This window comes from Kineococcus deserti (assembly GCF_050871945.1).
Lineage (GTDB): Bacteria > Actinomycetota > Actinomycetes > Actinomycetales > Kineococcaceae > Kineococcus.
Genome location: NZ_JBJLSI010000038.1, coordinates 1 through 45,266, shown reverse-complemented (window position 1 = coordinate 45,266; position 45,266 = coordinate 1). Strand labels below are relative to the sequence as shown.

The 45,266-nt window shown below is 74.0% G+C and carries 43 protein-coding genes, 1 tRNA gene and 2 pseudogenes; 24 read left to right on the top strand and 22 right to left on the bottom strand.

Annotated features, from left to right (window positions below; translation table 11 throughout):
* Positions 1-138: 138 nt before the first annotated feature.
* Positions 139-1,140, bottom strand: a complete 1,002-nt coding sequence (locus tag ACRYR2_RS21735; RefSeq protein ID WP_432564979.1) for a Gfo/Idh/MocA family protein — start codon at positions 1,138-1,140, stop codon at positions 139-141.
* Between the two features lie 83 nt (positions 1,141-1,223).
* Here ACRYR2_RS21735 and ACRYR2_RS21730 point away from each other — a divergent pair, with 83 nt between their 5' ends.
* The 4 genes from ACRYR2_RS21730 to ACRYR2_RS21715 all read left to right on the top strand — a co-directional run bounded on the left by ACRYR2_RS21730 (position 1,224) and on the right by ACRYR2_RS21715 (position 4,548).
* Complete coding sequence (locus ACRYR2_RS21730) at positions 1,224-2,216, top strand: LacI family DNA-binding transcriptional regulator (protein WP_432564978.1); 993 nt, start codon at positions 1,224-1,226, stop codon at positions 2,214-2,216.
* Between the two features lie 4 nt (positions 2,217-2,220).
* Entirely contained in the window at positions 2,221-2,607 is a 387-nt protein-coding gene (locus tag ACRYR2_RS21725) for a YchJ family protein (RefSeq protein WP_432564977.1), read from the top strand.
* 69 nt (positions 2,608-2,676) lie between these two features.
* Positions 2,677-3,795, top strand: coding sequence for a baeRF2 domain-containing protein (locus ACRYR2_RS21720; RefSeq protein WP_432564976.1), 1,119 nt, complete (start codon positions 2,677-2,679; stop codon positions 3,793-3,795).
* A gap of 51 nt (positions 3,796-3,846) precedes the next feature.
* Complete coding sequence (locus tag ACRYR2_RS21715) at positions 3,847-4,548, top strand: metal-dependent hydrolase (protein WP_432564975.1); 702 nt, start codon at positions 3,847-3,849, stop codon at positions 4,546-4,548.
* Here ACRYR2_RS21715 and ACRYR2_RS21710 read toward each other — a convergent pair.
* From ACRYR2_RS21710 to ACRYR2_RS21680, 7 genes are all read right to left on the bottom strand, one after another.
* Positions 4,541-4,783 carry a hypothetical protein gene (locus ACRYR2_RS21710; protein ID WP_432564974.1) on the bottom strand — a complete coding sequence of 81 codons (243 nt, stop codon included), beginning with the start codon at positions 4,781-4,783 and terminating at the stop codon, positions 4,541-4,543. The genes ACRYR2_RS21715 and ACRYR2_RS21710 overlap by 8 nt on opposite strands.
* A 131-nt stretch (positions 4,784-4,914) precedes the next feature.
* Complete coding sequence (mnhG, locus tag ACRYR2_RS21705; RefSeq protein WP_432564973.1) at positions 4,915-5,277, bottom strand: monovalent cation/H(+) antiporter subunit G; 363 nt, start codon at positions 5,275-5,277, stop codon at positions 4,915-4,917.
* Positions 5,277-5,558: a monovalent cation/H+ antiporter complex subunit F gene (locus tag ACRYR2_RS21700; protein WP_432564972.1), complete on the bottom strand. Its 282-nt coding sequence runs from the start codon at positions 5,556-5,558 to the stop codon at positions 5,277-5,279. Before ACRYR2_RS21700 ends, mnhG begins: the two co-directional genes overlap by 1 nt.
* Positions 5,555-6,205: a Na+/H+ antiporter subunit E gene (locus tag ACRYR2_RS21695; protein ID WP_432564971.1), complete on the bottom strand. Its 651-nt coding sequence runs from the start codon at positions 6,203-6,205 to the stop codon at positions 5,555-5,557. Before ACRYR2_RS21695 ends, ACRYR2_RS21700 begins: the two co-directional genes overlap by 4 nt.
* Positions 6,202-7,764 carry a Na+/H+ antiporter subunit D gene (locus tag ACRYR2_RS21690; RefSeq protein ID WP_432564970.1) on the bottom strand — a complete coding sequence of 521 codons (1,563 nt, stop codon included), beginning with the start codon at positions 7,762-7,764 and terminating at the stop codon, positions 6,202-6,204. The genes ACRYR2_RS21695 and ACRYR2_RS21690 overlap by 4 nt, the downstream gene beginning before the upstream one ends.
* Positions 7,764-8,210, bottom strand: coding sequence for a Na(+)/H(+) antiporter subunit C (locus ACRYR2_RS21685; protein WP_432564969.1), 447 nt, complete (start codon positions 8,208-8,210; stop codon positions 7,764-7,766). The genes ACRYR2_RS21690 and ACRYR2_RS21685 overlap by 1 nt, the downstream gene beginning before the upstream one ends.
* Positions 8,207-11,023 (bottom strand): Na+/H+ antiporter subunit A, encoded by a 2,817-nt coding sequence (locus tag ACRYR2_RS21680; protein ID WP_432564968.1) that lies wholly within the window; start codon positions 11,021-11,023, stop codon positions 8,207-8,209. Before ACRYR2_RS21680 ends, ACRYR2_RS21685 begins: the two co-directional genes overlap by 4 nt.
* A 94-nt stretch (positions 11,024-11,117) precedes the next feature.
* Here ACRYR2_RS21680 and ACRYR2_RS21675 point away from each other — a divergent pair, with 94 nt between their 5' ends.
* Together ACRYR2_RS21675 and ACRYR2_RS21670 are read left to right on the top strand one after the other, a co-directional pair.
* The gene (locus ACRYR2_RS21675) at positions 11,118-11,525 is read left to right on the top strand and encodes a helix-turn-helix domain-containing protein (RefSeq protein WP_432564967.1); all 408 of its coding nucleotides are present in this window, start codon (positions 11,118-11,120) and stop codon (positions 11,523-11,525) included.
* A 242-nt stretch (positions 11,526-11,767) separates the two neighbouring features.
* On the top strand, positions 11,768-13,054 hold the full coding sequence (locus tag ACRYR2_RS21670; RefSeq protein ID WP_432564966.1) for a glycosyltransferase: 1,287 nt from the start codon (positions 11,768-11,770) through the stop codon (positions 13,052-13,054).
* A 96-nt stretch (positions 13,055-13,150) separates the two neighbouring features.
* Here the strand turns inward: ACRYR2_RS21670 and ACRYR2_RS21665 are convergent.
* A pseudogene (locus ACRYR2_RS21665) lies at positions 13,151-13,568 on the bottom strand (VOC family protein).
* Positions 13,569-13,712: 144 nt separating this feature from the next.
* On the opposite strand from ACRYR2_RS21665, the gene ACRYR2_RS21660 reads away from it, so the two are divergent.
* A complete protein-coding gene (locus ACRYR2_RS21660; RefSeq protein WP_432564965.1) occupies positions 13,713-14,732 on the top strand; it encodes an excalibur calcium-binding domain-containing protein in 1,020 nt (339 codons plus the stop codon).
* A gap of 75 nt (positions 14,733-14,807) precedes the next feature.
* On the opposite strand, the gene ACRYR2_RS21655 is transcribed toward ACRYR2_RS21660, so the two are convergent.
* Both ACRYR2_RS21655 and arsB read right to left on the bottom strand, forming a co-directional pair.
* On the bottom strand, positions 14,808-16,337 hold the full coding sequence (locus ACRYR2_RS21655; RefSeq protein ID WP_432564964.1) for an FAD-dependent oxidoreductase: 1,530 nt from the start codon (positions 16,335-16,337) through the stop codon (positions 14,808-14,810).
* A 52-nt stretch (positions 16,338-16,389) separates the two neighbouring features.
* Positions 16,390-17,388, bottom strand: a pseudogene (gene arsB, locus ACRYR2_RS21650) (ACR3 family arsenite efflux transporter).
* Positions 17,389-17,621: 233 nt separating this feature from the next.
* Here arsB and ACRYR2_RS21645 point away from each other — a divergent pair.
* Together ACRYR2_RS21645 and ACRYR2_RS21640 are read left to right on the top strand one after the other, a co-directional pair.
* Complete coding sequence (locus tag ACRYR2_RS21645; protein WP_432564963.1) at positions 17,622-18,047, top strand: ArsR/SmtB family transcription factor; 426 nt, start codon at positions 17,622-17,624, stop codon at positions 18,045-18,047.
* Positions 18,048-18,129: 82 nt separating this feature from the next.
* Positions 18,130-18,546 (top strand): arsenate-mycothiol transferase ArsC, encoded by a 417-nt coding sequence (locus ACRYR2_RS21640; protein WP_432564962.1) that lies wholly within the window; start codon positions 18,130-18,132, stop codon positions 18,544-18,546.
* A gap of 7 nt (positions 18,547-18,553) precedes the next feature.
* Here the strand turns inward: ACRYR2_RS21640 and ACRYR2_RS21635 are convergent, their stop codons facing one another.
* Both ACRYR2_RS21635 and ACRYR2_RS21630 read right to left on the bottom strand, forming a co-directional pair.
* Positions 18,554-19,072: a GNAT family N-acetyltransferase gene (locus ACRYR2_RS21635; RefSeq protein WP_432564961.1), complete on the bottom strand. Its 519-nt coding sequence runs from the start codon at positions 19,070-19,072 to the stop codon at positions 18,554-18,556.
* A gap of 9 nt (positions 19,073-19,081) precedes the next feature.
* Complete coding sequence (locus tag ACRYR2_RS21630) at positions 19,082-20,494, bottom strand: MFS transporter (RefSeq protein WP_432564960.1); 1,413 nt, start codon at positions 20,492-20,494, stop codon at positions 19,082-19,084.
* A 126-nt stretch (positions 20,495-20,620) separates the two neighbouring features.
* On the opposite strand from ACRYR2_RS21630, the gene ACRYR2_RS21625 reads away from it, so the two are divergent.
* The 3 genes from ACRYR2_RS21625 to ACRYR2_RS21615 all read left to right on the top strand — a co-directional run bounded on the left by ACRYR2_RS21625 (position 20,621) and on the right by ACRYR2_RS21615 (position 22,044).
* Positions 20,621-21,337, top strand: a complete 717-nt coding sequence (locus ACRYR2_RS21625; protein WP_432564959.1) for an SOS response-associated peptidase — start codon at positions 20,621-20,623, stop codon at positions 21,335-21,337.
* A gap of 97 nt (positions 21,338-21,434) precedes the next feature.
* Entirely contained in the window at positions 21,435-21,665 is a 231-nt protein-coding gene (locus tag ACRYR2_RS21620) for a FitA-like ribbon-helix-helix domain-containing protein (protein WP_432564958.1), read from the top strand.
* The gene (locus ACRYR2_RS21615) at positions 21,652-22,044 is read left to right on the top strand and encodes a type II toxin-antitoxin system VapC family toxin (protein WP_432564957.1); all 393 of its coding nucleotides are present in this window, start codon (positions 21,652-21,654) and stop codon (positions 22,042-22,044) included. Before ACRYR2_RS21620 ends, ACRYR2_RS21615 begins: the two co-directional genes overlap by 14 nt.
* Before the next feature lie 89 nt (positions 22,045-22,133).
* Here the strand turns inward: ACRYR2_RS21615 and ACRYR2_RS21610 are convergent, their stop codons facing one another.
* Positions 22,134-23,054, bottom strand: coding sequence for a threonine/serine dehydratase (locus ACRYR2_RS21610; protein ID WP_432564956.1), 921 nt, complete (start codon positions 23,052-23,054; stop codon positions 22,134-22,136).
* A 66-nt stretch (positions 23,055-23,120) separates the two neighbouring features.
* Here ACRYR2_RS21610 and ACRYR2_RS21605 point away from each other — a divergent pair, with 66 nt between their 5' ends.
* From ACRYR2_RS21605 to ACRYR2_RS21570, 8 genes are all read left to right on the top strand, one after another.
* On the top strand, positions 23,121-24,683 hold the full coding sequence (locus ACRYR2_RS21605; protein WP_432564955.1) for an AtzH-like domain-containing protein: 1,563 nt from the start codon (positions 23,121-23,123) through the stop codon (positions 24,681-24,683).
* 197 nt (positions 24,684-24,880) lie between these two features.
* Positions 24,881-26,464, top strand: coding sequence for an APC family permease (locus ACRYR2_RS21600; RefSeq protein WP_432564954.1), 1,584 nt, complete (start codon positions 24,881-24,883; stop codon positions 26,462-26,464).
* Positions 26,461-27,291: an urea amidolyase associated protein UAAP1 gene (locus ACRYR2_RS21595; RefSeq protein WP_432564953.1), complete on the top strand. Its 831-nt coding sequence runs from the start codon at positions 26,461-26,463 to the stop codon at positions 27,289-27,291. Before ACRYR2_RS21600 ends, ACRYR2_RS21595 begins: the two co-directional genes overlap by 4 nt.
* Positions 27,288-27,959 (top strand): urea amidolyase associated protein UAAP2, encoded by a 672-nt coding sequence (locus ACRYR2_RS21590; protein WP_432564952.1) that lies wholly within the window; start codon positions 27,288-27,290, stop codon positions 27,957-27,959. The genes ACRYR2_RS21595 and ACRYR2_RS21590 overlap by 4 nt, the downstream gene beginning before the upstream one ends.
* Positions 27,956-31,561, top strand: coding sequence for an urea carboxylase (uca, locus tag ACRYR2_RS21585; protein WP_432564951.1), 3,606 nt, complete (start codon positions 27,956-27,958; stop codon positions 31,559-31,561). The genes ACRYR2_RS21590 and uca overlap by 4 nt, the downstream gene beginning before the upstream one ends.
* A complete protein-coding gene (gene atzF / locus ACRYR2_RS21580) occupies positions 31,558-33,234 on the top strand; it encodes an allophanate hydrolase (RefSeq protein WP_432564950.1) in 1,677 nt (558 codons plus the stop codon). Before uca ends, atzF begins: the two co-directional genes overlap by 4 nt.
* On the top strand, positions 33,231-33,917 hold the full coding sequence (locus ACRYR2_RS21575) for a TetR/AcrR family transcriptional regulator (RefSeq protein WP_432564949.1): 687 nt from the start codon (positions 33,231-33,233) through the stop codon (positions 33,915-33,917). Before atzF ends, ACRYR2_RS21575 begins: the two co-directional genes overlap by 4 nt.
* Before the next feature lie 143 nt (positions 33,918-34,060).
* Entirely contained in the window at positions 34,061-34,354 is a 294-nt protein-coding gene (locus ACRYR2_RS21570) for a hypothetical protein (protein WP_432564948.1), read from the top strand.
* Positions 34,355-34,372: 18 nt separating this feature from the next.
* On the opposite strand, the gene ACRYR2_RS21565 is transcribed toward ACRYR2_RS21570, so the two are convergent.
* Positions 34,373-34,789: a hypothetical protein gene (locus ACRYR2_RS21565; RefSeq protein ID WP_432564947.1), complete on the bottom strand. Its 417-nt coding sequence runs from the start codon at positions 34,787-34,789 to the stop codon at positions 34,373-34,375.
* A 115-nt stretch (positions 34,790-34,904) separates the two neighbouring features.
* On the opposite strand from ACRYR2_RS21565, the gene ACRYR2_RS21560 reads away from it, so the two are divergent.
* The gene (locus ACRYR2_RS21560; protein ID WP_432564946.1) at positions 34,905-35,507 is read left to right on the top strand and encodes a TIGR03086 family metal-binding protein; all 603 of its coding nucleotides are present in this window, start codon (positions 34,905-34,907) and stop codon (positions 35,505-35,507) included.
* Positions 35,508-35,543: 36 nt separating this feature from the next.
* Here ACRYR2_RS21560 and ACRYR2_RS21555 read toward each other — a convergent pair whose 3' ends face one another.
* Genes ACRYR2_RS21555 through ACRYR2_RS21525 form a run of 7 tightly spaced genes read right to left on the bottom strand, consistent with a single transcriptional unit; the run spans position 35,544 to position 43,764 of the window.
* Positions 35,544-36,368, bottom strand: a complete 825-nt coding sequence (locus ACRYR2_RS21555; RefSeq protein WP_432564945.1) for a metallophosphoesterase family protein — start codon at positions 36,366-36,368, stop codon at positions 35,544-35,546.
* The gene (gene pknB, locus ACRYR2_RS21550) at positions 36,365-38,326 is read right to left on the bottom strand and encodes a Stk1 family PASTA domain-containing Ser/Thr kinase (protein WP_432564944.1); all 1,962 of its coding nucleotides are present in this window, start codon (positions 38,324-38,326) and stop codon (positions 36,365-36,367) included. The genes ACRYR2_RS21555 and pknB overlap by 4 nt, the downstream gene beginning before the upstream one ends.
* A gap of 42 nt (positions 38,327-38,368) precedes the next feature.
* On the bottom strand, positions 38,369-39,829 hold the full coding sequence (locus tag ACRYR2_RS21545; RefSeq protein WP_432564943.1) for a peptidoglycan D,D-transpeptidase FtsI family protein: 1,461 nt from the start codon (positions 39,827-39,829) through the stop codon (positions 38,369-38,371).
* Entirely contained in the window at positions 39,826-41,199 is a 1,374-nt protein-coding gene (locus ACRYR2_RS21540; RefSeq protein WP_432564942.1) for an FtsW/RodA/SpoVE family cell cycle protein, read from the bottom strand. Before ACRYR2_RS21540 ends, ACRYR2_RS21545 begins: the two co-directional genes overlap by 4 nt.
* Entirely contained in the window at positions 41,199-42,548 is a 1,350-nt protein-coding gene (locus tag ACRYR2_RS21535) for a PP2C family protein-serine/threonine phosphatase (RefSeq protein WP_432564941.1), read from the bottom strand. The genes ACRYR2_RS21540 and ACRYR2_RS21535 overlap by 1 nt, the downstream gene beginning before the upstream one ends.
* Before the next feature lie 3 nt (positions 42,549-42,551).
* Positions 42,552-43,040, bottom strand: coding sequence for an FHA domain-containing protein FhaB/FipA (locus ACRYR2_RS21530; protein ID WP_432564940.1), 489 nt, complete (start codon positions 43,038-43,040; stop codon positions 42,552-42,554).
* 19 nt (positions 43,041-43,059) lie between these two features.
* Positions 43,060-43,764 carry an FhaA domain-containing protein gene (locus tag ACRYR2_RS21525; protein ID WP_432564939.1) on the bottom strand — a complete coding sequence of 235 codons (705 nt, stop codon included), beginning with the start codon at positions 43,762-43,764 and terminating at the stop codon, positions 43,060-43,062.
* A gap of 143 nt (positions 43,765-43,907) precedes the next feature.
* Here ACRYR2_RS21525 and ACRYR2_RS21520 point away from each other — a divergent pair.
* From ACRYR2_RS21520 to ACRYR2_RS21510, 3 genes are all read left to right on the top strand, one after another.
* Positions 43,908-43,991: transfer RNA gene (locus ACRYR2_RS21520), tRNA-Leu, on the top strand.
* A gap of 84 nt (positions 43,992-44,075) precedes the next feature.
* A complete protein-coding gene (locus ACRYR2_RS21515; RefSeq protein WP_432564938.1) occupies positions 44,076-44,504 on the top strand; it encodes a PPOX class F420-dependent oxidoreductase in 429 nt (142 codons plus the stop codon).
* The gene (locus tag ACRYR2_RS21510) at positions 44,501-45,136 is read left to right on the top strand and encodes a CG0192-related protein (RefSeq protein ID WP_432564937.1); all 636 of its coding nucleotides are present in this window, start codon (positions 44,501-44,503) and stop codon (positions 45,134-45,136) included. Before ACRYR2_RS21515 ends, ACRYR2_RS21510 begins: the two co-directional genes overlap by 4 nt.
* Positions 45,137-45,266 lie beyond the last annotated feature (130 nt).

Genomic DNA, 45,266 nt, shown 5'->3' with positions numbered 1-45,266 from the left:
CCTCGGCGCCCCCCCCCCCCCCCGCACACCAACCACCCCCCCCACGCCCCCCCCCGCCCCCCCGCCCCCCCCCCCCCCCCCCCCCCCCCCCCCCCCCCCCCCCCCCCCCCCCCCCCCCACCCCCGACGCGCCTCGAGGTCAGCCCACCACCCGCACCGGGGCTCCCGTGAGCAGCGACTCCTGGGCCGCGTCGGCGACCCGTGAGGCGGCCACGGCGTCCTCGGGCCGGCACAGCTCGCCGTCGATCCCGCGCACGAGGTCGGCGAAGGCCGCGATCTCGGCGCGGTAGGCGTCGGCGAACCGCTCGGCGAACGTGGTGTGCGGCGGGCCGTCGGGGAAGCTCACACCGGGTTCGGCCGAGCGCAGCGCCGTCCGGGCGTCCAGACCGACCTCGAGCGAACCCTTGGAGCCCTGCAGCTCCAGGCGGACGTCGTGGCCGGCGCCGTTGTAGCGCGAGGCCGTCACGACGGCCAGCGTCCCGTCGTCGAGGGTGCACACGGCCAGCGCGGAGTCGACGTCGCCGACCTTCCCGATCTCGGGGTCGCCGTTGTTGCTGCCGCGGGCGTACACCTCGACGATCTCGCGGCCGGTGATCCACCGGATGACGTCGAAGTCGTGCACGCTGCAGTCGCGGAACAGGCCGCCGGAGGTGGCGATGAACGCGACCGGGGGCGGGGTCATGTCGCAGGTCACCGCGCGGATGGCGTGCAGCCAGCCGAGCTCGCCGGCGGAGTGGGCGCGCTTGGCCTCCAGGTAGCCGGCGTCGTAGCGGCGCTGGTGACCGATGCGCACGACGCCGTCGTGCCGGGCGATGAAGTCCAGGACGGGCAGCGACAACGCGACGTCGGGGGCGACGGGCTTCTCGGAGAAGACGGGGATGCCCGCCTGCACGCCCGCGCGGATGAGCTCGGGGTGCTGGGCGGTGCCGGTCGCCACGACGAGGCCGTCGATGCCGGCGGCGAGCAGGGCCTCGACGTCGGCCACGGGGTCGGCGCCGAGGTCGCCGGCGACCGCCTCGGCGCGGGCGGCGTCGACGTCGGCGATGCTCAGCCGCCCGATGCCGGGAGTGGCGACGATGGTGCGGGCGTGCATGACGCCGATGCGGCCGACGCCGGCGAGGCCGAGGTGGAGGTCGGACATGCGGAAGGCTCCTCGAGACGTGTTTGGACCGGTCCAACGGCGACTACGATCAGATGCCGGACCCGAGATGTCAAGGAGGCGCGGTGACCCGACCGACCATCCGCAGCGTCGCCGCGCGGGCCGGGGTGTCCAAGTCGCTGGTCTCCCTCGTCCTGCAGGACTCGCCCAAGGTCTCCCCCGAGCGCCGGGCCGCCGTCCTGGCCGCGATGGACGAGCTCGGCTACCGGCCCGACCCCACGGCCCGCAGCCTGGCCCAGGGCCGCACCCGCGCCGTCGGCCTGGTCCTGGACGACCTGCGCAACCCCTGGTTCGTCGACGTGCTCGAAGGACTGCGCCCGGTCCTGCACGAGGCCGGGCTGCGGCCGGTGCTGGCCGAGTCCCGCAGCGAACCCGAGGCGCCGCGCACCTTCGCCGACCTGCGCGTCGACGGCCTCGTCGTCATCGGCACGCTGCCGGACCTGTCGGTGGTGGCCGACGTCGCCCGGAGCGTCCCGACGGTGCTGGCCGGCACCCGGCTGGGTCCCGACGACGCGCTCGACGTCGACGTGGTCGCCGGCGACGACGCGCGTGGCGTGGGGCTGGCCGTGGAGCACCTGCTGGCCCTGGGGCACCGGCGCCTCGCGCACGTGGCCGGCACCGGCCCGGTCGGGCGGCTGCGGCGGGAGGCGTTCGAGCGGGCCGTGCGCGCCGGCGGCGCCACCGCGCTGGTCGAGGTCGGGCCCATGACCGAGGACACCGGCCACCGCGCCGGCCGCGCCCTGCTGACCCGCCCCGAACCGCCCACGGCCGTGCTGGCCAGCAACGACGCCGCCGCCGTGGGCCTGCTGGCCGCCGCGGCCGACCTCGGCGTCGACGTCCCGGCCCGGCTGTCCGTCGTCGGCTACGACGACACCTCCATCGCCGCGCTGCGGGCCGTCGCGCTGACCAGCGTCGACAACGCCGCCCACGAGGTCGGCCGGCTGGCGGGCGTGCGGCTGCTGGCCCGGCTGGAGGACCCGGCGGCCCCCGCGGACCTGCAGCTGGTGGCGCCGCGACTCGTCGTGCGCGGCACCACGGCGCCGCCCCCGCGAGGATGAGCGGGTGACCACCACGTGCCCCTGCGGCTGGGGAGAACCCCTCGAACGGTGCTGCGGCCGGTACCTGGCCGGGGAGCCGGCACCCACCGCCGAGGCGCTCATGCGCTCGCGCTACACGGCGTTCGCCCTCGGCGACGCCGGGCACCTGCTGCGCAGCTGGCACCCGCGCACCCGGCCCGCCGACCTCGACCTGGACCCCGGCGTGCAGTGGCGCCGGCTCGTCGTCCTGGGCAGCACCGCCGGCAGCCCGTTCGACGACACCGGCACCGTCGAGTTCGAGGCCCACTACCGTCAGGACGGCCGGCGGGGCGTCCAGCGCGAGGACTCGCTGTTCGGGCGCGTCGGGGGCCGGTGGGTGTACGAAGGGCCCGTGGACAACCAGGTCGCGTGATCTCGGTCCGGTTGACACTGTGGGTCACGGGTATGGACCTGAGTGCAAGGCCGTGACGAAGGAGGCTTCGTGAAACTGGACTGGCTCAAGGACGTGGCACTGGACCCCGGGCCCCACGTGTCCGTCTACGTCGACGCGACGCGGAACCGGGAGACCGGGGCGCACGACATGGAACTGCGCTGGCAGGACGCCCGGACGGCGCTGGCCGGCCGGGGCGCTCCGGAACCGGCGCTCGTGGCCCTGGACGACGTGGCCACCGATCCGACCGGGGTGGGCGGCCCGGTCGGGCGGGCAATGGTCGCCTCGGCCGGGGGCCTCGAACTGCACCTGCTGCTGCCCGGCCCGCCGCTGCGCGAGGAGGCCGAGAGCGGACCGGTCCCCCACCTCATGCCGCTGGTCCGTTCACTGGCCGACGACGTCCGGTACGTCCTGGTCGAGCTCGACCGCGCCGGCGCCGACATCACCGTGGCCCGCTCCGACGCGGTGGAGACGAAGAAGAAGCTCTCCGTCGAGGGCGGGCACGACCTGCTGCACAAGATCCCCGGCGGCGGCTGGGCCGCGCTGCGCTACCAGCACGCCGTGCAGGACTCCTGGGACCACAACGCGGCGGCCGTGGCGAACGAGCTCGCCGACATCGTGCGCCGGGAGCGTCCCGAGGTCGTCCTGCTGACGGGGGACACCAAGGCCGCGGCCGCGTTCAGGTCCAAGGCCGCGCCGGTCGTGCTGGACCTGCTCGTCGAGGTCGCCGGCGGGCACCGCGCCGCCGGCACGAACGAAGAGGCGTTCGCGGCCGCCGTCACCGAGGCCCTCGACACCGTGCGCGCCGCCCGGCGGCAGGCCGTCGTCGACGCGTTCGTCCAGGAACGGGGCCGGGGCGGGGCCGCCGCCGAGGGGCTGCGCGACGTCGTGGCGGCCCTGCGCCGCGGGCAGGTGCGCACGCTGCTGCTCAAGGACGACCCCAGCTCGACGAACACGCTGTTCACCGGGCCGAACGCGCTGGAGATCGGCACCTCGGTCGAGGAGCTGCGCACGCTGGGCGTGGAGGACCCGGTGCAGGTGCGGGCCGACGCGGCCATCGTCCGGGCGCTGGCGGCCTCCGACGCCGAGATCCAGCTCGTGCAGGACGGGCTGGACCTGCAGGACGGCATCGGCGCGGTGCTGAGGTACGCCGACCCCGCCACCCCCTGACCGGTAGCCTCCGGTGTTCGAAGGTCGTTCGAGCAACCGGAGGAACGCAGCATGATGGGCCCGGCGCACGCCGCCAGCGGCTTGGCGGCGGGGGCCCTGACCCTCGGCGTCGCCGCACGCCTGGGCGTGGACGCCCCGCTCGAGCAACTCGCCTGGGTGCTCGCGTGGGGCGGCTTCGCCTACCTGCCCGACCTGGACCAGAAGCGGTCCACGGCCGGCTCGGCGTGGGGCCCGCCGACGCGCTGGCTGGCCGGCGTCATCGGCGTGCTCGCGCGCCGGCACCGCGGCGGGACGCACGACGTGCTCGTCGCGCCGCTGGCGTTCGGGGCGCTGGCCGCTGCCGCCACCCTGAACCGGTGGACGGCGCTGGTCGTGCTGGCTCTGGCCATCGGCCTGGCCCTGCACGCGGTGGCCCAGCTCATCCCCGGCGACGCCGAGAAGACGGCCCTGGGCAACCTCGTCCTGTCCTTCGCCGGCGCGTGGCTGCTCACCGACGCCGGGGTCCGGCTGCCCTGGCTGCCCGTGGCGGTCGCCGGGGCGGTGGTGGTGCACATCGCCGGTGACGCGCTGACCACCGACGGTGTCCCGGTGCCGCTGACGACGTGGTTCCGGCGGCGGCCGCTGACGGTGGGGCTGCGGCTGTTCGACGCCGGCAAGGGGCTCGAGCCCGCGCTGCAGTACGGCGTCTTCCCGGCGCTGACGGCCTACGGGCTCTGGCAGCACCTGGCGGTGGACCGGCTGCCCTTCACCTGACGCGCTGGTCGTGGGCGGCGCGGGGCGTCAGGAGCCCGGCCTCGCGCGCCGCGACCACGACGGCCGCCGTGCTGCGGACCTCGAACCGCTCGCGCAGGGACCTGACGACGCGGGTGACGGCGTCGGTGTCCAGCGCCACCTCGGCCCCGGCCGTCGTCAGGGAGCGCCCCGCCTCGACGAGTTCGAGCAGCCGGCGTTCGACCGCGGACAGGGTGGGCACGCGCTCGTCGGTCAAGGATCACTTCCTGTCGTTCGACGGCCTGGCTTCGACCGTGCGTGACGCAGTTCGACGGTTGCTGATCGTCGATCACGGTACGTCGATGTGATCCTGGGCGCCAGTACCGGTCCACCGGTGGACGGTGCCCCTCAACCGGCGCTGCGCTCCTCCTCGGCGAGCTCGTCGGCGAGGTCGTCGTGGTCCAGCAGCGAGGTGTCCACCTGGCCGGTCCGGTAGGCGGCCCGTCCCACCATGTGCGCGGCCACCGGGACCGTCAGCAGCTGGAAGGCGCCGATCGCGACGAGCATGGCGACGTCGGTGCCCCGCTGCAGCTCCAGCCCGACCGCCACGAGGGAGAGGATCACGCCCAGGACCTGCGGTTTGGCGGTCGTGTGCATGCGGGCCAGCACGTCGGACAGCCGCAGCAGGCCGATCGCTGCGAGGAGCGTCAGCAGGCAGCCCAGCAGCAGGGCGACCGAGGCCGCCACCTCGGCGATCGTGGACCAGCCCATCAGCGCCGTCCCCTCTCCTCGTCCGACTCCTTCGACGCGTACCGCGCCACGCTGACCGCTCCCACGAACCCGACCAGGGCCAGGACGACGATGACGGGCAACGTGGTCGCGTGCCGGTTCGCGGCGGCCTCGACGCACAGGCCGATGACGACCGTCGCGACGACGACGTCGAGCGCGACGACCCGGTCGAGCATCGTGGGGCCCTTGGCGACGCGCAGCAGCGCGCACAGCGCGGCGACGGTCAGCATGCCCACGCACAGGGCGACGACCACGGGGTTCACCGCGGGCTCCTCTCGCAGAGGGTGTCCGAGCCGTCGGAGCGGCACCGGTCGAGGTACTCGGCGTAGGCGTCGGGGGTGGCGAACGTCCGCATGATGCGGCGCTCGATCAGCAGCACCTTGCGGCGGCTGGCCTCGCGGTCCTGGGGGGTGTGCACCCCCAGCGCGTGGATGAAGATGAAGCCCTGCCCGCCGCGCGCCGAGGGGGCGCCGAGTTCGACGACGACCGACCCCGGCACCAGCGAGACCATCTCGGCGGTCATCGAGACGAACAGGTCCGAGCCGCTGTGCAGCGGAACACCGATCACCGAGTTCCGCGGCTGCTGACCGGGACGGACCGCGAGCCAGGCCACCTGCGCGCTGGCCGCGAACAGGTCGGCGATGAACCGGGCGAACAGCGCCAGGATGCGCAACGGCCGGATCCGGATCCCGAAGGAGACCATGGGCAGCGGCAGGACCAGCGTCACGAGCAGCCCGAGCGCGAGGCCCGAGAGCACGTTCGCCCACGACACGTCGCCCCACAGCAGCAGCCACAGGACGGCGAGCCACGCCAGCATCGGCACGCTGACGCGTTCGCGCAGCGAGAGCACCTTGGCGTTCACGAGACCCCCTGCTCGCTCCGTCGCGGCGTCGCGCCGCTCGTCGCTCACGAACCCACCTCCGGAACCCGGTCGTGCAGGACGGTCGAGGTGTACGGCGTGCGTTCCAGCAGGTCCTGCGCGGCGCGGTCGCTGATGCCGAACAACGGGCCGGCGATGAAGGTGATCCCGACACCGACCGCGACGAGTGCGGCCGTCGGCAGCACCAGGCCCAGCGGGGTCCGCTCACCCACGCGGGTCGCGGTGACCAGCCCGGCGACGCGGTCGCGGTCGGTGTGTTCCTGCGGTTCCTGCCAGAACGCCCGGTTCCACACCTTGGCGACGGCGTACAGCGTGAGCAGGCTCGTCACGACGCCTCCGGCGACCAGCACGTGCGCCAGCCAGGACCCCTGGTCGATCCCGGCCTGCAGCAGCCCCAGCTTGCCCAGGAACCCCGAGAACGGCGGGATGCCGGCGAGGTTCATCGCCGGGACGAAGAACAGGACCGCCAGCAGCGGCGCCTTCTTGGCCAGCGAGCCGAGCGCGTCCAGCGAGGTGCTGCCGGAGTGCCGTTCCACCAGCCCCGTCACGAGGAACAACGTCGTCTGCACGGTGATGTGGTGGGCGACGTAGAACACCGCCCCGGACAGCCCGCCGGCCGTGCCGAGCGCGATGCCGAAGACCATGTACCCGATGTGGCTGACCAGGGTGAAGGACAGCAGACGTTTCACGTCGCTCTGCGCCACGGCACCGAGGATCCCGACGAGCATCGTGGCCAGCGCGACCCACAGCAGCAGGTCGTACGCCTCGTCACCGGGGAACAGCAGCGTCTCGGTGCGGATGATCGCGTAGACGCCGACCTTGGTCAGCAGCCCGGCGAACACCGCGGTCACCGGTGCCGGCGCCGTCGGGTAGGAGTCCGGCAGCCACGCCGACAGCGGGAACACCGCGGCCTTGATGCCGAAACCGACCAGCAGCAGCAGGTGCAGGACGAGCTGGACGTCCGGGTCGACCTCGGGCAGGCGCACCGACAGCTCGGCCATGTTCACCGTGCCGGTCGCCATGTAGATCAGCGCGATCGCGGTGAGGAACACCATCGAGGACAGCAGGCTGACCACGACGTACGTCGTGCCGGCCCGCACCCGCGCCTTCGTCCCGCCCAGGGTCAGCAGGATGTAGCTGGCCGCCAGCAGGATCTCGAACCCCACGTACAGGTTGAACAGGTCCCCGGACAGGAACGCGTTGGAGACGCCGGCCGAGAGCACCAGGTACGTCGGGTGGTAGATCGAGACGGGAGTTCCCTCCTCGCCGTCGGCGACGCCCTGGGCCAGGGAGTACACCAGGACGGCGAGGGTCACGACGGAACTGACGACGAGCATGAGCGTCGAGAGCCGGTCGGCGACCAGCGGGATGCCCAGCTGGGCCGGCCACCCGCCGACGGTGACGACGTAGGTGCCCTCACCCCGGTCGGTCAGGACGAGCATCGCGACGGCCGCGGCCACGACGATGCTCAGCGCGGTGACGCTGATGGTGCGCTGCGCGCGCGGCCGACGGGCCAGGGCCAGGGTCAGACCCGCCGCGAACAGCGGCAGGACGACGGGCAGGGGCAGCAGGACGCGGGGCCAGTCCATCACCGGGACGCCACCTCCGCGTGCTGCTGGCCCTCGTCCTCGCTGGTCTCGCGCGTGTCGTCGTCGTAGCTGGCCGAGGTCTCGTCGAGTTCGGCGCGGCGCACGATGCGGCGGTCCTCGACGTCGTCCTGGACCTCGTCGTGACCGTCGATCTGCCAGCTGCGGTAGGCCAGGGCGAGGATGAACGCCACCATCCCCAGGGTGATGACGATGGCCGTCAGGACCATGGCCTGCGGCAACGGGTCGCTCATCTCCTCGGCGGTGCCGCTGCCGACGATCGGCGCCACCCCCGGCCGGCCGCTGGCGATCAGGAACAGGACGTTGACCCCGTTGCCGAGCAGGACGACCCCGACCAGGACGCGGGTCAGCGTGCGTTCCAGCAGGAGCGTGACCCCGCAGGCGACGAGCACGCCGGAGATCACGACGAGCGTCAGGTTGGGGCTCACGAGCCGGTCACCTCTTCCTCGATCTGGCGGTCGATCTCGGCGCCCAGGCTGCGGATGACGTCGACGACGAGGCCGATGACGAGCAGGTAGACACCGACGTCGAAGAACAGCGACGTCACGAGCTTCACGTGGCCCAGGGCGAACACGTCGAACTCGATGATCGCGGTCTGCAGGACGTTGCCGCCCAGCAGGATGCCGACCAGGCCGGTGCCGGCCGACAGGAACAACCCCATGCCCAGCAGCCAGCCGGCGTTGATCGGGACCGCGGTGTTGAACTCGTACCGCCCACCCGCCAGGTACCGCACGACGAGCGCGAGCCCGGCGACCAGGCCGCCGGCGAAACCCCCGCCGGGGGCGTTGTGGCCGGAGAAGACCAGGTACAGCGACAGGACGACGATCGCGTGGAAGGTCAGCCGGGTCACGACCTCGAAGACGACCGAGCGCCGTTCGGGGGAGACGGTGCTGCCGGCGGGCAGCCAGTTCGTCACCGCCGACCGCCGCGGCGCCTCCTCCTCGGGTTCGAGGTGGGCGGCCAGGGCGCGGTCGATCGAGCCCATCCGCCGGCGGAAGACCAGGCTGGCGACGCCGGTCGCGGCGACCAGCAGGACGGAGATCTCACCCATCGTGTCCCAGGCGCGGGCGTCGACGAGCGTGACGTTCACGACGTTCTTGCCGCCGCCGTACTCGTACGACCAGTACGGCAGGTCGATCGAGACCGGCGTCCCGACCCGCGCGCCGGAGGCGACCAGGGCGAACAGCGACGTGGTGGTCCCGACGGCCACGCCGATCGCGATCCGCAGCCACCGCGTCCCCACCAGGGGGCGGGAGGAGAAGAACGGGGGCAGCCGGCGCAGCGCCAGGACGAACACGACGAGGGTGATCGTCTCGGCCAGCGCCTGCGTCAGCGCCAGGTCGGGGCCGGCGTGCAGGACGAACAGCAGCGTCACGCCGTACCCGGTGACGCCGGCGAGCACGACGGCCCGCAGCCGGCGCCGGGCCCGGACGGTGAGGACCGCCGCGACGACCACGACGAGGCCGACGACGACCTGACCCCAGTTGTCGGCGAGCACGACGTCGCTGGGCCAGGGCCGGTTCCACAGCAGCGCACCACCGGGCACGAGGACGACGACCAGCAGGATCGAGGCCAGGTAGACCGGCAGCGAACCACGCTGGGTGGCGCCGGTGACCTCGACGGCGACGCGGTCGACGGCGCGGACGGTCTGCCGGTACCCGCGGTCGGCGGCCGGGACCCCCTTGACCTTCGCCTGGGCCCGTTCGACCGCGTCGCGGGCCACGAACAGCACGGCCGCCAGCGCGAACGTCAGCAGCGTGAGCCACAGCGCGGGGCTGCCGAACCCGTGCCACAGCGCGAGGTGCTCGGCCTCCCCGCCCGGCAGGTCGTCCGCGACGAGCGCGGCCGGCACGTCGACGAGCGGGGCCAGCGGCCCGGTGACCAGGGTGACCACGGCCAGCACCAGCGGCGGGGCGACCAGGCCGGCCGGGGGCAACGGAGCGGTGGAGTCCGGCACCCCCGGTTTGCGGCAGAACGTGCCCCACACGAAGCGGGCCGAGTAGGCCGCGGTGAGCACCGACCCCAGGACCAGCACGGCCAGCACCACGGGCCGGTCGAGGAACGCGTAGTACGCGGCCTCCTTGGCCACGAAACCCATGGCGACCGGCACGCCGGCCATCGAGGCCGCCGACACCGTGCCGACGACGGCCAGCAGCGGCATCCGCCGGCCCAGGCCGGACAGTTCGCGCAGGTCGCGGGTGCCGGTCTGGTGGTCGACGACGCCGACGACGAGGAACAACGAGGCCTTGAACGTGGCGTGCGCGACGAGCAGCGCGATGCCGGCCGTCATCGCGCCCGGCGTGCCCGCCCCGACCAGGACCGTGAGGAACCCGAGCTGGCTGACGGTGCCGAAGGCCAGCAGCAGTTTGACGTCGTGCTGGCGCAGCGAGCGGTACCCGCCGACGACCATGGTGGCCAGGCCCAGCCCGACGACCGTGATCTGCCAGGCCGGCAGTTCGGCGGCCGCAGGGGCGAACCGCGCCACCAGGTAGATCCCGGCCTTGACCATGGCCGCGGCGTGCAGGTACGCGCTGACCGGGGTGGGGGCGGCCATCGCGGCCGGCAGCCAGAAGTGGAACGGCACCAGGGCCGACTTCGAGACCGCGCCGAGCAGGATCAGGACGACGGCCACGGTCGCGCCGGTGCCGGTGGGGAACTCCTCGAGGAGTTCGGACATCCGGTACGTCCCGGCGCTCTGCCCCAGGACGATCAGCCCCACCAGCATCGCCAGCCCGCCGAACGTCGTGACGACCAGGGCCTGCAGGGCCGCGCGCCGCGCGGTGCGCCGGGCGGAGTCGTACCCGATGAGCAGGTACGAGAACACCGTCGTGAGCTCCCAGAACACGTAGAGCTGCACGAGGTCGTCGGCCAGCACCAGCCCGGTCATGGCGCCGGTGAAGGCCACCAGGACGGCGGCGAACCGGGCCGAACCCGGGTCGTGGCGGTGGAAGTAGCTGCCGCAGTAGAGGAGCACCAGCGCGCCGACACCACCGACGAGCAGGGTCAGCACCCACGAGAGAGGATCGAGACGGAACGCGAGTTCGGCGCCGAGGGAGGGAACCCACGGGACGACGACCTCCGGGGCCTCACCCCGCAGGACGGCGGGTCCGTGGAACGCGGCCCACACCGTCGTCGCCGTGGGCGCCAGGGCCAGGACGGCGAACGCGCGACGGTCCAGCAGGCGGACCAGGGGCACGGCGAGGACGGCGGCGACAGCGTGGACGATCAGCAGTGCCAGCACGGCCAGTCCTCACTTCCGGGGGCGGGTCGGTCTGCACAGGGTAACCCGAACTTTCGTTCTGTTCGATTCGAGATCTGACTGTTACCGTGGTCCGGTGTCATCGACGGTTGCCTGCCACGGTGCCGAAGTCACCGTGCGACCCGGCCTCGCAGGTCTCGAACTCCTCGCCGAACTCCTTGCGGCGCAGCCAGGAGCTGCGCTGACGGTGAAGGTCGGCCGCCGCAGCGCGGAGGTTCCGCCCGAGCTCGCGCGCGCCCTGCGGGAGACCGTCCTGGCCCTCGCCCACGGTGAGGCCGTGACCCTCACCCCGCACGAGGCGCTGCTGACGACGCAGGAGGCCGCCGACGTGCTCGGGGTCAGCCGGCCGACCCTCGTGCGGCTGCTGGAGTCCGGGGCGCTGCCGTTCACGAAACCCGGGACGCACCGCCGGGTGCGGCTCGAGGACGTCCTCGACTACGCCGAGCAGCACCGCACGAGAACTCCCGCACCGCGCCACGGGTGAGGGCCGGCGTCGGGGGGGGGGGGGGGGGGGGGGGGGGGGGGGGGGGGGGGGGGGGGGGGGGGGGGGGGGGGGGGGGGGGGGGGGGGGGGGGGGGGGGGGGGGGGCGGGGGGGGGGCCGTGTGCACCCCGCGCCCCGCCCCCCCCGCCCCCCGCCGCCAACGGTCCGACCCCCGGGAGCCCCTCCGAGGTCGGCAGGCGCGCAACCTTGACGCTGCCGCCGCGACCTCACGACGCTGGAGGTCGTGGCCTCCGTCCTCATGGCGAGTTGCCCCTCCGCCGGGCACGTCGGCCCCGTGTGCGCCGTCGCCGCCGACCTGGTCCGCCGCGGTCACCGGGTGCGTGTCCTGACCGGCTCGACGTACGCGACGCAGGTGGAGTCCTCCGGCGCCGAGTTCCTCGCCCTGCCGTCCGAGGCCGTCGTGGACCTCGACGCCGAGGACCGCTCGCCCGCCGGCCGGCCCGTCGGCGTGCGCGGCATCGGCTACGACGTCGAGCACATGTTCCTGCGGCCCATGGCCGGGCAGTACGCGGCGCTCCAGGCGGCGCTGGCGGCCGAACCGGCCTCGGTGCTGATCACCGAGATGCTGTACATGGGCGCCTACCCGCTGACGGCCCGGCCCCGCGCCGACCGTCCGCTCGTCGTGCTGCTCGGGATCACCCCGCTGCCCGTCGCCGGTGGCGGCACCGGGCCGTACGGGATGGGCCTGCGACCCGACGGCGGGCTGCGCCCGCTGCGCAACCGCGTGCTGCGCGCGCTCACCAGCCGCTTCGTGTTCGCCGACGCCGAGGCCTACCTGGCCGCCGAGTTCGAGCGGCTGACCGGGGTGCCCTCCGCCGGCTCGGTGTTCGACCTGCCGCTGCGCACCGACGTCGTCCTGCAACTGTCCCCGCCGGGACTGGAGTACCCGCGCCCGGGACTGCCGGTGAGCGTGCGGTTCGTGGGCCCGCTGCCCACGCCGGTCCGCGGCCTGCCGGACCCGCCGTGGGCCGCCGACCTCGACGGGGAGCTGCCCGTCGTCCACGTCACCCAGGGCACCGTCGCCAACCGCGACGTCGGCAAGCTGATCGTCCCGGCGGTGGCGGCGCTCGCCGAGCGGCCCGTCCTCGTCGTCCTCACCGCCGGCGGACGCTCCGAGGAGGCGCTGCGCGAGGCGGTCGTCGGCGCGCTGGGCCGGGTTCCGCCCAACGTCCGGACCGCCCGCTTCCTCGACTACACCCGGCTGCTGCCGAAGGTCGACGCCCTGGTGACCAACGGCGGGTTCGGCACCGTGACCCAGGCGCTCGCGCACGGCGTCCCGCTCGTCGTGGCCGGGCGCAGCGAGGACAAGGCCGAGGTCGGCGCACGCGTCGCGTGGTCCGGCGCCGGCATCGACCTGCGCACCGACACCCCGTCCGCCGACCGGCTCGACCGCGCCGTGGGCCGGGTCCTGTTCGAACCCCGGTACCGCGCCGCCGCCCGCCGCCTGCGTGAGCAGGTCGCCGGGCAGAGCGCGCTGGACGCCGCCGACGCGCTGGTCCGCTCGGCCTGACCCCCGTGCTGCCGGCGGTCCTGTCCGCCGACGTGTTCGTCACCGTCGGGGGTGCGGAACGATGGACGTGGCCGCGTCCACCGGATCCGTGCCCGCTCAGGCCGGTGCGTGGCAGACGGCCTCGACGTTCACGCCGTCGAGGTCCTCGACGAAGGCGCCGTAGTAGTCCGGGTGGTACTCGGCCCAGACGCCGGGGCCCCGCAGGCTGCGTGCCCCCCCGGGCGACCGCTTCGGCGTGGAACGCGTCGACCGTCGCGCGGTCGTCGGCCGTGAACGCGACGTGGGTGTCCGCGTCCTAGCGCGGACCGTCGGTGCCGCTCGCGACGAGCCAGAAGAAGGGCTTGGGGTGGATGCCGAAGGCGTGCATGGCCTTCTGGCCCGGGCTCGCGGGCACCGCGACGAGGGTCGTGATGCCCAGCGTGGCCAGGACGGGTTCGTAGAACGCGACCGAGGCGGCGAGGTCGGCGACGGGCAGGTTGAGGTGGTCGATGCGGGAACCGTCGAGTCGGGGCACGTGCTCCTCCTGGGGAACCGGGTTTCGAAAAAGGCGTTCACGAGCTCCGGGGTGCCTCTAGGCTCCGCACCGTAGCTGTGGATCGGCACAGCGTCAGGTGAGAGGGAGTGGAGCTACGTGCGACGTCGCGCGGTCGGTGCAGTGGTGAGCTTGCTGGTGCTGGGCGGAGGGTCGTCCGTCGCGACCGCCGGGACCGCAGCGGCCGACGACTGCGTGAAGGGTGCCATCGCCGGCCGCTACGCGCAGCTCGGCGGGGCCGGCGGCAAGCTCGGCGCACCGACGTCCTGCGAACTGCCGACGAGTTCCGGCAGGTTCACGACCTTCGAGCACGGCGCCGTGTACTGGAGCCCCGCCTCGGGTGCGTGGGACGTGTCCGGTTCCTTCCGCGACCTGTGGGCCTCCACCGGCTGGGAGAACGGCTTCCTGCGCTACCCGACGTCGGGGGAGAACCCGATCGCGGCCGGCGGGGTCCACCAGAACTACCAGGGCGGAACGCTGTACTGGTCGCCGTCCAGCGGCGCGCACTCCGTCTCGGGCGCGTTCCTGCAGTTGTACGCCTCGACCGGCTACGAGAACGGTTTCCTCGGCTACCCGCTGACCCAGGAGAACCCCGCCCGCGGTGGGATGTACCAGCGGTTCCAGGGCGGGGTCGCCTACTGGTCCCCGTCGACCGGCGCGCACACGGTGTCGGGTTCGTTCCTGGAGTTGTACGGCCGCCTCGGTTTCGAGGACGGCTGCCTCGGGTTCCCCGCGACGCAGGAACTGCCGAGCGCCGGGGGAGGGGTGTACCAGAGGTTCCAGGGCGGGGTGGCGTACTGGTCGCCCGCCACCGGAGCGCACGCGCTGTGCAACGGGCCGATCCTCGACGCGTACGGGACGACGGGGTGGGAGGGCGGCTCGCTGGGGTACCCGACCAGCGAGGAGCACGCGATCGCCGGTGGGCGGCGGGTGGACTTCCAGCGCGGGTTCGTCGAGTGGTCGGCGGGGACGGGAGCGCGGGTGAACGGCTCGATCGCCGCTGTCCCCACCACCCCTGCTCCGGGTGTCCACTACGCGAACTGCGACGCGGCCCGCGCCGCCGGCGCCGCTCCGGTCCACCGCGGAGAGCCGGGCTACCGCGCAGCGCTCGACCGCGACGGCGACGGGATCGCCTGCGAGAGCTGAGGATGCGGCCCGGACGTCGTGATCACCCTCTCCACCCCGCACCCACGGCCGTTCCCGCGGAGGTCGAGGTGGCGCTCATCCGCAGCAGCCGCTCGCGCTGATCGTTCCGGTCGCGGCGCGGGCGGCTTCCCCGGATCGTCCGTGGGCCGAGCCGGTGGCGAAACCCAGGTCCGGCGCAGCGCTCGGCGTCAGGCGCCGGGCCTCAGCGCTGCTGCCGGTTCCGCAGCAGGAACCACCCGCCGACTCGTCGATCTGCGGGGTGCCGTCGGCGGCGGTGGTGGACGGCGCCGAGGAGCAGACACCGGTCTCGGGCAGGTCCAGCTCCACGTTCGCGGCGGCCTGCTCGTCACCGGCCAGGTGGGCGGCGATGGAACGGACCTGCTCGTAGCCGGTGGCCAGCAGGAACGTCGGGGCCCGCCCGTAGCTCTTGGTCCCGGCGATGAAGAACCCGGTCTCGGGGTGGGCCAGCACGGCGGCGCCGTGCGGGGGCACGGTGCCGCAGGAGTGGAACTCGGGGTCGATCAGCGGTGCCAGCCGCGCGGAAGCCTCCACCCCGGGGTCCAGGTCCAGGCGCAGTTCACGCAGCACCCCCAGGTCGGGCCGGAACCCGGTTGCCGGGGCGATGACGTCCACGGTCAGTTCCCGCTGCCCGCACGGGGTCTCGGCCACCACGGTCACCTCGCCCCGTTCGGCGTCGGGACGCAGGGCGGCGATGGTGACCTCGGTGACCAGCTCGATGCGTCCCGTCCGCACGGCCTCGCGCAGCCGTGCCCCCAGCGCCCCACGGGCGGGCAGCCCGTCGTGGTCCCCACCGCCGTAGGCGCGGGCCACCGACGCCCCACGCACCGCCCACACGATCCGGGTGGCCGGCCCGTCCGCGTCGTCGCTCGTGGGGTCCTGCTCGGCCAAGGTCACCAGGTTCAGCAGGGTGTTGGCCGCGGAGTGCCCGGCCCCGACGACCAGCACCCGGCGGCCCGCGAACCGGGCCCGGTCCGCGCCGAGCACGTCGGGCAGCGGTCCGGCCAGGAACGGCGCGGCCTGCGCCTCACCCCGGGCCGGCAGCCCGGAGGAGCCGAGGGGGTTGGGCTGCCCCCACGTACCGGAGGTGTCCAGGACCGCGCGGGCGTGGTGGTCGACCACGGTTCCGTCGGTCTGCTCGACCCGCACCAGGAAGGGTCGTAGTTCCCGGCCGCGCGCGTGGGTCTTGTCCATCCCCACCCGGGTGACCGCGGTGACGCGGGCGCCGGTGCGGATGCGGCCGGCGAGGGCCTCGGTGGCGGCCAGCGGCGCCAGGTAGTCCTCGACCAGTTCGGCACCGGTGGGCAGCCCCGTGGGTTCCGGGGCGGCCCAGCCGGTCGGTTCCAGCAGGCGCACCGCGGCGGCGTCGAGGTCGTAGCGCCACGGGGAGAACAACCGGACGTGGCCCCAGGCGCGCACCGCGGCCCCGACCCGGTCGCCGGCCTCGAGCACCACTGGTTCCAGGCCGCGCTCGAGCAGGTGCGCCGCGGCGGCCAGGCCCACCGGGCCGGCGCCGATCACGACGACGGGCGATCCGGTGACGGCCTGGCTGGTGGCCCGGGTGGTGGTTCCGGTGGAAGTGCTCACGGCAGGTGCCTCCTCAGCGGGTGGAGTCAGCGGGTGGAGACAGCGGATCGAGTCAGCGCGTGGGGACGGTGACGTCACCGGGGAAGAACCGGCGCCCGGCCCACAGCGCCACGTGGACCAGTGCGACGAGGACGGGCACCTCGATCAGCGGGCCGACCACCCCGGCCAGGGCCTGCCCGGAGGTGACGCCGAAGGTGCCGATGGCCACCGCGATGGCCAGTTCGAAGTTGTTGCCCGTGGCGGTGAAGGACAGCGTGGAGGTCTTGGCGTAGCTCAGGCCGATCGCGCGGCCGAGGACGAACGAACCGGCGAACATGATCACGAAGTAGGCCAGCAACGGCAGCGCGATGCGGGCCACGTCGCCGGGCTGGGAGGTGATCGCGTCACCCTGCAGGGCGAAGAGCACGACGACGGTGAACAGCAGCCCTTACAGCGCGACCGGGCCGACCCTCGGCAGGAAACGCCCCTCGTACCAGTCCCGGCCCCGGGCCCGCTCGCCCAGCGTGCGGGTGAGGAAACCCGCCACCAGCGGGACGCCCAGGAACACCAGCACCGAGACGACGATGGCGCCGACCGAGAACTGCGCACTGGTGGTCGGCAGGCCCAGCCAGCCGGGCAGCACCTGCAGGTAGAACCAGCCCAGCGCGGCGAAGGCCAGGACCTGGAAGACCGAGTTGACGGCCACCAGCACGGCGGCGGCTTCGCGGTCCCCGCAGGACAGGTCGTTCCAGATCAGCACCATGGCGATGCAGCGGGCCAGGCCGACGATGACCAGCCCCGTGCGGTGCTCGGGCTGGTCGGGCAGCAGGACCCAGGCCAGGGCGAACATCAACGCCGGGCCGACCAGCCAGTTCAGGGCCAGCGAGGAGACCATCAGCCTGCGGTCGGCGGCGATGCGCCCGGTCTCGGAGTACCGGACCTTGGCCAGCACCGGGTACATCATCAGCAGCAGGCCGACGGCGATCGGGAGGCTGACCGAGCTGACCTCGACCGCGCCCAGGGCCTCGTCCAGGCCGGGCACCAGTCGCCCCAGCAGCAGGCCCAGGGCCATCGCGGCGATGATCCAGGCCGGCAGGAAGCGGTCCAGCACCGACAGGCGGGCCAGCACCGGGGTCTCGGTGTCCCGGGATCCGGCTGGGCGGGGGTTCTCGGCGGTGTCCTCGGTGTGGAGGTCGCTCATCAGGGCGGATCCTTCGTATCGATGGGCGTCGATGCCAGACGATGACAGAGGAATCGACGTCCGTCAATATCGACAACGGTCGATCCGTCGGGCATCCTCGAGTGGTGGCCACTCCCGCGCTGCCGAGCACTGCGACGATCCCCGTCACGAGCACCCACGCGGTCCCGGCGCGGGATCCTGCGGCCGCGACCGCCTGCTGCGCGCCGTTGACCCGGATGCCGTTGAGCGCCGAGGACGCCGTCGTGCTCGCCCGCACCTTGAAGGCGGTCGCCGACCCGGCCCGGCTGCGACTGCTGTCGCTGGTGGCCGCCCACGAAGGCGGCGAGGCGTGCGTGTGCGACCTCGTCGAGCCGCTCGGGCTGAGCCAGCCCACCGTCTCCCACCACCTGAAGGTGCTGGTCGACGCCGGATTGCTGACCCGCGAGAAGCGGGGCGTGTGGGCCTACTACACGCTGGTCCCCGCGGCGATGAACGCCTTGTCGGCCGTCCTGGCCGCCCCCACCGCCGGGCCGGCCGGCCCGGCGGGCTGAGGTGGACCACAGCGCCGGCGGACACCCCCGGTGACTGCGCCCCCACCCGCCCCACCCGCTCTCCCCGAGGAGTTCCGACGTCATGACCGCCCCCCACGTGCTGTTCGTCTGCGTCAAGAACGGCGGCAAGTCGCAGATGGCGGCGGGACTGATGCGCCAGGTCGTGCGCGACGCCGGCACCGGCACCACGGTCGACTCGGCCGGCACGAAGGCCGGGACGACCCTGAACGCGCAGTCGGTCGAGAGCCTGCGCGAGCTCGGCGTCGACATCTCCGACCAGGTCCCCCGCCAGCTGACCGAGCAGATGGTCCGCGACGCCGACCTCGTCGTCGTCCTCGGCTCCGAGGCCCGGGTCGAGTCCGTCGGGGGAACCCCGGTGGAGGTGTGGGAGACCGACGAGCCCTCGCGGCGCGGCATCGAGGGCGCCGACCGGATGCGGCTGGTCCGCGACGACATCGCCGCCCGCGTCCAGGAGCTGCACCAGCGCCTCAGCCGGTGAGCACCGGTCAGCGAACCGCCGCGAACAGCAGGCTGTCCTCGCGCCGTCCCCGGATCACCAGGTGCGAGCGCAGCAGTCCCTCCTGCTGCATGCCGACCCTGCGCAGCACGGCCGCCGACGCCGTGTTGCCCGGCCGGCAGGTCGCCTCCACCCGCTCCAGCCCCAGCGCCGTCCACGCGAACGCCAGCACGGCTGCCGCCGCCTCGGTGGCGTACCCCCGCCCCCACGCGGACCGTGCCAGCACGTACCCCATCTCGCCCCGCCGGTGCTCGCGACTGGTCACCGTCACCGAGCACGCGCCCAGGACCGCGCCGGCGTCCGTGACGGCCCAGGTCCAGGAGTCCCGCGCGTCGCGGCTGCTCGCCGCCACCATCTCCTCGAGGAACTCCCGGGTCTGCTCCACGGTGTTGGGTCCCCAGGAGACGTGGCGGCACACCTCGGGATCAGCGGCGTAGGCGTGCACCGCCTCGAAGTCGTCGGTCGTGAACTCGCGCAGCAGCAACCGCTCCGTCGTCAGCTCAGGCACCCGGCGACACTACGAGGGCCGCGAACTCGCCTCGTCAGCCGGGACCGGTTCCGCACTCTCCGCACTCTGCGCGCTCCGTGCGTACGAGGCGGCCAGCGCCCGGTACTGCGGACTGGCCAGCGCCAGCAGCGTCGCGAGGAGCCCCACCAACCCCGTGACGACGAACACCAGCGCGATGGCGCGGGTCTGCCCCGTTCCGAACCAGCTCCCGATCGCCGCCGCCCCCGCCCCGTCGGTCATGAACGGGACGACGAGGAACTGCGTGATCGGGCCGACGAGGAACGCGGTGACGGGGGCGGCGGACTGCTCGACGCTCTGCGCGAACCCGAACACGCGACCCTGCCGTTCGTAGGGCACCACCCGTTGCAGCACGGTCTGCTCGGCGGCCTCGGCGAACGGCATGAGCACCATGAACACCGCCATGGCGACGGTGAGCGTCACGATCGAGTGCGCCAGCGGGAACAGCATCGTCGCGGCCCACGCCACGAGGTTGACCAGCAGCAGGAGCCGCACCGGCCTGCTGCCGAGCCCGAGGCGGGCGACGAGGAGCCCACCGACGATCATCAACGCGCTCAGCCCGCCCCACAGCAGGCCCCACACCTGCACCGACACCAGCGACAGTCCGTAGGCGTCCATGAGCGCCATGAACCCGCCGCCGATGAGGTTGTTGAAGCAGGTGAAGGCGATGAGCGGGACGAGGCCCGGAACCCCCCGCACCAGGCGCCAGGTGCCGCGCAGGTCGACGCCGCCCGGTCCGGGGGAGTCCACCGACGTGCTGACGACGCGGGTCTCCGGCACCCGCACGCGCGCCAGGTGCAGCACCGAGGCCACCAGCACGACGACCGCGAGCAGCAGGACGTGCAGCATGCCGCCGGAGGCGACCAGGACCCCGCTGATGACGGACGTGACGAGCATCGACGAGCCGACCACCGTCCCGACCAGGCCGTTGGCGCGGTCGCGCACGTCCGCGGGGACCAGCAGCGTCACCAGGGTGGGCAGGGCGATGCTGCGCGGGTTGCCCGCCACCACGCCGGCCATGCAGAGCACGACGAAGACCCACAACTGCCACGACGCCACGTCGGAGAACACCTCGTCGGGCGTCAGCAGGTACACCGCGAGGCAGACGCCGTAGACGGCCACCGACACCAGCGCCGAGGCCTGCATCACCGAGTGCTTGTGGTGGTTGTCGACGAGGCTGCCGAACCAGATGCCCGTCGCCGCGGTCGCCACCACGAAGATGCCGGCGATCATGCCGGTCGCGAACACCGACCGGGTCTCCAGGAACACCCAGAACGTCACCGCGAACCAGACGGTGTAGTTGACGACGCTGACGACGGCGTTGCTCACGAGCAGGTGCGCGAACACCCGCTGCGGACCGGAGCGCAGGTCCAGACGAGGGGAGGGGACCTCGGGTGCGGACACAGCAGGCTCCTGTCGTCGGGTCGTGGGGTGCCGCTCATCGTGACCCCGGCTCGGAGCGGAAGTCATCGGGTTTCCGGCCGGGCGTCGCCCGTGCGGGAACCGGCGGGCCGGAGCACACTGCGGCGCATGTGTGGCCGCTACGCGCGCTCCCGGTCCGACGGCGACCTCGTCGACCTCTTTGACGTCGGCGAGATCGTCGGCGACCCGCTCCCGCCCTCCTACAACATCGCCCCCACCCAGGACGCCCGCGTCGTCCTGGAACGCGCACCCCGCGAGGACCCCGACGCACCGGCCACCCGCCAGTTGCGCACCCTGCGCTGGGGACTGGTGCCCGTCTGGGCCAAGGACGTCAAGATCGGCAACCGGATGGCCAACGCCCGCGTGGAGACGGTGACCGAGAAGCCGGCGTTCAAACGAGCCGCGTCCAAGCGCCGCCTGCTGGTGCCCGCCGACGGGTACTACGAGTGGGAGAAGCGCGAGGGCCGCACCAAGGTCCCCCACTTCCTGCACGCCACCGACGATGACGTGCTGTCCTTCGCGGGCCTGTACGAGCTGTGGCCGGACCCGGCCAAGGACGAGGACGACCCGGACCGCTGGCTGTGGACGTTCACCATCCTCACCACCCAGGCCAGCGACGCCCTCGGGCACATCCACGACCGCACTCCCGTCATCGTCCCCCCGGACGTGCGCGACGACTGGCTCGATCCCACCCTCACCGACCTGGACCTGGTGCGCCAGGTCCTCGACGCCCTCCCCGAGCCCCGGCTGGAGACCCACGAGGTCTCGACCGCGGTCAACTCGCCCCGCAACGACACCCCGGAGCTGCTGACTCCCGTCGGCTGAGCACCGCACGACCCGGGCCACCCCTCTGGACCGGCGTCACGGTCTCGCCGATCCGCGAGTGGTTGCACACCGGCGTTCACGGCGCCAGGATGGCGCCGTGCCGAGCGTTCAGATCAAGGACGTCCCCGACGAGACGCACGCCGTCCTTCGCCGACGCGCCGCCCTGGCCCACCAGTCCCTGCAGGAGTACCTCCTGGCCAAGCTCATCGAGGAGGCCAGCACCCCCTCCCTGGACGAAGTGCTCGACCGGGCCGGCGGCCGGGCCGGAGGCAGCCTGTCCTTCCGCGACGCCGTGAAGGCGGTGCACGACGACCGTGATCGTCGTTGACGCCAGCGTCCTGGCTCCCGCTCTGGCCGACGACGGCCCCGACGGGGACCGTGCCCGCGAACGCCTGCGCGGGGAGGCCCTCACCGCCCCTGAGGTGATCGACCTGGAGGTGACCTCCGTCCTGCGCCGTGCTGCCGCCGGCGGTCGGCTCCCGGACCGCCGCGCCGACCTGGCGCTGCACGATCTCGTCGACTTGCCCCTGCGCCGTGCCGGCCACCGCTTCCTGCTGCGTCGTTGCTGGGAGCTGCGGCACACCGTCACCAGCTACGACGCCGCTTACATCGCGTTGGCCGAGGCTCTCGACACCACACTGGTCACCGCCGATGCCCGACTGTCCCGCGCGCCCGGCATCACGTGCGAGGTGGACGTGGTGCGCTGAACGTCCGCACCCACCGCCACAGGCGTCAGCCACCGCCGGCGTTCACACGCCACGCAGGTGCCGCCCTCCGACCGGTGAGCCCCGGACCTTCACCCCAGGTCGGCCGGATCCGTGTTCGCCCCGCACACCACCACCGCGACCCGCTCGCCCTCGGCGGGGGAGTACGCGGCCAGCCCCGCCCACGCCGCCGCGGCCCCGTGCTCGGCGACCACCCGGAACCTCGCCCACAACTGCTGACGCGCGGCGGTGATCGCGTCGTCGTCCACCAGCAGGCTCACCGGCGACGTCCGCTGCGCCAGGTCCCAGGCGATCGACCCGATCCGGCGGGCGCCGAGGGAGTCGGCGGCCACGCCACCCACCTCGACGTCGGCGGGTTCCCCGGCGGCCAGCGCGCGGTGCAGCGTCGGCGCGCCGAAGGGTTCGACGGCCACGACCCGCGCCCGGCCCTCGAGCGCGGCGGCGACCCCGGCGAACAACCCGCCGCCGCCGACCGCGACCACGACGGTGTCCACCTCGGGCACGTCCTCGAGCAGTTCCAGCGCCAGGGTGCCGGCACCCGCGGCGATCTCCGGCTGGTCGTAGGCGTGGCAGAACACCGCACCCCGCTCGGCGGCGAACTCCACGGCGGCCTCGTAGGCCTGCGCGTACTGCTCGCCGACCAGCCGCACGTCCGCCCCCAGCGAGCGCAGCCTGGAGACCTTCACCAGCGGAGCGGTCGTCGGGACGAAGACCGTCGCCGGCACGCCCAGCTCGGCCGCGGCGTGGGCGTGCGCCAGACCGGCGTTGCCCCCCGACGCCGCCACGACGCCGCGGGCAGGGTCGAGCTGACCGAGCTCGCGCGCCCGCAACTGCCGGTTGAACGCGCCCCGCGCCTTGAAGGTCCCGGTGTGCTGCAGCACCTCCAGCTTCAGCCACCGACCGGGCGCGACCTGCAGGACAGGGGTCCGGCGCACCCGGCCGGCGATCCGGTCGGCAGCGGCGGTGACGTCGGCGGCGGTGATGGTGTCCATCCCGCGATCCTGCCCCGGCCCGCGGTGGAAGAGTTCGCGCAGGGTGGCGGGGCGGGAGGGGACGACGTGAGCGAGTTCGACGAGGCGGGGCTGATCGCGGCGGCGGCGGCCTACGAGAAGGCGCTGCGCGACGACGACCTCGCCGCGCTGGACCTGCTGTTCGCGCCCGGCGCGCGCACCCTGCGCGCCGAGGGAGGCGTGGCCGTCGTCGGCCACGACGAGATCTCGCGGTTCCGCGCCCGCCGCGGCGGCGCCCCCACCCGGTGGCTGCGCCGCGTGCACGTGCGCTGGGCCTCACCGACGGACGCGCTCACCGTCTCCGAGACCGAACGCCTCGACCGCGGCCGCGGACTGCAGACCCAGCTGTGGCGCCGCGGCGACGACGGCTGGCGGGTCGTCGCCGCGCACGTCTCCGGTGCCCCGCTGACCCCGCCGCTCGCGCAGGTCGACGACGCCGCCGTCTGGCGTGCCGGCGGCGGCCCCGAGCCCCTGCTGACGGGCGCCGGGACGGGCCCGCTGGCCGGGGTCCGTCTCGCCGTGAAGGACCTCGTCGCCGTCGCCGGGCAGGCCGTCGGTGGGGGCGTCCCCCGCTGGCTCGAACAGGCCCCCCGCGAGAACGCCTCCGCGCCCGTCCTGCAGACCCTGCTGGACGCCGGCGCCGTCGTGGCCGGCATCGCGCAGACCGACGAGCTCGCGTTCTCCCTGATGGGCGTCAACGAGCACTACGGCACCCCGCGCAACACCGCCGCCCCCGGCCGGGTCCCCGGCGGCTCCTCCTCCGGCTCGGCGGCCGCGGTCGCCGCCGGCCTGGCCGACCTCGGCCTGGGCACCGACACCGCCGGATCGCTGCGGGTGCCCGGCTCCTTCAGCGCCCTCTACGCCTGGCGGCCCACCCACGGCGTCGTCGACGCCAGCGGCGTGCTGCCGCTGGCCCCGTCCTTCGACACCGTCGGGCTGCTCGCGCGCGACGCCGCGCTGCTCGCCGACGCCGCCGGGCTGCTGCTGCCCGAGGAGCTCGTGCAGCGGCCGGAGGCGTTGCTGCGCAGCCGGGCCCTCCTGGACCTGGCCGACGAGCCGACGCGGCTCGCCGTCGAGGCCGGCCTGACGGCGCTCGCGGTGCAGACGGGCCTGCCCGTGCGCGACCTCGAGGACGACTTCACCGCCGGGCAGGCGGCGGAGTGGACGGACGCCTTCCGCACCGTGCAGGCCGCCGAGGCGTGGGCCACCGACGGCGCGTTCGTCGAGGCGAACCCCGGCGCCCTGTCGCCTTCGGTCGAGGCCCGCTTCCGCGCCGGTGCCGACCTCGACCCGGGGACGGTCGCGCGGGCCCGGGAGACCGTCGACCTCACCCGGCGCCGGCTGCAGACCGTCCTGCGGCAGGGGTTCCTCGCTCTGCCGAGCACCGCCACGCCTGCCCCGCGCACCGACGCGACGGCCGCGGAGTTCGAGGCCGCGCGCGGCAGGACGCTGCAGTTGTCGACGCTCGCCTCGCAGGCCGGTGTCCCGGCCCTGGGCCTGCCGTGGGGCCGGGTCGGCGAGCTGCCCGTCGGGTTGTGCCTGCTCGCCCCCCGCGGGGCCGACCGCTCGCTGCTGGCGCTGCTGGCGGAGGTCGCACCGCCCCGTCGCTGACCCGAGCGGTGGGGACCGTTGACGCATCGGGCCGAACCTACCGGCCCGATGCGTCAACGGTCCCCACCCCGAGCTCACCCTGCGAAACCGAGGTTTCACGGCCCGGAAACACGGAGGAAACACGCGGTTGGCCAGACTCGTCTCCATACCTGTCAATCGACAGGTATTCGACGACAGACCGACCGGAGGGACCGACGATGTCCGTTCCCGCTCCACGTCCGCGCCCCGACGCGGCGCCGGACAGCAGCGACCTCGGCCGCTTCGGCTACGGCCAGCAGCTGCGCCGCGACGTCGGCCCCTTCGCCTCCTTCGCCGCGGGTTTCTCGTTCGTCTCGATCCTCACCACCGTCTTCCAGCTCTTCGGCCTGGGGTTCGGGTTCGGCGGAGCCGGGTTCTTCTGGACCTGGCCGGTCGTGTTCGCCGGGCAGCTGCTCGTCGCCCTGTGCTTCGCCGAACTCGCCGCGCGGTTCCCCATCTCCGGTTCGGTGTTCCAGTGGTCGAGCCGGCTGGCCGGTACCGACTTCGGCTGGTTCACCGGGTGGATCATGGTCATCGGGCAGGTCCTCACCGTCGCCACCGCCGCGATCGCGCTGCAGGCCGTGCTGCCCACGATCTGGTCGGGTTTCCAGGTCGTCGGGGGACCCGCGGCCGACAGTTCCCCCACGTCGGCGACCGGTGCCCAGAACGCCGTCGTCCTGGGCGTCGCGCTGCTCGTCCTGACGACCGCGATCAACGTGATCGGCGTCCGGCTGATGGCGATCATCACCTCGGCCGGGGTCGTCGTCGAGATCGTCGGCGTCGTCGCCCTGGTCGTCGCGCTGTTCAGCCACGCCGAACGCAGTCCCGCCGTGGTCGTCACGACGACCGGTGCGGGGGAGGGGAACTACCTCTTCCTCTGGCTGGCCAGTTCCCTGATGGCCGCCTACGTCATGGTCGGGTTCGACTCCGCGGGTGAACTGTCGGAGGAGACCCGGGCGCCGCGGGCCACCACCCCGCGCACCATCCTGCGCGCGCTGATCGTCTCCGGGATCGGCGGCGCCCTCATCCTCGTCGGCGGCGTCATCGCCGCGCCGAGCCTGCTCGACGGGGAACTGGCCGCCGGCGGCCTGGCCCACGTCCTCACCGCCCGGCTCGGCGACGTCGGCGGCCGGTTGCTGCTGGCCAGCGTCGCGGTGGCGGTCGTCGTCTGCACCCTCGCGGTCCAGACGTCGGGTTCCCGGATGGTCTACTCGATGGCCAGGGAACGTGCGTTCCCGTTCGCGCAGGTCCTCGGCCGGGTCTCCCCGCGCACCGGAACCCCCGTCGGTGCCGCCGTCCTCGTCGGCGTCGGCGCGGCGATCGCCCTGGCGGTGAACTGGAACCAAAGCGCGGTGTTCACCGCGCTGGCCAGCCTGTGCATCGCCATGATCTACCTGGCCTACCTCGGGGTGACGCTGCCCCTGCTGGTGCGCCGGCTGCGCGGGGAGCTGCCCGGCGGCGTCGACGAGTTCGGAAAGCCGCTGTTCTCCCTGGGCCGCTGGGGAGTTCTCGTCAACGCCCTGGCCGTCGTCTACCAGATCGTCATGGTCGTCAACCTCGCCTGGCCGCGCGCCAGCGTGTACGACCTCACCGACGGCACCTGGTGGTTGCAGTACAGCGCGCTGCTGTCGATCGCCGGCGCCCTCGTCATCGGCTTCTTCGTCCACCGCCGCAACCGGGTCCGCCACGGCGGCCCGATCGTCCTGGGTGCGCTGCAGGTCCGCGCCCCGCAGCAGCCCGCCCCCGTGGAGGAACCCGCATGAGGAACACCGCCACCGTCTTCGCCGCCCGCGACGACGCCCGCGCCCAGGCCGGCACGCAGTCCGACTGGATGCCCTACCTGCCCGCCTCCGGTTCCCCGTTCGCCCCCGCCGGCGTCGACCCCGCGACCCTCACCTGGGCCGAGACCGTCGCCCCCGGTGGGTACACCTCCAAGGTCGTCGCCCGGGGAACCCGGATCCGTTTCTCCGACGTCACGGGTGACGCGTGCGCGAACGTCCTGCTGTTCTCCGCGGTCGCCCCGTGGGAACGGCTGAACGTCGCCGACACCCAGAAGGTCCCGTGGCAGGCCTACCTCGGGGAGGGCCACCCGCTGCTGTCGGGTGACGGGCGGGTCCTCGCGACGATCGTGCGCGACACGTCGGGCAGGCACGACGCGTTCTGCGGCACCACCTCCGACGCGTGGAACCTCCGCACGTACGGCGACGCCGCGCCCGAGGGGCCGAGCCCGTCGGGACGTGCCCTGCTCACCCTCGCCGCGTCGAAGCAGGGACTGGGGCCGCGCGACCTGCCGCCGAGCGTGGGTTTCTTCCAGGGTGTCCGCGTCGAGGCCGACGGGGGTTTCCGCTGGCTCGGCTCGGCCGGTGCGGGAGCCGAGGTCGACCTGCTCGCCGAACTCCCGCTGATCGTCCTGGTCGCCAACACCGCGCACCCGCTGGACCCGCGACCGGAGTTCACCGTCGGCCCGTTGCGCGTCCACGCGTGGCGCGCCGAACCCACCGGACCGGCCGACGAGCGGTTCACCCGGACTCCCGAACTGCACCGCGCGTACCTGAACACGATCGACCACGCGGAGGCGCGAGGACTGTGACCACCATCGAAGAGACCGTCCTGGACTGGAGCGGCCCCCTCGTCGACGGCGAGGTCGTCCTCGACGACCGCATCGCCGCCCGCGCCCCCTGGTCGGCCGTCGTGCGCGCCGGTCACGTCCTGACGATCGTCGACGTCGGCGGCAACCAGTCCGCGGACTGCCTGCTGTTCGCCGACGCCGACCGCTCCGAGCGGTACAGCGTTCCCGACACCCTCGCCTGGCAGGGCAACGCCTACGTCCGCACCGGCACCGTGCTGCGCAGCCAGTACGGCACCCCGCTGGCCACCGTCGTGGCCAACGAGGTCGAACGCCAGGACACCATCGGCGGCGCCTGCGGCAAGGAGTCGAACACGCTGCGGTACGGCCACCACACCGAGCACCAGCACGGCTGCCGGGAGAACTTCCTGGCCGAGGGCGCCCGCCGCGGCCTGTCCGCGCGCGACCTCGTCTCCAACCTCAACTGGTTCATGAACGTCCCCGTCGAGGCCGACGGGACCCTCGGCATCGTCGACGGCATCTCCGCCCCCGGCAAGCGCGTCGCCTTCCGCGCCGAGGTCGACCTGCTCGTCGTGATCTCCAACTGCCCGCAGGTCAACAACCCCTGCAACGACTTCAACCCCACGCCCCTGCGCACGATCGTGACGGCGCCGACGGGAGAGCCCGCATGAGCTTCGACACCCTGCTCGTCGCCAACCGCGGCGAGATCGCCCGCCGCATCCTGCGTTCGGCCCGGAACCTGGGCCTCAAGACCGTCGCCGTGTACTCCGACGCCGACCGCGCCGCCCCGCACGTGCGTGAGGCCGACACCGCCGTCCGGCTCGGCCCGGCCCCCGCCCGCGAGTCCTACCTGCGCACCGACGCCCTCCTGGAGGCCGCCCTGGCCACCGGTGCGGGCGCCGTCCACCCCGGGTACGGGTTCCTGTCCGAGAACGTCGACTTCGCCCGGTCCTGCGAGGACGCCGGCATCGCGTTCGTCGGGCCGACGCCGGAGCAGATCACCGCCTTCGGCTCCAAGCACACGGCCCGCGAACTGGCCGGTCGCGCCGGCGTCCCCATGCTCGCCGGCACCGGCCTCCTGCCGAGCGCCGACGAGGCCGTCGCCGCGGCCCAGCGGATCGGGCTGCCCGTGATGCTCAAGGCCACCGGCGGGGGCGGCGGCATCGGCATGCAGGCCTGCTCCACCGCCGAGGAGGTCCGCGAGGCCTACGACCGCGTCGTGCGCCAGGCCAGCGCGAACTTCGGCTCGGCCGGGGTGTTCCTGGAACGCCTCGTGCGCCCGGCCCGGCACGTCGAGGTGCAGGTGTTCGGCGACGGCCACGGCCGCATCGCCGTGATCGGCGACCGCGACTGCTCGCTGCAGCGCCGCAACCAGAAGGTGATCGAGGAGGCGCCCGCCCCGGCGCTGCCCGCGCACGTCCGCGCGCAGATCGCCTCGACCGCGGCCGAGCTCATGGCCTCGGTGCGCTACCGCTCGGCCGGCACGGTCGAGTTCGTCTACGACCCGGTCCGCGAGGAGGCCGCGTTCCTGGAGGTCAACACCCGCCTGCAGGTCGAGCACCCGGTCACCGAACTCGCCTACGGCGTCGACCTCGTCGACCTCATGCTGCGGCTGGCCCGCGACGGCCGCCACGACCCGACGGTGGCGGACGTCTTCGACCGCGAGTGGAGCGCGACCGGTGTCGCCGTCGAGGCCCGCGTCTACGCCGAGGACCCGGCCAGGCAGAACGCCCCCAGCCCCGGCCTGGTGACCAACGCGCAGTTCGCCGAGCTGTCCGGTGTCCGCGTCGACGGCTGGGTCGAGACGGGCTCGGAGATCACCCCGTTCTACGACCCGATGCTGGCCAAGGTCATCGCGGCCGCCCCCGGCCGCGACGCCGCGCTGGACCTGCTCGGCGAGGCCCTGACCGGTTCCCGCGTCGACGGCGTCGTGACGAACCTCGGCCTGCTGCGCTCGCTCGTCGACGACCTGCCGCTGCGCTCGGCCACCCACTCCACCTCGACCCTCGACGTCACCGACGATCCCGACCCGCGCATCGACGTCGTCAGCCCGGGCGCGATGACGACCGTGCAGGACCTGCCGGGCCGCCTCGGTCACTGGCAGGTCGGGGTTCCGCCGTCGGGTCCGATGGACCCGTGGTCGCTGCGCGAGGCCAACCTCGCCGTCGGGAACCCCGTCGGTGCGCCCGGCCTGGAGATCACCGCGACGGGCCCGACCCTGAAGTTCTCCACCGACACCGTCGTGTGCGTCACCGGCGCACCGGCCGAGGTGACGGTCGACGGGGTCGCACACCCGATGTGGGAACCCGTCGAGGTTCCGGCCGGCGCGACGCTGTCGATCGGGACGGCCGCCGGGCCGGGGTTGCGGATGGCCCTGGCCGTGCGCGGCGGGCTCGACGTCCCCCGCTACCTCGGCAGCGCGTCGACGTTCACGCTCGGCGGTTTCGGCGGCCACGGCGGCCGCGCGCTGCAGGCCGGTGACGTCCTGCGCCCCGGCGTTCCGGAGGGTGAGGGGTTCACGACCATCGCCGGTCCGGTGCCGGCCGACCGGCGACCCGAGTACACGCACGAGTGGACGATCGGCGTCACCGAGGGACCGCACGGCGCCCCGGAGTTCTTCACCCGCGCCGACCTCGACGAGTTCTACGCCACCGACTACGAGGTCCACCTGAACTCCGCCCGCACGGGGGTCCGCCTCATCGGCCCCCGGCCCCGGTGGGCGCGCACCGACGGTGGCGAGGCCGGTCTGCACCCCTCGAACATCCACGACACCCCCTACGCCGTCGGCGCGATCGACTTCACGGGCGACACCCCGATCCTGCTCGGCCCCGACGGGCCGTCGCTGGGCGGTTTCGTCTGCCCCGCCGTCGTCACCTCCGGTGAGCTGTGGAAGCTGGGGCAGTTGCGCCCCGGCGACCGGGTGCGCTTCCTGCCCGTCCGCGAGGAGGAGGCCGCGAGGCCCCGGCTCCGGCGTGCGGACCCGGCCTCCGGCGGTGACGGTGACGACGGGATCCTCGCCCGCGTCCCGGCGACCCCCGGCCGCCCGGCGACGACGTACCGCCGCGACGGTGACGACAACGTCCTCGTCGAGTTCGGCGACATGGTCCTCGACCTGGGCCTGCGGATGCGCGTGCACGCCCTGATGCGGGCGCTGGAGGAGAACCGCCCCGCCGGGATCCTGGACATCACCCCGGGCATCCGGTCGCTGCAGGTGCACACCGACGCGTCGGTGCTGCGGGCCTCGCAGCTCGTGGGGTTGCTGCGCGAACTCGACGACGCGCTGCCCCCGACGAGCGACCTCGTCGTGCCGTCCCGCCGGGTGCGGTTGCCGCTGTCCTGGGACGACCCCGCGACCCACCTCGCCATCGAGCGGTACATGGCCGGCGTCCGCGACGACGCACCGTGGACCCCGTCCAACCTGGAGTTCATCCGCCGCGTCAACGGCCTGGACTCGGTCGACGACGTGTTCCGCACGGTGTTCGACGCCAGCTACCTCGTCCTGGGCCTGGGGGACGTCTACCTCGGCGCGCCGGTGGCGACGCCGCTGGACCCCCGGCACCGCCTGGTCACCACCAAGTACAACCCGGCGCGGACGTGGACGGCGGAGAACTCCGTCGGCATCGGCGGCGCGTACCTGTGCATCTACGGCATGGAGGGCCCCGGCGGGTACCAGTTCGTCGGCCGGACCACCCAGATCTGGAACCGCTTCCGCCGCGGCGGGCTGTTCGAGGAGAACCCGTGGGCGCTGCGGTTCTTCGACCGCATCGAGTGGTACCCCGTCTCGGCCGAGGAACTGCTCGAACTGCGCGCCGAGACCGACGCCGGCCGCGGTGTCGTCGACACCGAGGAGGGCACGTTCTCCCTCGCCGAGCACGAGCGGTTCCTGGCCGAGAACGCCGAGAGCATCGAGGCGTTCCGCGCGACGCAGACCGCCGCGTTCGAGGCCGAGAAGACCGCGTGGCGGGCCTCGGGGGAGTTCGACGTCCGTCCCGAACCCGCCGCGACCGTCGCGGCCGGGCCCGTCGACCTGCCCGCCGGCGCGATCGGGGTCGAGGCCCCGTTCGCGGCGACCGTCTGGCAGGTGTCGGCCGACCCCGGCGCGAGCCTCGCCGAGGGCGAGCGCGTCCTGGCCCTGGAGGCCATGAAGATGGAGACCGCCGTGACCGCACCGGTCGCCGGGGAACTGCTCGAGGTCTACGTCAAACCCGGCGAGGCCGTCACCGCCGGTCAGGTCCTGTTCGCCGTCCGTCCGCAGGAAGGCTCCGCCGCGTGAGCATCGAACTGAAGGTCCGGCGGGCCTACGCCCGCATCGCCGACGCCGACCGCCCGGAGGTCTGGATCTCCCTGCGGCCGCTGGAGGACGTCCTGGCCGAGGCCGCGACGATCGACCCGGCCGCACCCCTGGCCGGGCTGCTCGTCGCCGTCAAGGACAACATCGACGTCGCCGGGCTGCCGACCACCGCCGCGGCGCCGTCCTTCGCCCACACCCCGGAGCAGGACTCCACGGCCGTCGCGCGGTTGCGGGCCGCGGGGGCGCTGGTGCTGGGCAAGACGAACCTGGACCAGTTCGCGACCGGGCTCGTGGGGACCCGCAGCCCGCACGGCGCCGTCCGCCACGCGTTCGCTCCCGACCGCATCTCCGGCGGGTCCAGTTCCGGGTCGGCCGTGGCCGTCGCGCTCGGCCTCGTCGACGTCGCCCTGGGCACCGACACCGCCGGGTCGGGCCGGGTGCCGGCCGCGCTGCACGGGATCGTCGGCGTCAAACCCACCCGCGGGCTCGTCCCGAACTCCGGGGTCGTGCCGGCCTGCCGCAGCCTCGACTGCGTGACGGTGTTCGCCCGCGACCTCGACCTGGCCCGCCGGGTCGCCGAGACCCTCCAGGGCCCCGACGGCCGGGACCCGATCGCCCGCCCGGTCGAGGCGTTCCCCGCCGCCCCGGCGACCCCGCGCATCGCCGTCCCCACACCCGAGCACCTCACCGGGATGGCCGACGGCTGGGCGCAGGCGTTCGCCCGGTACGTCGACCGCGTCCGGGCCACCGGCGCCGAGGTCGTCGAGGTGGACATCGCCCCGCTGCTGGAGGCGGCCGAACTCCTGTACGGCGGCGCCTTCGTCGCCGAGCGCACCGCGGCCGTCGGCGCGCACATCGCGCAGCACGCCGACCTCGTCGGCACCGACCTGGACCCGACCGTCGCCGGCATCGTCCGGGCCGGTGAGGCCGTCACCGCGGTGGACGTCTTCCGCGACCGGGAACGGCTCGACCACCTCGGGGCCCGGGCCCGGGAGCTGCTGGCCGGGACCACGGCCCTGCTCACCCCGACCACGACGTGGCACCCCACGCTGGCGCAGGTGGCCGCCGACCCGGTCGGCGCGAACTCGCGGATGGGCCGGTTCACGAACTTCGCCAACCTGCTCGACATGGCCTCCCTGGCCGTTCCGGCCGGGACGGTCGACGGGCTGCCGTTCGGGGTCATGCTGACCGGACCGGCCTTCAGCGACCGGGCCCTGGCCGCGCTGGCCGCCCGCTGGGCCGACCAGGCCGTCGACCTGCTCGTCGTCGGCGCCCACCTGACCGGGCACCCGCTGAACCACGAACTCGTCGCCGCGGGGGCGACGCTGGTGGGACCCGCCGCGACCGCCCCGCAGTACCGGCTGTTCGCCCTGGACACCGTCCCGCCCAAACCCGGGATGCTGCGCGAGCAGGACGGGGCGTCGATCGAGGGGGAGGTCTGGCGGCTGCCCGCGAGCGGGTTCGGCGCCTTCACCGCCGCCCTGCCCCAGCCCATGACCATCGGCGCGGTGACGCTGGCCGACGGCCGGGTCGTGCGCGGCTTCCTCGCCGAGCCCGCCGCCGTCGCGGGGTCGCGGGAGATCACCGCGTTCGGGTCCTGGCCGGCCGCCCGTCGCGCCGGGCTGACCGGGCCCGTGGCAGCATCCCCGGTGTGAGCGGGCGGACGGGGACCGGACGGGTCGGCCGGCCCCGTACGCGGGGCGCCGGCGACGACGGGCGGACCCCGCGTCAGGAGATCCTCGACGCGGCGGCCGCGCTGTTCGGCGAGTCCGGGTTCGCCGCGACGTCCACCCGGGCCATCGCCGACCGCGTCGGGATCCGGCAGGCCTCGCTGTACCACCACTTCGCCGGCAAGGACGAGATCCTCGCCGAACTGCTGGAGGCGTCGGTCCGGCCCACGTTGGACCTGGCCGACGCCGTCCGGTCCGCGGCCCCCGACCCGGCCGCCGCCCTGCACGCGCTCGTCGTCGTGGACGTGGGCACGCTGCTGGCGGGGCCGCTGGGCATCGCCGCGCTGTACGTGGCCCCCGAGGTGCAGCAGCCGCGCTTCGAGGAGTTCCGCGAGCACCGCCGGCAGCTGCAGGCCGTCTACACCGAGCTGGCGGCCGACCTCGTGCCGGCCGGTCACCCCGCGTCCGCGCAGGTGCTCGGCGCGGCCTGCCTGCACCTGGTCGAGATGGTCGCCACCCTGCCGCGCACCCACGACGTGGCCGACCAGGTCGCCGCCGCGTGCCTGGGGGCCGTCGGCGTCACCGGCTCTCGCGCGGCGATGGCCGCGCGGGAGGGGGCACGGGTCCGGGCCGGCCTGCGGGTTCCGCTGCGCTCCGTGAGCCGGTAGGCCGGTCGGGTTCCTCCCTGCTCCGTTCAGGGTGATCTCGTCGTCGCAGGGTGAGGCACCGCCGCGGGCCTGCCGATGCTGCGGGAGGTGAGACGCGCGTGGCGATCCACCGCGGACCACCGACCGAACTGCGAGGGAGTGCGATGAAGACAGTCCTGGCCATCGAGACGACGAGGCCGATCGGCGTCCGGGACCTCAACGGGTTCATCTCCGGGATCGCCGAGCGCGTGCCCGGCTGCTTCGTCTCCCAGGGCCCGAGCAGCCGCGGGAAGATCACCGTGACGATCCTCGCCCCGCAGGCCGTGCCCCTGGAGGTCGCCGAGACCGTGCTCGACACGCTGCCCGAGCTGTGCGACGCCATCAGCGGGATCAGCCTGCAGGAGAACGTGCGCCGGATGCCGCCGCGACCGCGGCCCGCTGTGCCGGTGCCCGCCTGACGCACACCGGCCGGTGGTTCACCCCAGCGGCGTGAGGGAACCGGCACCGACCAGGTGGACCCCCCGGGCCCGGGTTCCGCGTCGACGGCACCCCTCGAGGAGTTCCCCGGCCCACGACAGGTCCGCGGGCTGGACGTCCTCCGGCTCCGCCCGCACCAGCGCGAACGCGACCGAGCCGATCCCGGCGGTGTCGTCGTCGACGACGTGCCCGAGCAGGGTCAGCAGGTTCTCCACGAACGAGCCGTCGGGCCGCGGGGGGACGTCCTCGACCACGATCAGCGCCGACCCCTGCCGACCGTCCGCGTCGAAGACCTGGACGCGCAGTTCGGCGCCCCTGGCCGGCGGGGGATCGATCGTGGCCAGCAGGCGCCACCGGTCGCCGAGGTCGGCGGCGGTCAGGACGGGCGGCAGGTCGGTGCGGTGCGGGATCGGCATGGTTCCAGCGTGCCGCCCGCGGCACCCGCACCCGCCGGTCGTCCACAGCGCAGCCACCCCCGACCCACCTGTGCACGCGCCGATGACTTCCGCGGCCCGCCGGGGTCCGACCTGGGTGATCGACCTCCGGCCCGCGGCCGCCGACCTCGCCGCTCTCGTGCAGGACGTCCCCGAGGACGCCCTGGACCGTCCCACACCCGTCGACCGTCCGGTCGCGGCGCTGCTCACCCACATCGGCGGCCTGGCCGTGGCCTTCACCCACGCCGCCCGCAAGGACCTCGGTCCGCAGACCGCAGCCCCACCGCCCGACGTCGTGCCGCAGGACCTGGCGCCGGACTGGCGGAGCGTCTACCCGGCCCTGCTCACCGGACTCGGTTCGGCCTGGACCGACCCCGCGGCGTGGGAGGGGACGACGCAGGCCGGCGGCCTGGAGATGTCGGCACCCGAGGCCGGCGCGGTCGCGCTGGACGAACTGGTCCTGCACGCCTGGGACCTGGCCGTCGCCACCGGCCGCGCCCACGTCCCCGACGAGGCCTCCCTGGCGGTCGTGGAGCAGTTCGTCGCCGCGATCCCCGACGACCCGGCCGCGCGGCAGGGGCTGTTCGGGCCGCGGCTCACCCCGGCGCCGGACGCGACCCGCTTCGAGCGGGTGCTCGCGATGGCCGGGCGGGACCCGCGCTGGACGCAGGCGGCGGTGGCGGTGGCCGACCGTACGTGATCTCCGGCGCTGCGCGCCGGCCCCAGGAGGGCGTGATCAGGCCGGGACGCCCTCCTTGGCGACGATCGCCTCGACCGTCGCCTCGTCCAGGACGAACAGCTCCGTGCCGTCGCCGGGGGAGGGCACGCTCAGCACCGTCGCGTGCACGGCGTCGGGGGAGACCTCCACCAGCAGCGCCCCGTGCCCCCGGACGATCCGCTCGCGCCCGCGCGCCACGAGGACGTCGCAGCGGTTGGCGACCCCGGGCGCGACGAGCGCCGTCAGTCCCGACCGCAGCGTCGCGGCGAACGGGTGGTGGTAGTGCCCGGACAGCACGGCCCGCACGTCCGAACCGGCCAGCGCGGCCAGCAGGTCGGCCGGGTTCTGCAGCTTCAGCCCCTCGTGCAGGACGGTCGGGGCGGGCAGCGGGGAGTGGTGCACGACGACGACCGACCCCTTGGCCGCCGGCGTCGCGAGCACCGAGCGCAGCCACTCCAGCTGCCCCTCGTCGAGGAACCCGTACCCGCAGGCGGGCACCGAGGAGTCCAGCACCACGATCCGCAGCCCGTCGACGTCGTGCACCGACCGGGTCGGCCCCAGCACCTGCGTGAACTCCGCGGGCAGGTCGTGGTTGCCCATCGCGAACACCGGCACCGCGCCGTGCGACCGGGCGAACGGGCCGACCAGGTCGCGGGCGGTCTCGTACGAGGCGACCGTCCCGTCGTCGGAGACGTCACCGGAGACGACGACGGCGTCGAGGGGTCCGATGCCGTGCAACGACTCCAGCACGTGCCCCAGCGCCGCGGTGGTGTCCACCAGCCCCTGGTGCAGCGCGCCGGCCGCCATGAGGTGCGTGTCGGACAGGTGCAGGATGCGCGTCATTCGTCGCCCTCGTCGCTGTTGCCGTTGCCGTTGCCGTTCCCGTTCCCACGCCCGTTGCCGTTGCCGTTGGCGACCCCCGCCGCGTTGTCGTCGGAGTCGGACTGCGAGGACCGGCTCCCCGACGGGCTCGCGGTGCTCGTCGAGGTCGAGGACCCGCTCGGCGTCGACGTCGGCGTGCTCGTCGCCGTCGGCGTCGCCGTCGGCGTCGCGACCACGACGAGGGTGACCCGGCTGCCGACCTCGACGCGCGTCCCTGCGGTGAGGTCCTGGCTGACGACCGTGCCGGGTTCGCCCTCGGCGTCGGAGGACTCGGAGGAGTTCACCGTCAGGCCGGCGCCGTTCAGCGTCTGCGTCGCCTCGTCGAGCGTCTGGCCGGTGACGTCCGGCACCTCGACCTGCCCGCTCGCGATGTTGACGTTGATCGCGGTGCCCGGTGCCTGCTGGCTGTTGGCCGCCGGGTCGGTGGAGACGACGAGGTTGGCGTCGACCGAGGAGTCGTCGACGGTGTTGACGTCCCCGATCGTGAACCCGGCCTGCGTCAGCGCCGCCCGCGCGTCGGCCTGCGAGCGCCCCCGCACGTCCGGGACGGCGATGGCCGCCGGACCCGAGGACACCACGACGTTGACGTTGCTTCCCACGGTGACCGACGTCCCGGCGACCGGGTCGGTGCTCACGACGTTCCCGGCCGGGACCGTGTCGTCGTTCGCCTCGGTGACGACGGGCACGAGTCCGGCGTCCTGCAGCTCGGCCTCGGCGTCGGCGCGCGCGTCCCCGACGACGTCGGGCAGGTCGACCGCTGCGGGAGTCGTCGCCGTCGCTCCCGGGTCTCCCGCGCCGCCGCTGCGGTCCAGCAGCGCGTACCCCACCCCGCCGATGCCCAGCACGAGCACGACGATGAGCAGCACCCACGGCCAGCGCTTGCGGCGCTCCTCCTCCGGGGGGATGCCGTCGTCGTCGACGCGCGGCAGCGCACCCGTCGGCGGGGCCGCCACGACCGGCGGGGTGACCGTGGTCGGCGGGGCGGCCTGGAACTGCTGGGTGGCGGCCGTGGGCGCGAAGCTCGCCCCCCGCAGCGGCCGGCCCTCGACGGCCCGGCGCAGGTCGTCGGCGAAGTCGGCGGCGGTCTGGTACCGGTGCTCGCGGTCCTTCGACAGCGCCATGAGCACGACGTGGTCGACGGCCGGCGGGATGTGCGGGGCCAGCGCCGACGGCGGCCGCGGCTGCTCCGAGACGTGCTGGTAGGCCACGGCGACGGGGGCGTCGCCGACGAACGGCGGCCGGCCGGTGAGGATCTCGTACAGCAGGCAGCCGGTGGAGTACAGGTCGCTGCGGAAGTCGACCTGCTCACCGCGGGCCTGCTCGGGCGACAGGTACTGCGCGGTGCCCATGACCGCCGAGGTCTGGGTCAGCGTCGCCGAGGAGTCGCTCACGGCCCGGGCGATGCCGAAGTCCATGACCTTGACCTCGCCCGCGGGCGTGATCATGACGTTGGCGGGTTTGATGTCGCGGTGGACGATCCCGTTGCGGTGGGAGTACTCCAGCGCCCCGAGCACACCTTCGGTGATCGACAGCGCCTCGTCGATGGCCAGCGGGTGGTCGGTGCGCAGCACGTCGCGCAGGGTGCGGCCCTCGACGTACTCCATGACGATCCACGGCAGCTGGACGCTGCCCCCACCGGGTTCGGTGGTCTGCTCGGCGCCGGTGTCGTAGACGGCCACGATCGAGGGGTGGTTCAGCCCGGCCGCGGCCTGCGCCTCGCGGCGGAACCGGGCCTGGAAGGAGGGGTCGCGCGCCAGGTCGGCGCGCAGCAGCTTGACCGCGACCGTCCGCCCGAGGCGGGTGTCACGGGCGACGTGGACCTCGGCCATCCCGCCGCGTCCGAGCAGGCTTCCGACCTCGTAGCGGCCGCCGAGCACGCGCGGCGCCGGCACCCCGTGGCCAGTCGTCGTGTCCGTCACTGCTCTCCCCGTCCTGCCTGAACCGTCTGCTCAACCCTGCGGTCACTCACCGAGAGCCGCCTCCATCACCGTCTTGGCGACCGGGGCGGACAACCGCCCCCCGTACGCGCTCTCGGTCGACCCGCCGTCCTCGATCACCACGGCGACCGCGACCTGCTGGTCGCCGCGCTCGGCGTACGAGGTGAACCACGCGTACGGCGGCAGCCCCACCCCGTGCTGGGCGGTGCCCGTCTTGCCCCCGACGGTCGCCCCGTCGATCTGGGCGCGGGTCCCGGTGCCGTCGGAGACGACGAGCTCCATCATCTGCTGCAGCGTCCGCGCGGTGTCGGTGCTGACGGCCCGGCCCAGCTCGGTCGGCGAGGGTTCCTCGATGACCTCCAGGGTGTCGGAGTCGCGGATGTTCGCGATGAGGTTCGGTTCCATCGCGACCCCGTCGTTGGCGATCGCGGCCGAGATCATGGCGACCTGCAGCGGCGTCGAGACGACGCTGCCCTGCCCGATGGCGGAGTAGTCCAGCAGCGGGCCGGCGACGTCGTCCCCGGTGGGGTAGCTGCTGGTGGCGACCGACGTCGGGATGCTCAGCGACTCCCCGAACCCGAACTTCGACGCCTGCTCCTCCAGGGCGTCGGCACCGAGCTGTTCGCCGAGCCAGCCGAACGCGGTGTTGCAGGAGATCTTCAGCGCGTCGGCCAGCGACACCTTGTCGCCCGGCCCGCAGGCCGTGCCCTCGTCGTTCTTCAGGGTGTTGTCGGTCTGCGGCAGGTCCAGCTCCTGGGGCCCCTCGAGCTGGGAGTCGGCGGTGTAGTCGCCGCTCTCCAGCGCCGCCGCCGCCGTGACCAGCTTGAACGTCGACCCCGGCGGGTACAGCGAGCCGGTGGCCCGGTTGACCAGCGGGTCGTCCTCGTCGGCGTTCAGCGCGGTCCAGGCCTGCTCCTCGACGTCGCCGTCGTGGCTGGCCAGCGTGTTCGGGTCGTAGCTGGGGCTGGAGACCATCGCCAGCACGTCACCGGTCGCGGGGTCGAGCGCGACGACGGCGCCCTTGCGCCCGTCCAGGGCGTCCCAGGCCGCCTGCTGCACCTTGGGGCGCAGCGTCAGCGTCACCGACGCCCCCTGCGGCTGCTCGCCGGTCAGGATGCTGGACAGGTTGCGGTAGAACAGCTCGTCGGCCGACCCGGCCAGGACGTCGTTCTCCGCGCGCTCGATGCCGCTGGTCCCGTAGCGCAGCGAGTAGTAGCCGGTGACCGGCGCGTACAGGTCGCCCGCGGGGTAGGTGCGCTGCCGCTCGTACTGGTCCTCGCTGGGCACGCTCGTGGCGATCGCGGCGCCGCCGTCGACGAGGATCGCCCCGCGCTGACGGCCGAACTCCGCGTACAGCTGCCGGGAGTTGCCCGGCATCGCGTTCAGCTCGTCGGCGCGGACGAACTGGATCCACGTCGTCGAGGCGAACAACGCGAAGAACAGGAAGGCCATCACCAGGGACAGCCGGCGCAGGGGACGGTTCACCCGATCCTCACCGCCTGCGTCACACCGGTGTCGCCGTCGGGGCCGTTGCGGACCTCCGCGGCCGGGCGGCGCGCCAGGTCCGAGACCCGCAGCAGCAGCGCCACGACGATCCAGTTCGACACCAGCGAGGAGCCGCCGGCGGCCAGGAACGGCATCGTCAGACCGGTCAGCGGGATGACCCGGGTCACCCCGCCCACGACGACGAACACCTGCAGGGTGACCGAGAAGGCCAGGCCCGCGGCGAGCAGCTTGCCGAACCCGTCGCGCACGCCGATCGCCGTGCGCAGACCCCGCTCGACGAGCACGACGTACAGCACGAGGACGGCGAACAGGCCGACGAGGCCGAGCTCCTCGCCCAGGGAGGAGTAGATGAAGTCCGAGTTCGCGTACGGCACGGTCTGCGGCCGGCCCTCGCCCAGCCCCGTGCCGAGCAGCCCGCCGTTGGCCATCCCGTACAGGCCCTGGACCAGCTGGTAGCTGGAGCCGCTGCGGTTCTCGGCCGTGAAGGGGTGCAGCCAGATGTCGACGCGGGCCTGGACGTGACCCATCGTCGTGGCGGCGAACACCGCCGCGGCCGAGAACATCAGCAGACCCAGGACGATCCAGCTGACCCGCTCGGTCGAGACGTAGAGCACCGCGACGAACAGGCCGAAGAACAGCAGCGAGGTGCCCAGGTCACGCTGCAGCACCAGGATCCCGATGCTCGCCGCCCAGGCCAGCAGGATCGGCCCGAGGTCGCGGGCGCGCGGCAGCTGCAGGAACAGCACCTTCTTGCCCGTCAGGGACAGGGCGTCGCGGTGCACGACGAGGTAGCCGGCGAAGAAGACCGCCAGGCAGATCTTCGCCAGCTCACCCGGCTGGAAGGAGAACGGGCCCACGCCGATCCAGATCCGCGCGCCGTTGATCGTGCGGCCCAGGCCCGGCACCAGCGGCAGCAGCAGCAGGACCAGACCGGCCACGGCCGCCGTCCAGGTGTAGCGGCGCAGGATGCGGTGGTCGCGCACGAACGCCAGCACCACGCCCGCCGCGACGATCCCCAGCGCCGACCACAGGAACTGGCGCGAGGCCGCCGAGGAGTCCAGCGCCACGTCGATCCGGTGGATCATCACCAGCCCGATGCCGTTGAGCAGCGTGGCGACGGGCAGCAGCAGCGGGTCGGCGTGCCTGGCCCGCCAGCGCAGCAGCAGGTGCAGCAGCACCGCCAGCCCGCCCAGGCCACCGGCGTAGGCGAACAGGTTCGGCGGCAGCGAACCGTCGAGGGTCAGACCCACGACGGCCCAGGCGCCACCGGCGATGACGACGGCGAGCACCACCAGCAGCAGCTCGACGTTGCGCCGGGTCGTGGGGTAGACGGGCAGCACGGTGGCCATCAGCCGACACCTCCGCAGTCCTCGGGAGCGACGGTCGGGGTGGGACTCGCCGTCGGCGAAGCCGGGGCCGTCGCCGTCGCCGTGGGGTCCACCGTCGGGGAGGGCGTGGGCGCGGTCGCCGCCCGGCACGCCGCGGCCAGGTCCTCCAGCTCGGCGACGGTGTCCCGCGCCGCGTCCAGGTCGCGCGAGGTGATGCGCGCCTCGACCCGGTTCGACCACGTCGTGGGCAGGTCGGCCAGCGCGATGTCGGTGGTCTCCAGCACGTGCGAGGTCTGCAACGGGCCGATGTCCTGGCTGAGCCCCTGGTAGATCGCCACCGAGTCGCCGTCGGCGCCGACGAAGTACTGCTGCTGGCTCCACCGCCACCCGCCGAGCGCGCCGGCGGCGAGCAGCAGCACGAGCAGCACCGGGCCCACGATCCACCGCACCCGCCGGCGTCGGCGCTCGCGGTCGGTCAGCTCGGGCCGCTGATCGTCGTCCTCCGCATCGTCGCCGGACTCCTCGGCCGCCGCGCGCAGGGCGGCGGCCCGGGCCGCGGGGGTCCCCGCGGCCGAGGAGCGACGGGGACGGTGGAACGCCGCGGCGCCCACGACCTGCGGGGTCGTCGAGGGGGGAGCGCCGCCACCGAGTTCGACGACGTCGGCCACGACGCAGGAGATGTTGTCCGGCCCGCCACCGCGCAGCGCCAGCTCGACCAGGCGCTGGCAGGTGGCGTCGGGGTCCATCCCGGCCGACAGGGTCTCGGCGAGGGTGTCGTGGCTGACGACGCCCGACAGGCCGTCGCTGCACAGCAGGTACCGGTCGCCCGGGCGCGCCTCGCGCACCGAGACGTCGGCCTCGTCGTCCGCGCGGCCCGTGAGGACGCGCATGATCACCGACCGCTGGGGGTGGCGTTCGGCCTCCTCGGGGGTGAGCCGGCCGTCGTCGATGAGCGACTGGACGTAGCTGTGGTCCTTCGTCAGCTGCGTCAGCTGCCCGTCGCGCAGCAGGTAGCCGCGGGAGTCGCCGATGTGGGCCAGCACCAGGCGGGTGCCCGCGCGCAGGATGGCCGTGACGGTCGTGCCCATCCCGGCCAGGTCCGGTTCGGCCTCGACCCGGCGGCGCAGCTGGGCGTTGGCGGACTCGAGGGCGTCGTGCAGGTGCTGGGCGGCGTCGTCGCTGCCGTGCGACTCCCCGTCCAGGACCGACATCTCGCCCACCGCCAGCGAACTGGCGACGTCGCCACCGGCGTGCCCGCCCATGCCGTCGGCGATGACGAGCAGGTGCGGGCCGGCGTACCCGGAGTCCTGGTTCGTGGTGCGTCCCAGCCCGACGTCCGAGCGCGCGGCGTAGTTCAGCGCGATGGCCACGGGCTACCTCCGGAGCTCGAGCACGGTCTTGCCGATGCGCAGCGGCGTGCCGGGCTCGAAGGGGGCGGGGGCGGTCAGGCGGTCGCGGCCCAGGGTCGTGCCGTTGGTGGACTGCAGGTCCTCCACGACCCAGCCGGTGCCGGCGGGGTTGGGCGTGATGCGCACGTGCTTGGTCGAGGCGTACTCGTCGTCCAGGACGAGGGTGCAGTCCGCGCCGCGGCCGATGAGGACGGCGGCCTGGCCCAGCGTCAACGTCGTGCCGCGCAGGGACCCCTCGGTCACCACGAGGGTGGCGCGCTTGGGCCGGGCCGGCTCGGCGGGAGCGGGCTCGGCGGGTTCGCGCCGGGGCCTGGCCTGGGCGCGTTCGGTGCGGCGGGCCGTGACGCGCGTGCCCAGCAGGTCGGCCCGCAGCACGCCGACGATCGCCAGGACGAACACCCACAGCAGTGCCAGGAGCCCCAACCGCAGGACGGTGAGGGTCAGTTCGCTCACGGAGCCGTCCCCGTCACGATCACGTCCAGCTCTCGTCGCGCCGGGCGGCGTGGAACACCAGCTTGGTGCGGCCCACGGTGACCACCGCGCCGTCGAACAGGTCGACCGAGGACACCCGCTCGCCGTCGACGAACGTCCCGTTGGTCGAGCTCAGGTCGGACAGCCTCGCGCCCTGCGGAGCCACCCGGACCTCGGCGTGCCGGCGCGAGACGCCCGGGTCGTCCAGGACGACGTCGGCCTCCGAGCCGCGGCCGATGACGGTGACCGACTCGGCCAGGACGTACTGGCGGCCGTCGACCTCCAGCCGGGGCCGTCCCGCGTCGCTGGTGCGCGGGGTGGCCGGGGCGATCCGGCCCTTGACGGTGGAGGACAGGACGCGGAAGACGCCCGTCTCCAGGTCGTCGGCCTCGTGGAAGCCCACCCGCACCGGGCCGACGAAGGAGTAGCGCTGCTTCTCGGCGTGCTGGGTGACGGCGGCGACCAGCTCGTCGGCGAGGGTGTCCTGCCAGGAGGCGATCTTGTCGTGGTCGGCCTGGCCGAGCTCGACGATGAAGCTGTTCGGCACGAGCGTGCGCCCGCGCGAGAGCACGGCGGCGCGGTCGTCGAGCTCGCGGCGCAGCGCGCTGGCGACCTCGACGGGTTGGACCTCGCTGCGGAAGGCCCGTGCGAACACACCGTTGACGGCACGTTCCACGCCCCGTTCGAAGCGGTCGAGCACTCCCACGTCGGGCCTCCTCCCATGATCGTCCCGGTTGTCCCAGCCTTCGGCATCGTAGCCGGGGACGTCCTTCCCGCCCGTGTGGGCGAGGTGGTGGCGGGTGAGGGTGGCGTGAGGACCCTCTCGGGGCTGGTACGGTTGAGGGGTAAGCGCGAGTGGCGGAATAGGCAGACGCGCACGGTTCAGGTCCGTGTGCCCGAAAGGGCGTGGGGGTTCAACTCCCCCCTCGCGCACTTACAGCGAAGGCCCCGGTCGACAGACCGGGGCCTTCGTCGTTCCCCGGGAAGCATCCGGTGCCGGGACGGCTTGCTCCGGGCATGACCGACTCCCGCGACGCCCTCCTCGACCTCGTCGGCTCCACCTCCCGCGGCGTCCTGGTGACGCTCAAGCGCGACGGCCGGCCCCAGCTGTCCAACGTCACCCACCACTACGACCCGCAGCGCGAGCTGGTGCGGGTCTCGGTCACCGCCGACCGGGCGAAGTCGAGGAACCTCGAGCGCGATCCGCGGGCGAGCCTGCACGTCACGTCGCCGGACTTCTGGAGCTGGGCCGTCGTCGAGGGGGACGCGTCGCTGTCGCCGGTGGCCGAGCGCGAGGACGACGAGACGGTCGCCGAACTCGTCGAGCTGTACCGCGCGCTGGCGGGCGAGCACCCCGACTGGGACGAGTACCGGCGCGCGATGGTCGCCGACCGGCGGCGCGTCGTCCGACTCGCAGTGGCTCGCGTCTACGGACAGACCGGGTGACAGTCGGGAACGTGGCGGTGCTGCACCGGGCCGATCTGCGTCCCACCAAGGTCGAGGCGCTGCGCCGGTGGCTGCCGCGGCAGCCGTGGAGCGCACTGACCGACGGCTCCGAGGTCGTCGAGGTCGGTCGGTTCCGGTTCGACGACCCGGCCGGGGAGGTGGGCGTCGAGACGCTGCTGGTCAGCACGACCGGCGGTCCCGTCCTGCAGGCGCCGCTGACCTACCGCGGCGCCCCGCTCGAGGGCGCGCAGGAGCACCTCGTCACGACCATGGACCACTCGGTGCTGGGCCGGCGGTGGGTCTACGACGCCGTCGCCGACCCCGTCTACGCCGACGTGCTGCACCGCGCCGTCGCCACCGGCGGCACCGACGCCGACCTGCAGGTGGAGGTCGACGGGCGGCTGGAGCCGGCCGCCAAGCACGCCGGTGCCCGTGGCAGCGGCTCGGCGGCGAGCGCGCCGACGATCCGCGAGGTGCGGGCGAGCACCTCGGGTGCGCTGACGACGATCTCGACGGCGGTGGGGGACCTGGTGGTGATCCGGGTGCTGGGGACGCCGGCCCCGGCGGGGGAGACGCTCACCGCCGCCTGGAGCGGCGGCCCGCCCTTCCTCCTGGCCGTGCTCGCGGGGTGAGGGCGCGCCCGGTGCGGCGCGCGGTGACCTCGCGCGCGATGACCGGGTACGCGGTGACCTCGCGCGCAAACCCCTGTCCGCGCCCGGTGCGGCGCGCGGTGACCTCGCGCGCGATGACCGGGTACGCGGT

What these genes read in the sequence shown, in the direction of transcription:
- ACRYR2_RS21555 (WP_432564945.1), bottom strand. Translation starts at nt 36,368, where the DNA reads ATGACGCGCATCCTGCACCTGTCCGACACGCACCTCATGGCGGCCGGC.
- uca (WP_432564951.1), top strand. Translation starts at nt 27,956, where the DNA reads ATGAGCTTCGACACCCTGCTCGTCGCCAACCGCGGCGAGATCGCCCGC.
- ACRYR2_RS21735 (WP_432564979.1), bottom strand. Translation starts at nt 1,140, where the DNA reads ATGTCCGACCTCCACCTCGGCCTCGCCGGCGTCGGCCGCATCGGCGTC.
- ACRYR2_RS21640 (WP_432564962.1), top strand. Translation starts at nt 18,130, where the DNA reads ATGACCGCCCCCCACGTGCTGTTCGTCTGCGTCAAGAACGGCGGCAAG.
- ACRYR2_RS21570 (WP_432564948.1), top strand. Translation starts at nt 34,061, where the DNA reads ATGAAGACAGTCCTGGCCATCGAGACGACGAGGCCGATCGGCGTCCGG.
- ACRYR2_RS21565 (WP_432564947.1), bottom strand. Translation starts at nt 34,789, where the DNA reads ATGCCGATCCCGCACCGCACCGACCTGCCGCCCGTCCTGACCGCCGCC.
- ACRYR2_RS21600 (WP_432564954.1), top strand. Translation starts at nt 24,881, where the DNA reads ATGTCCGTTCCCGCTCCACGTCCGCGCCCCGACGCGGCGCCGGACAGC.
- ACRYR2_RS21625 (WP_432564959.1), top strand. Translation starts at nt 20,621, where the DNA reads ATGTGTGGCCGCTACGCGCGCTCCCGGTCCGACGGCGACCTCGTCGAC.
- ACRYR2_RS21610 (WP_432564956.1), bottom strand. Translation starts at nt 23,054, where the DNA reads ATGGACACCATCACCGCCGCCGACGTCACCGCCGCTGCCGACCGGATC.
- ACRYR2_RS21515 (WP_432564938.1), top strand. Translation starts at nt 44,076, where the DNA reads ATGACCGACTCCCGCGACGCCCTCCTCGACCTCGTCGGCTCCACCTCC.
- ACRYR2_RS21715 (WP_432564975.1), top strand. Translation starts at nt 3,847, where the DNA reads ATGATGGGCCCGGCGCACGCCGCCAGCGGCTTGGCGGCGGGGGCCCTG.
- ACRYR2_RS21540 (WP_432564942.1), bottom strand. Translation starts at nt 41,199, where the DNA reads ATGGCCACCGTGCTGCCCGTCTACCCCACGACCCGGCGCAACGTCGAG.
- ACRYR2_RS21595 (WP_432564953.1), top strand. Translation starts at nt 26,461, where the DNA reads ATGAGGAACACCGCCACCGTCTTCGCCGCCCGCGACGACGCCCGCGCC.
- ACRYR2_RS21690 (WP_432564970.1), bottom strand. Translation starts at nt 7,764, where the DNA reads ATGGACTGGCCCCGCGTCCTGCTGCCCCTGCCCGTCGTCCTGCCGCTG.
- mnhG (WP_432564973.1), bottom strand. Translation starts at nt 5,277, where the DNA reads ATGGGCTGGTCCACGATCGCCGAGGTGGCGGCCTCGGTCGCCCTGCTG.